The following is a 46,437-nucleotide window of genomic DNA, read 5'->3' as shown; positions in this document are numbered from 1 at the left end:
TTCCCATAGCGTAAGCTAGTAAGATCCCTGAAAGATGATCAGGTTGATAGGTTCGAGGTGGAAGCATGGTGACATGTGGAGCTGACGAATACTAATAGATCGAGGACTTAACCATATAATATGTAGCGATGTTATCTAGTTTTGAAGGAATATATATTAAAATTTCTTCTTGACATTTCGAAAGAAATGTTTATAATGATAAAAGTCTGGTAATGATGGCAGAGAGGTCACACCCGTTCCCATACCGAACACGGAAGTTAAGCTCTCTAGCGCCGATGGTAGTTGGGACCTTGTCCCTGTGAGAGTAGGACGTTGCCAGGCTAATATTATTCCGCAGTAGCTCAGTGGTAGAGCTATCGGCTGTTAACCGATCGGTCGTAGGTTCGAGTCCTACCTGCGGAGCCATTATGCTTCCATAGCTCAGCTGGTAGAGCACTTCCATGGTAAGGAAGAGGTCACCGGTTCAAGCCCGGTTGGAAGCTTGGGAATAGGTTTAAAACTTTTTTGGCCCGTTGGTCAAGTGGTTAAGACACCGCCCTTTCACGGCGGTAACACGGGTTCGAATCCCGTACGGGTCACCACTTTTGGAGGATTAGCTCAGCTGGGAGAGCACCTGCCTTACAAGCAGGGGGTCGGCGGTTCGATCCCGTCATCCTCCACCATATATATTTAAAATGTCGGAGGGGTAGCGAAGTGGCTAAACGCGGCGGACTGTAAATCCGCTCCTTCGGGTTCGGCAGTTCGAATCTGCCCCCCTCCACCATTTTCTTTAAAATAACCTGAGAGGGTTTATTTTTTTGAAAAGATAACCATACTAGTAAATATTAATGGGCTATAGCCAAGCGGTAAGGCAACGGACTTTGACTCCGTCATGCGCTGGTTCGAATCCAGCTAGCCCAGCCATTTACGAGCCATTAGCTCAGTTGGTAGAGCATCTGACTTTTAATCAGAGGGTCGAAGGTTCGAGTCCTTCATGGCTCATCATTTTTGCGGAAGTAGTTCAGTGGTAGAATACAACCTTGCCAAGGTTGGGGTCGCGGGTTCGAATCCCGTCTTCCGCTTAATTAATAAGGGGCCTTAGCTCAGCTGGGAGAGCGCCTGCCTTGCACGCAGGAGGTCAGCGGTTCGATCCCGCTAGGCTCCATCTAAATAAAAAAGCTTACATCATACGATGTAAGCTTTTTTTGTGTTTAAAAAGACAACTTTTATACTTGTCGTTTAAAATGAAGAAAACGTAAAAATAAGGGATGGGGAGATAATTGTGAAAGTTGTTATTGCATCTGATTCATATAAAGAAAGCCTAAAAGCTATAGAAGTATGTGGAGCTATTGAAAGAGGTTTTAGAGCAATTTTTCCTAATGCAGAGTATGTGAAAATACCAATTGGAGATGGAGGAGAAGGGACGGTTGAATCACTTGTTGATGCTACAGGGGGGAGAATTATATCAATTAGTGTGACAGGACCGCTTAGAGAAGGTATACAAGCTTTTTATGGCATTTCTAAAGATAAAAAGACAGCGTTTATTGAAATGGCAGCAGCATCAGGATTACAGCACGTTCCAGTTGAAAAGCGCAACCCACTTATTACAACGACAAAAGGAACAGGAGAACTTATATTACATGCGCTAAATCAAGGAGTGGAGTACATAATTTTAGGACTTGGAGGAAGTGCTACAAATGATGGCGGGGCAGGTATGTTAGCGGCTTTAGGAGTAAGGTTTATAAATGGCAAGGGTGAAGTAATAGATCCATCTGGAGGCACATTACACTCGATTGTTACTATTGATTTTTCACGAATGGACCCACGCTTAAAGGGGGTAAAGATAGAAGCGGCATGTGATGTGGATAATCCATTAGTCGGAATGCAGGGAGCATCTTTCGTATTTGGGAGACAAAAGGGTGCAAATATAGAGATGATGAAAGAGCTAGATGAAAATTTACAACATTATGCGAATATGCTTAAACGATATGTATCTTTTGATGTATCTGAAATACCTGGTGCAGGGGCAGCGGGAGGAATGGGAGCGGCTGTTATTTCAGTGTTAAAGGGAGACTTGCGTAGGGGCATTGAAATTGTATTAGATTATACAAATTTCGATAAACATATAGAAGATGCAAATCTTATTATAACTGGTGAAGGTAGAATAGATAAACAAACTGCATATGGAAAGGCTCCTGTGGGTGTTGCGGGGCGTGCAAAACGTTTTTCTGTGCCTGTAATTGCTATTGGAGGGTCTGTATCATCTGATTATTCAGCTGTGTACGAGAAAGGAATAGATGCGGTATTTAGTATTACAACGAGACCGATGACACTAGAAGAAGCATATAAAGTAGCAGAAGAAAATATTGAAATGACAACGAAGAATATTGCAACAGTATGGAAAATAGCATCAGAAAAACACTTCTAAATATAGGAGTGTTTTATTATTATTATTTAATAATAGTGATTGCGATTGTTTCATTAAGTTAACTTTATACATAGAATAGTCTTAAAATTTGGTTTTCAACGTGAATATAAGTGAATAAATTGTATATCCATACAGAAAAATGTCGAGTTGAGTCAGACTATATAAAAGATTTAAAATATTTAGTGAAGGCATAAAAGGGGGATACTATCTATGAAAAAAGAAATCTCAGTTATTGGAGTTCCAATGGATTTAGGACAGATGCGTCGTGGAGTTGATATGGGACCGAGCGCGATCCGTTATGCAGGGGTAATTGAAAGAATTGAAGAAATTGGATATGACGTTAAAGATATGGGAGATATATGTATAGAGAGAGAAAAAGAGATAGATGAAAATACAAAATTAAGAAACCTTACACAAGTTGCAACTGTATGTAATGAATTAGCAAGTAAGGTGGATCATATTATAGAAGAAGGTCGTTTTCCACTTGTATTAGGTGGTGACCATAGTATTGCTATCGGTACATTAGCTGGTGTAGCAAAACATTATAAAAACTTAGGCGTTATTTGGTATGATGCACACGGTGATTTAAATACAGAGGAAACTTCACCATCTGGAAATATTCATGGTATGTCACTTGCAGCAAGTTTAGGTTATGGACATTCTTCACTTGTAGATTTATACGGAGCATATCCAAAGGTGAAAAAAGAGAATGTCGTAATTATCGGTGCGCGTGCATTGGATGAAGGAGAAAAAGATTTCATTCGCAATGAAGGTATTAAAGTGTTCTCAATGCATGAAATTGATCGTATGGGGATGACGGCTGTGATGGAAGAAACAATCGCATATTTATCTCATACCGATGGTGTACACTTATCATTAGATTTAGATGGTCTTGATCCTCATGATGCACCAGGTGTTGGAACGCCTGTAATTGGCGGTCTATCTTATCGTGAAAGTCATTTGGCGATGGAAATGTTAGCAGAAGCTGATATTATCACATCTGCTGAATTTGTTGAGGTAAATACGATTTTAGATGAGAGAAATAGAACGGCAACAACAGCAGTTGCTTTAATGGGTTCTTTATTCGGTGAAAAACTAAAATAAATGTAAGAAAAGCAACTGAGAAGTTGCTTTTTTTATTTGAAAATAAGCGTATAATAATGATTTATATTATACTGTACAATAAAAATGTTTGACATCTTACCAATTTGAGCTAAAGGGGGTTGTTTGTAATTGTCGTTTGTTTCATGTATGGTATAATTAACTAGTTGTTGGAAATACATACAGATAGAGCATAAAACAATATTTCAATATATGGATAGAATTGCTCGTAAGTAGGAGGAAGGGATAGCATGCCTTTTGAAGATACGACCATTTTGAAATATCTTAGTACGGCATTAGATATTGCCATTGTATGGTTTATTATATATAAGCTAATTCTTATAATCCGAGGGACGAAAGCTGTTCAACTTTTAAAAGGGATTACAGTTATTATCGTCGTTAAGATGATCAGTATTTTCCTTGAATTGCGTACGCTATCTTGGCTAACTGAACAAGTATTAACGTGGGGATTTTTAGCCGTTATTATTATCTTTCAGCCAGAATTGCGAAGAGCACTTGAGCAGCTAGGGCGCGGGAGTTTATTTTCGCGTGTTGGAACGCATGAGGATGATGAACCTGAAATGGTTGCAACAGCGATAGCAAAAGCAACCGAATATATGGGGAAACGTAGAATTGGTGCATTAATTACTTTGTCAAAAGAGACCGGTATGGGTGATTATGTGGAAACGGGTATTCCGCTTAATGCAAACGTATCATCGGAATTACTTATTAATATTTTTATTCCAAATACACCTCTTCATGACGGAGCGGTAATTATGCAAGGAAGTACAATTAAAGCAGCAGCATGCTATCTTCCATTATCAGAAAGTCCGTTTATTTCTAAAGAATTAGGAACTAGACATCGTGCTGCAATGGGAGTTAGTGAAGTTACTGATAGTATTACAGTAGTTGTGTCTGAAGAAACTGGTCAAATTTCTTTAACGAAAAATGGTAAGTTGCATCGTGATTTGAAGACAGAACAGCTGAAAGATATGTTATTAGCTGAATTTAGTGGAAACGAAAAAACGACTTCTTCGTCTTTATGGAATTGGAGGAGAAAGCGTCATGGATAAGTTAATGGAGAATCATTGGTTTTTAAAAGGGATCTCATTACTATTGGCGTGTATGCTTTTTATGTCAGCGACGTTAACTGAAAAAAATACGACATCAGGTATATTACCTTTTGCAAATGATACGAAAGAAACATTAACTAATTATGCTATTAATCTTAAGTATGATGAGGAAAAATATATTGTAAGTGGTATTCCGGCAGAGGGCGTTAAAGTAAAATTAGAAGGCCCAAAAGCATCAGTTGCTACAGCAAAAGCAAAAAAACAATTTGACATACCGGTTGATTTGCGAGATAGTCCAAAAGGAACTTATGAGATTTCTTTAAAAACGAACGGGCTTCCAGATGATGTGAAAGGAACAGTTCAGCCATCAACAATTAAAGTTACTCTTCATGAAAAGGCGAGAAAATATGTTCATGTAGATCTGAAATTATCAAATGAGGATCAGATGCCAGCGGGGGCTACTCTAGAAAAATCAAGCCTTAAACCGGATACTGTTGAGGTAGTTGGGACGAAAGAAGAAATTGAAAGCATTTCATCTGCCAAAGCGTATGTTGATTTAAAAGGTGTTAATAAAACTGTTACAAAAACTCCCGAAGTTACATTATACAATAAAGAAGGAAAACGTTTAAATGTAAGAACAAGTCCATCTAAGATTAGTGTAACGTTGAATGTGGCAACGCAAACTACAGCCAATAATACTGAAAAAACTGTTCCTGTAATGTATACGAAGAAGGGGAGTTTAGCAGAAGGATTGGCGGTTACAAATATCAGTGTTGAACCGAGAGAAGTAACGATAGCTGGTCCAAAAGATATTTTGGATAATATACAATCTCTAGAGGGGGTCGAAGTAGATCTTAGTCAATTGACAGAGTCTACAACATTCGATGCCTCTGTTTTATTACCCAAGGGTGTAACAAGTGCAAAACCGAATCAAGTGAAGGTTTCGGTGGGAGTGCAAAAAACAAAACAAAAGAAAACAAAAACGATTGATGGTATCCCAATCCAGAAAAATGGACTGTCTAAAGATGTTACTGCTCAGCTACTTTCGCCGCAAGATGGAAAGATAAGTGTTGATATTTCAGGAGAAGCAAGTATAGTAGATAAAATAACAGCTGCTCAAATAACAGCGGTAATTAATCTGCAAAATGTATCCTCAGGGACGAAAGATATTTCAATTCAAGTGAGCGGTCCTGGTAATATTTCAATAGAGCCAAAACAAAAAAGTGCTAAAGTTACTATTGTGAAGAAAGAAAAACCAGATAAAGAAGTACAGGGTAACGGTCAACAACCCGATTCAAATACGGATCAAGAAAATCAAAATGAGAAACCAAAAAATCCTGAACCTGATTCAGAAAAAGAACAGGAAAAGAATCAAAACCAAAACCAAAACCAAAATCAAAATCAAGATAAAGATAAAGAAACGAGTCAAGAACCAACAGTAGATAATCAAAAAGAGCAAGAAAAAGGAGCGAATCATAATGGGTAAATATTTTGGTACAGATGGAGTACGCGGAGTTGCAAATAAGGAGTTAACACCTGAATTAGCTTTCAAAATTGGACGTTTTGGTGGTTATGTATTAACAAAAGATACAGATCGTCCAAAAGTAATTATCGGTCGTGATACACGTGTATCTGGTCATATGTTAGAAGGAGCTTTAGTAGCAGGCCTATTATCAACTGGAGCAGAAGTAATGCGCCTTGGCGTTATTTCTACACCGGGCGTTGCTTATTTAACAAAAGCACTAGATGCACAAGCGGGTGTTATGATTTCTGCATCTCATAATCCGGTACAAGATAACGGTATTAAATTCTTTGGTTCAGACGGCTTTAAATTAACAGATGAGCAAGAAGCTGAGATTGAAGCTTTATTAGACAAAGAAGTTGATGAACTACCACGTCCGACAGGTACTAATCTTGGACAAGTGAGCGATTACTTTGAAGGTGGACAAAAATATTTACAGTACATTAAACAAACTGTTGAAGAAGATTTCTCTGGCCTACATATCGCTTTAGATTGTGCACATGGTGCAACTTCTTCTCTAGCTCCATACTTATTTGCAGACCTAGAAGCTGATATTTCAACAATGGGAACTTCTCCAAACGGTATGAATATTAATGAGGGTGTAGGATCTACACATCCAGAAGGCTTAGCTGAATTGGTAAAAGAAAAAGGTGCGGATATCGGACTTGCTTTTGATGGCGATGGCGACCGTTTAATTGCTGTAGACGAAAAAGGAAACATCGTTGACGGTGATCAAATTATGTTCATTTGTGCGAAATATATGAAAGAAACTGGTCAATTAAAACATAATACAGTTGTTTCAACTGTTATGAGTAACTTAGGTTTCTACAAGGCACTTGAAGCAAATAATATTACAAGTGATAAAACAGCAGTTGGTGACCGCTACGTAATGGAAGAAATGAAGCGTGGAGGTTACAACCTAGGTGGAGAACAATCAGGCCATATTATCTTACTTGATTACATTACAACTGGTGATGGAATGTTAAGTGCACTTCAACTTGTAAACATCATGAAAATGACGAAAAAGCCATTATCTGAGCTTGCAGGAGAAATGACGAAATTCCCACAATTGTTAGTAAACGTTCGTGTAACAGATAAAAAATTAGCATTAGAAAATGAAAAAATTAAAGAAATTATTCGTGTTGTAGAGGAAGAAATGAACGGTGATGGCCGTATTCTTGTTCGTCCATCTGGAACAGAGCCACTTATTCGTGTAATGGCAGAAGCACCAACACAAGAAGTTTGTGATGCATATGTACATCGCATTGTAGAAGTTGTGAAAGCCGAAGTTGGCGCTGAATAATTAGCTGAATTTATATGAAAAAGGAGCACAAAAAGTGCTCCTTTTTCATATGTTTTATAGACGATGAAAAAAATTTCATTGACGGTTTATCCATGTTTGTTATAAGATGGTCTTGTTCTTTTTCTCAAAGGAAATATTGTAAATTATAAAAGCGCCAGAACTACAAATAGTGTAGTTGACGAGGTGGGGTTTATCGAGATTTCGGCGGATGACTCCCGGTTGTTCATCACAACCGCAAGCTTTTACTTAAATCATTAAGGTGACTTAGTGGACAAAGGTGAAAGTGTGATGAGAGAAGAGGAACGGATGAAAACTAGCTGTATAAGTATATACGGACTTAAACCCAATCGAGAGGAAGGTGAAAGCCGTTACAAGCTTACAGGGCTAGCAATATGTAATCCGTTTTTTAGTATAAATAAAAATGGTATCGGACTATGTCGTTACATGTTCGCAGAGCAGTGTAAGCATTTGTAACGGCGACTAAACATGTGTGGAATCGTAGGATTTATTGGAGAGCAAGATGCAAAGGAAATTTTATTAAAAGGTTTAGAAAAGCTAGAATATCGTGGATATGATTCAGCAGGGATTGCAGTACAAGCAGAGAACGGTGTTGTTGTATACAAAGAAAAAGGCCGTATCGCAAAACTTCGTGAAATCGTAGATGAGAACGTAGCAGCAAGCGTGGGTATCGGACACACACGCTGGGCTACACACGGTGTTCCAAGTAAAGTAAACGCGCATCCGCATCAAAGTACATCAAAACGCTTTACATTAGTTCATAACGGTGTAATTGAAAACTATGAATTAGTGAAAAAGGAATATTTACAAGATGTAACGTTCGTAAGTGAAACAGATACAGAGGTTATCGTACAGCTTATGGAACAACAAGTGAGCACAGGATTAAGTGTAGAAGAAGCGTTCCGTAATACGCTATCTCTTTTACATGGCTCTTATGCAATCGGATTACTTGATGCTGAAAATCCAAACATGATTTATGTTGCTAAAAACAAAAGCCCGCTATTAGTAGGTGTTGGTGACAACTTTAATGTTGTGGCAAGCGACGCTATGGCGATGTTACAAGTTACAGATCAATTTATTGAGCTAATGGATAAAGAAATCGTAATCGTAACGAAAGAAAGTATTACAATTAAAAACTTACAAGGTGAAACGATTGAACGTGCACCGTTTACAGCGGAATTAGACGCAAGTGATATTGAAAAGGGAACATATCCTCATTTCATGCTTAAAGAAATCGATGAGCAACCACTTGTAATCCGTAATATAATTCAAAAGTATCAAGATGAAAATGGCGAAATTGAATTAAATCAAGACATCCGCAATGCGATTTTAGATAGCGATCGTATTTACATCATTGCATGTGGAACGAGTTATCATGCAGGTCTTGTTGGAAAACAATTTATCGAGAAGTTTGCAAAAATGCCAGTTGAAGTACACGTTGCAAGTGAATTCTCTTACAACATGCCATTATTAACAGAAAGACCATTCTTCATTTACATTTCACAAAGTGGTGAAACAGCTGATAGCCGTGCAGTACTTGTGCAAACAAATGAAATGGGCCATAAAGCATTAACGATTACAAACGTGCCTGGTTCTACGCTTTCTCGTGAAGCTGATTATACACTTCCGTTATACGCTGGACCAGAAATTGCAGTTGCATCAACGAAAGCTTACACAGCACAGCTTGCAGTACTTTCAATTTTAGCGGCTGATATTGCTAAAGCAAAAGGTGAAGTTCTTGATTTCGATTTAACACACGAACTAGGACTTGTAGCAAATGCAATGATAGAACTTTGTGATCAAAAAGAAGAAATGGACGCATTAGCAAAACAATTTTTAGCAACAACGCGTAACTGTTTCTTCATCGGACGTAGCGTAGACTTCTACGTAGGATTAGAAGGTGCGTTAAAACTAAAAGAAATCTCTTACATCCAAGCAGAAGGATTCGCTGGAGGAGAGTTAAAACACGGTACAATCGCTTTAATTGAAAATGGTACACCAGTTATCGCACTTGCTACACAAGAGCACGTAAACCTTGGAATTCGTGGTAACGTGAAAGAAGTAGTAGCACGCGGGGCTAACCCATGTATCATCTCAATGAAAGGCTTAGAAATGGAAGGTGACAGCTTCGTATTACCAGCTGTACACGAAGCGCTAGCACCGCTAGTAGCAGTTATTCCATTACAACTTATCTCATACTACGCAGCGCTTCACCGCGAGTGTGACGTTGATAAGCCACGTAACTTAGCTAAGTCTGTTACTGTTGAGTAGGAGATTGGTAGGTTAATAAATATAGTGTAAAGTGACAATAAAGTCGTTTAAAAACAAATAAAGTTGTTTAAAGTTTGAACACTAAACATCGGTATGCTTATAATTAAAATAAGCGTACCGATGTTTTTTATTTTGGAGGGATAAAGATGAGTTTAGGTGAAAAACTTAAGATTTTAAAAACCGATACATCATTAAAAGATAAAATCAATACCGTATGAAGCAGAGTATTTGTCTGCTGATGAATTTGATGAAAATAAGAAAGAATTGAAAATCATTGATTTAGATGAATTAGTTGGTATGTGCCGAACAGATGCAGATAGAGTGAGTAATTGGCTAGAGGCGTTGGAGATATTAGTTAATAAAGGAATAAATTTTTCTAAATACAAAAGTAAAGAGCAGTTTGAAAAATTTATTTTAAGTGACCCGTATATTGGATATCCTTTGGTAACGGTTTTAAACAATCAATACTATATCCAAGGAGAAGGCAAACATCGATTAACGATTGCTAAATGTTTAGGTTTAAAGAAAGCGAAAGTTATTGTTATATATCCTAAATAAAAGGATGTGATATTGTGCCAAAACGCCAAATAGGTTGGACAGAAGCAAAGATAGCTCGTTATGTAAAAGAGGGGCGCGGGCAGGGCGAATTATCAACGTATAAGCCATGGTTAACCATTCAAGATGTTCCATCCAGTGGTCGTGTTCATCGTGTAATGGGATGGAAAACGGAGCGAGAGCATCATTTTTTATCTGATATGGAATTTAATTATTTTTGTTTATGTGATTGGGCGGAAAATGTAGTCGATATTCGAGAACAGTTTCCATTGGATAGAGAAATTACATTAAAAATTGCTGATACATTAAATATTAAGCATCCTGTAGATAAGCAAATACCTATTGTTATGACGACTGATTTCTTTTTAACTGTTCGAGATGACAAAGGTATTGCCTATAAAGCACGGACAATAAAATGTAGTAACGACCTAAATAACGTTATAATTATTGAAAAATTCGAAATAGAAAGAGTGTATTGGGAAGAGCAAGGCATTGAATGGGGAATTGTAACTGAGCTAGAATACCCTAATGTTCTTCTCAGTAATTTAAAGTTTTTGCATCAAAGATATGAAGTTGATAATGATGAACTAGTTTTGTTTTTGTCTGAGTGGGAGAACTTTGAGGGCAATTTATTGTCTAATTTAAAATTATTCGATGTTAAATATAATTTTGAAGGTGGAACTGGAATTTCATTATTTAAGCATGCGCTAGCAAAGCGATTACTTAAAATTGATATGACTAAACCAATTGTTGGATTCCAAGAAGATGTGAAAAATATAGTGATTTTAAAACAAAATGCTACTGCGAGGTGGGGATAATGCATTTTTATGTAAATGAAATTCTCCAAGAGCAAAGTACAGAGAGTAAATATCGAATTTTGTGGATTGATCCTGATAGTGTGATTTTATATGTAATAGAGTTAGAGAACTCAAAGGCATTTCCAGAGAAAAAGCTCATTTCAGAATTAAAGGAAGCTATTATTATTGGTGATTGGATAAAAGTAAAAGGTGATATATTTATAGAGCATGTTTCAAAGGACTATGAAATGAAACACTATGAAGCAAGAGATATGGCTTGGGAAAAAATAAAAACTGTTGTTGAAAATGAGCCAAATATTTATGGAAAATCATTTCGTACAAAGTTAATACGTGAAGCGTGTGTGAAGCATAATATCTCGTACCCGGCTATTCGTAAATATTTATATAAATATTGGTCTAGAGGTAAAACAATAGATGCTCTTTTACCGGATTATAAAAATTCTGGTGCCAGAGGGAAAGAGCGTTCATCTAATGAAAAAAAGCGAGGTCGCCCTTCTAAATATGGAGTTGAAGGCATTAATGTAGATGAAGAAACAAAGAAGATATTTAGGGTAGCATTAGAAAAGTATTATTTGGCATCTAAACAAAACAAAATGACTGATGCGTATAAATATATGATTAAGGGGTTTTATGCTAAAGATATTTACTATGAAAATGGTGTGGAGAGAATTATTTTAGAAGATGAAAATATGATTCCTTCAATACGTCAATTTCGTTATTGGTATCAAAAAGAATATAACGCTCCTGAAGTATTGAAAGCTAGAAAAGGTGAAAAGCGATTTAACAAGGATCATAGAGCGGTGTTAAGTACATCACTGTCAGAAGTATTTGGCCCAGGTTCACGCTACCAGATTGATGCAACAATTGCAGATGTTTATTTAGTTTCGGGAGTAAATCGTAATTGGATTATAGGGCGTCCTGTAGTGTATTTAGTAATGGATGTTTTTAGTAGAATGGCCGTAGGCGTGTATGTTGGTTTAGAAGGTCCTTCGTGGGTAGGAGCAATGATGGCTTTAACAAATGTAGTAGCTGATAAAAAAGCTTATTGTGCAGAGTATGATATTGAAATAAATGAAGGTGATTGGCCTTGTCGTTATTTACCAGAAATTTTGTTAGCGGATAAAGGTGAGTTTGAAGGGTACAATGTTGAACGGCTGGTAAAAGCATTTAATTTACATGTTGAAAATGCAGCGTCCTACCGAGCGGATTGGAAGGGGATTGTTGAAAAGCAATTTGATTTAATTCAGAAAAAGGTTAAGCCAATGTTGCCGGGCTACATTGATGTAGATTTTCAAGAACGAGGCGCAAAAGATTATCGTCTGGATGCTAAATTGACATTGAAAGAGTTTACACAAATTTTGATTAAACAAATTCTACAGTACAATACAAAGCATTATTTAAAGTCTTATGTGAGAGATAAAGATTTAGTTGCAGATGATGTCCAGTCGATTCCTCTGGAATTATGGAATTGGGGTATTCAAAATCGCACGGGGAAACTAAGGGTATTTCCAGAAGAACTTGTGAAAATGCAACTGCTACCTAGAGGGATTGCTATAGTAAATCATAAAGGTATTCAGTTTAAAGGTATTTCATATAGCTGTGATAAAGCTTTAAAAGAGGCTTGGTTTGAGAATGCTCGTATGGAAGGTTCGTGGAAAATTGAGTTAGCATATGATCCACGCAATATGAGTCATGTTTATGTTGTTGATGATTCTTTAGGATATTTTGAAGAATGTTATATGTTAGATGTGTCAAAACGTTATGAAAGATTAAGTCTCGATGAAATCATATATTGGCGAAAACAGGAAAAACGTTTAGAGAAAGAGCAAAATCATAAGCAACTACAAAAAGATATTGATTATATAGCTGATGTGGAAGCCATTGTAAAGAAGGCAGAAAAAGCAAAACAATCTCAACAAGATACCTCATTGAGCAAAGCTGAACAAGTTGGAGCAATACGTATTAATCGTAAGGAAGAAAAAGAACGTCAAAGAAAGGATGAATCGAAACGATTGTTCGAAAAGGAAATCAAACAAACAGAAGTAATTCAATTTCCGCAAACTTTTGTTGAAACGGAATTTAAACGACCAAATGTACGAGAATTCTTAAAGTGTAGGAAGGAAGATAAAGATGAATGACCAAGTAAACTTCCGTAATATTGCGCAAGCAGTCTATATCGAACAAGATGTAATTGATTTTCGGGGCAATCCGTTAATTGAAGCTTTACCACTAATACTTTCACCAGAAGAAGCGTATGAAAAATTAAGCTACTATCCGTCTTTTGATGAAAGTGAAGCGCATCTACCTACACATGTACGATACCATGCTATTCCCAGAATAAACAGATTTTTTCAACCGGTGATGCAACATCTAGACTTAGAGCAACGTTTTTCAAGGCTAATTCGCCACGTTTATGTAAGTAGAAATCCTAAACTCCCTGAATATACTCGTGCTTTAAATGGTAATCAAGATATTCGTTCTACAGCTTCTAGTATGACGTTGATGGGGTTTTCCGGTATTGGTAAAACAACAGCTATTGAAAGGATTTTATCTCTTTATCCTCAAGTTATATTGCATCAACATCCATTAAATCTTATGCAAGTTGTCTGGTTAAAGTTGAATTGTCCGCACGACGGTTCTTTGAAGTCCTTATGCTTGGATTTCTTTTTAAAAATGGATCAGTTACTTGGTACAAACTATCATGAGAAATTCGGAAGTAGGCGTAATTCTATAAGCTCAATGGTAACTCGAATGGGGCAGATTGCAAGGTTACATTGTATAGGGGTTATTGTAATTGATGAAATTCAACATCTATTAGCAACTAGAGATAATAACTCTGAAAAGATGATGAATTTCTTTGTTACACTCGTTAATGAAATAGGAGTGCCCGTTATGATGATTGGTACAATGCGAGCTAAAGCAGTATTGCAACAAGATTTTCGACAAGCCCGTCGAGGGAGTGGCCAAGGGGATATGGTTTGGCAACAGATGAAAAAAGATGATGATTGGGAGCTATTAATTGAAAGCTTATGGGGATATCAATGGCTACAACATAAAACAGAATTGACACCTGAATTAAATGAAACACTTTATAACGAAAGCCAAGGGATTATTGATATTGCAGTTAAGTTATTCGCACTAGCTCAAGGACGTGCAATTGAAACAGGTATTGAAAAAATTACTCCAGCAGCGATTAAGCAAGTAGCTAAAGATGACCCGAAACTTGTTCAACCAATGTTAAAGGCACTTAGGGATGGGCGTACTTCTGAACTTGAAAAGTATGCAGACATCATGCCGATGGATATTGAAGAATATCTCGTAATGCGTGAGTCGAAAATCGATTTACGTGCAACAATTCAGAAGAAAAAAGAGATTCAAGCAAAAAAACGAGAATCTAAAAATATTACTACAACAGAAATCATTATGAGTTCATTAATTGCGTTAGGGATTGATGTTGAGGTCGCTCAAAAAGTAGCAGTTAAAGCTATCAAAGATAAACAGGGCAGTTCTTTGTCGCAATTAATGACTTATGCAATTCAGCTTACGGAAGAAAACAAAAAGCTCAAGAAAGCATCAAAGCCTAAAGTGAAAACTGAACTTCTTACTATTTTTGAAAGCGCGAAAAAGAATAAATAATCTAATTATGAAGCATTAAAGGGAGCTGGTTATATTAAATCACCGTTGGATGAGTTTATAATCTAGGAGGGGTTAGCGTGATTGCTTATTTCCCAAAGCTTTATCCTAATGAACTTTTATATAGCTGGTTTGCTCGTTATCATGACCATTCTGGAAACCAAAGTCCTAAACATACAATGAAAGATTTATTTGGGACTACAAATATGGTAGCTGTATTAGATTTACCCTCAAATTTAGTGAAAGTGCACAAAGAAATAGAGCACTTTAATCCACCTAGTTTCAATACGTTGATTGAAAATCATACGTTTTATAAATACTATACTTTTTTTCAACCTGATAATATCCAAAATAAAGCTTTAGAATATATACAAAATGGCGGTAAACCAGGAGCTGTTCATATGTTTCTTGGACTCGTTGCTTCCACAATTAAAGGTTGGCAGTATATTAGATTTTGTCCGAAATGTTTTGAGGAAGATCAAATAAAGTATGGGGAGACTTATTGGCATACACTTCATCAATTACCAAAGGTATACTATTGTTATAGACATCATGATCCACTTCTAGATTCAAATATCAAGTCACGTAATCCACAAAAACACCAGTTTATTTCAGCGGAAAAGTTAGATTCAGATAAACCACAGGTAAGAGCGGTTTATTCTGATAAAACGGCAGAACACTTAATTAATCTTTCAAAAGAGAGTATAAAGCTTATGACGCTGGATTTTGTTATGGATACTAATGATCTTCAGCAAGTTTATCAGTATCTTTTACAGATTAATGGTTATGCAAATCACATTGGAAGAATAAATCAGCAGTATTTATGTAAGCAATTTAAATTGTATTATGGAGAACAATTTTTATCATTAGTAGATTGTAACTTTGATATTGATGCAGATACATCATGGATTCGAAGTATAGCCAGAAAACATCGTAAAACTTTTCATCCGGTACAGCATTTAGTAATGCTTAATTTTTTAGGCGTATCTATTGAACAATTACCAAAGTTAGTAGGAAAGCAATATCATCCGTTTGGGGAATCTCCATATTACTGTTTAAATCCAGCAGCTAAGCATTTTAAAGAACGAGTTGTAACTGATTTGAAAATAACAAATTGTACGGATACAAGAAAACCTATAGGAACATTTAGTTGTGAATGTGGCTTTATTTATTCGAGGAAGGGACCAGATGAAAATGAAGTGGATCAATTTAAAATTGGACGAATTAAACAATTTGGTCATGTATGGGAGAGACGGTTAAAAGAGTTATATACAGAAGTGAAGAGTCTGTATAGAATTGCAAAAGAATTACAATGTGATATTTCTACTGTCAAAAAATATGTGCAAGTAGAACTACTAGAGATAATAAAACCAGCTAGTTCTTTAAAGAACCTAGTTGAGTTAAAAGAGATTGAATGGTTAACTTTGTTAAAAAATAATCCTAATCTTACTGTTACGGAATTGAGAAAATTAACGCCAGCCTTATATGCATGGCATTACCGTAATAATAAGGAATGGCTCAAAGAGCATTCTCCCAAAGGTATAAAAAAAGAATTACTAAATCAACGAGTTGATTGGGTAAAGAGGGATTCAGAGATATTAGTAATGGTAAAAAAAGCAGTTCAAAAATTATATGCAATAGAAAAGCCTGTATTTGTCAATAAAAGTCGAGTAGGCAAAGAAATAGGACACCTTTCACTACTAGAGAAATTATTAGATAAAATGCCGGAAACAAAGAGATTTTTAGAGATACATTTAGAAACGCGAGAAGAATATCAAATAAGGCGTATTAAATGGGCCTGTAAGGTTATTTACAAAAGTAATAATGAACAGGTAATGGAATGGAAAGTACGGCGATTAGCAGGTTTAAGAAGTAATACAGTTAACAAAGTTGAAGTTGCACTTAAATATGAGCTAACGTACTATCAACAAAGGAGAGATTTCTTTGAAGCTAAGACCATGGACATTCGGAAATAACCTAGTTACTTTAAAGTGGCTAGGCGATGTTAATTTGAAAAATAACCAATGGTTTATTCGAGTAGCTTTTGAGTATAACAGTCAAATTGAGATATTAGAGTTTCCTATTGCAACAATGCCATTACTAAAAGTTGGAGCTAAATATCGAGATGGAATTTATTTAGATACTCAACGAAAAGGAATTATTTATGATGTGATGATTCCAAAGTTAAATCAATGTAAAGTGGTTTCTGCTTTAGATGCTTGTAAGAAGTTTAGTTATTATCTACATGCAAATAAGGAATTGATGCATCAGTTAGCTTTTGAGTTTTCAGTGGAAGATAAAACATATTATCTTCCGCAAACTGAATTTATTTGTGCTGTATTTGCAATTAATAAAATTATGGCAAATGCTATGATGAGACCAAATGGGTTAGAACTACTTGTAAATAGAGCAGAATTAAATAACAATACTGCCTCTATAGATTTAGTTAATGAAATTCCTAACGGTATAGCAAGAGATAAGGATTTTATTAGGTATTTTGCATGGCTTTATTTTAACATGGGTTTAAAAACATCTTTTGAGTCAATATATACGAATGTTTATGGGAAATTAAGTAAACAGCAAGAATTAAAGTTAGAAGTGAATTTACCAGTAAACCCTGATGTCTTTATACGTTTCAGAGGCATTGAAAAAGATAATAACTATTTAATTTTAGAATGGTTAGGATCAGACATGGCTGAAACACCTTTTACAGATATAGAAGTAAAGCATAAAGCATTTAAAAAGCAAGTAACAGCTCCAGAGAAGAGAAAGTACCGTAAATCTATTCAAGATACCGGGGAAAAAGTATTAAATGAAAATGTTAATAATAGATCTAAACAAGATATTAATCAACCCATAACTGATGTATCTGGCACACAATTACAATTTAAGAATGCTCCTAAAGTGCATAAAATTTATGGTTCTGAACAGCAAGTGAATCAAGGGGATATGTATATTTCTAATGATGGAAAAGGTGGAGGTATTAAGACAGAACAAGTAGTAGGATTAGACGAATCAATTTATGGGGGACATATCAAACCTATTGAGTTTAAGGTGTTAGAAGTTACGAGTGATATTAGAGGGCAAGGGTTGGAGCTGTTTATAAAGATGATTCAACTGTTAGCTAAGCATACCCATAAGTATGAGGTTGCAATGAATTTCATTTATTTACCATTAGGTAGGAAATTTTCTTTTTTACCAAATTGCGAAAGAAGGGTATGCGGACTAGTTAATATAAAAAATAGAAATAAGAATAAATCATACTATGTGTTGGAAGTAGCAACTCCTGATGATAAAAATTTATCTACTTTAATTATAGATATTACAAATGAAAGAAATAGAGAGCAAATTATTTCTAAGCTTTTAAAAGGGCTCGTATTTAATAGTGGGAGTTGGGATAAGAGATTGTTAACGATGCTTAATTTTAAAAGATTAAAACATGTAAATCAAGATCTTAATGAATGGAAGCGTCGATTAGAATTAAATATTTAGTAGTATGTAATAAGCAATGTAGAAGAAATATTTAGTGGAATTTGATATTGAAAATTCATCAGATTTATATTTAAAGATGCATCAATATCACTTTAACGAAAGAGGAAAAAAAGAATATGTATCAACGAATCGAAAAAAACAAAACATATGGATATCATTAAAGCTGATTTATTAAATAGCATTTATAGTATAATTATAAATTAGACTAATAAAAATCATATATTAAGTAAAAAATTAACTAAAGTATTTGAAAGAATGACGAGGAAGAATATGCCTAGTATTAAATACAAATTTTATATTAGAGAATATTGAACCGAGAGAGGTTTTGTATATAATTGAAATGTCTGTAGTTATTAATTGTTTTTTATTATTTCAGTTCCTAGAAGGGATAAATAATAAAAATAATGAAACTTATGTTTGAAATAAAATCAGTTATCCTCAAAAAATTACTAATAATACAGTGCAGTGCTTAAGACAGAGAGCTCAAGATATGATAAAAACTTAAATAAACGTCTGTAGTTTAATTAGTTTAAAGGAGGTTTGATTTTTAACTTTTATGGTAAAATAGAAAGTGTGTTCGGTTTTCAGAAACTTGATTATATATAATCTTAGCCTATTTCCAAATCGTATGAATTAGTGAAAGATTGTAATCGATTGTCCTATAAAATGAGAGGGTTTTATGCATGTTACAAAATAATTTAGTATTAAAGCAAAAAGTGGATAAGCTCTGGAAGAAATTCTGGAGTAATGGTATATCCAATCCTTTAACAGCCATTGAACAAATTACTTATCTTCTTTTTATTAAAAGAATTGATGATCTCGATTTAGAAAATAAGAATAAAGCTCAATCCAGTGGTGAATATTATAAATCGAAGTTTGAAGGCAAATTTATGGTTCCTGGTACAAAAGAGGAAATTGATAAAGAAACATTAAGGTGGAGCTATTTTAAAGGAATGAATTCTGAGGATCTAATTCCTCATATAAATACTAAAGTTTTTCCTTTTCTAAAATCATTAAGTGTGGAGACGGCTCCTTTTGCTAAGCATATGAAGAACGCTGTGTTTGCAATTTCAAAACCCAAATTGTTAGAAGAAACGATTCAAATAATAGAAGAAATTTTTGAGGAAATTAAAAAAGATTCGATTGAAAGAAATCAAAGTTTTCAAGATATCCAAGGTGATGTATACGAACTCCTTATTAATGAAATTTCTAGCTCGGGTAAAAACGGTCAATTTCGTACACCCAGACATATCATTAAACTTATAAATGAACTTTTGGAACCGGAAATTGGTAATAAAATTGCGGATCCTGCATGTGGATCGGGAGGTTTTTTACTGGGAGCTTACCAATATATTGCAACTAAACTTGATAAGAATAAAGATACCGTTATTCAAGATGAGGATGGATTTTATCGTAGTTCTGTAAGTGGTCTATTGTCAGAGGATATTAAAAATATTCTTGGAAAGAGTTTGTATGGCTATGATATTGATATAACTATGGTTCGTTTGGGTTTAATGAATTTAATGATGCATGGTATTGATAATCCCAATATAGATTATAAGGATACATTAAGTGAAGCATATAATGAAGAAAATAAATATGATATCATCATGGCCAATCCTCCTTTTACAGGTAGTGTAGATCAAAGTGATATAAACTCAAAATTAAAAGTAAAAACTACAAAAACAGAACTTTTATTTATAGAGCGTATTTATAATATGCTTCGGGTTGGGGGCAGTGCAGGAGTCATAGTGCCTCAAGGAGTTCTCTTTTCGACAGGTAAAGCATTTGTAGCTATAAGAAAAATGTTATTAGAAAAAACGGAACTTAAAGCAATTATTAATATGCCAAGTGGTGTTTTTAAGCCTTATGCTGGAGTAAGTACAGCAATCCTTATTTTTACTAAAGGTGGTCAAACAGAGCATGTATGGTTTTATGACATGCAAAGTGATGGTTATACACTCGATGACAAACGTATGAAGGAATCGGGTTATGGAGATTTGCAGGATATCGTTAGTAAATATCATCAAAAAAGCGAGAAGAAAAAAAATAGTCGTACAGATAAAAGCTTTTTAGTAGCAAAGAATGAAATTAAAGATTTAGGTTATGATTTCAGTATTTCTAGGTATAAAGAAGAAGAAATTGTAGACGATACTTATGAGGAGCCTAAGGATATAATTTTTGATATCGAAAAGTTAGAGAAAGAAATAGAAGAAAAGCTCATTGAATTAAGGAGTATATTCGATGAAATGGATTAAACTAGGAGATATTATTGATATTACTAAAGGAAAAAAACATAATTTGATTGAAAACCCTTCTAGAGATTCAAAGCGGGTAATTTTTACAGAGGATTTAAGAAGTGATGAAAATATAAAATATACAAATGATGAAGCAGGAATTTTTGTAGAGAAGAGTGATATTTTAATAGCTTGGGACGGTGCTAATGCAGGGATAGTTGAGTATGGGAAATCAGGTTTTATAGGAAGCACGATTGGGCGGTTAAGAATTAAGGAGCAAGATAAATATTATCCACCATATATTGGTGTTTTTCTTAAAAAGCAATTTAATTATTTTCAAAGAACCTCAAATGGTGCTGTTATGCCTCATATTAATAGAAATGCATTAACCAATTTAAAAATTCCAGTTGTTAAATATGTCGATCAATATCGAATAGCTCAGGTTCTTTCGCAGAGCGATTCCTTAATAAAAAAAAGAAAAGAAAGTATAAGGCTGTTGGACGATTTATTACTAAGTACTTTTTTGAAAATGTTTGGTTCTAAATCAAAAAAGTATCAAGAATGGCCTTTATTAGATATAAAGCAAATTGCAAAAAAAGAAAAAAATAGTATTCGTACAGGTCCTTTTGGTAGTAATTTAAAACATAGTGAATTTACATCAACTGGTGCTGTTGCTGTTTTAGGTATTGATAATGCAGTAAAGAATAAGTTCGAATGGAAAGAAGCTAGATTTATAAGCCATGAAAAGTATGAAGAACTGAAAAAATACAAAATTCATCCAAGAGATATTATAATCACTATTATGGGTACAGTTGGGAAATCGGCAGTTATTCCAGAGGATATTCCTTTGGCTATTAATACCAAGCATCTTGCAGCTATTACTCTTGATGAATCCTTAGTAAACCCATACTTTATTTCATTTGCAATCCATTCAAGCCCTCTGGTAAAAATGCAACTATTTAAAAGAAATAGAGGAGCTGTTATGAGTGGGTTGAATTTAGGAATAATAAAGGAATTGAAGATTAAGGTACCACCTTTATCATATCAAAATAAATTTGAAGCTATATTAAAAAAAATAGAAGATATTAAGAAAAAATATGAAGATAGTCTTCAATTATTAGAAATATTATATAAAAAATTAGAGAATAAAGTATTTCTAGGTAAAATAAATTTAAACAAAATTTCTATTGAAGGATTAGAAAGTATAAAGTTTATTCAAAAGGAAGTAAAAGAAAAAAATAAAAATAAAAATCAGCAAATAGATATTATATCCATTATTAAATCTAAACAAGGCGAAGAGCTAAGTATGGTTCAATTGATAAAGAGTTTAGAAAAAAGTGGATTACAAGAGTTACCTGATCATGATGAGATAAAAAATATTGTTTTTTCCTTGCTAAAAGGTCCTTCTCCTATTTTATCTCAATACTTTGATGAGATAAAAAATGAAGTTGTATTGAAGGTGAATCGATGAAGTTACTACGACTAAAAATAGATGATAAATTTAGAAGTCTTCAAAAAGGATTTGAAGTACATTTTTTTAATCCACAAATGGATGAGGAAATTCATGAATTTAATCCGTATATTTTAGTTGGACCAAATGGTAGTGGGAAATCTAATGTTTTAGAAGCACTAGCCTCTATTTTTTATCATATTGAATGTATTTATCTCAAATATCGTCCTGAAAATTTTAGATATGATGAAGAGGAAAACCCAGATGGTTTTAGAGGTGAAAAAGCTACCCCAGACGCTTTTGAATTAGAATATCTAATTGCTGTCCCAAATGAGTTAAATCATAAAAATGAAGTTGGATATGCTCATATAAAAATTGTTAAAAAGGAGAATAAAAAACCTCAGATACATTGGGTTAATCAAAAAAGGTTTAGTAATGAAGAGACTTTAAGAAGTGGTTCCTTAAGTGCAAGTGAAATCAAGGAGTTACTTCCTAAGTATATTATAGGATATTCTTCTGGTGAAAATGAAATTTTGAGTTTACCATTTTATAAAATGCGGTTTATTCATTTTGATGAATATAAAGACTTTCTTATCAAGGATATTTTTTATGGACAAGCACCCGAAGGTAGATTAATTTATTTAGATGATCATTTAAGTCAAGCTATTTTATTGAGTAATCTTTTATTACAGCCTAAGGAAATTTTAGCTCCTTTTGAAAAAGAATTGAATTTAAGAGGTGTAAAAGAGTTCCGCCTTGTTATAGGAAAGCATCGGTATGAGGAAATACATGATGAACTTTTATACACACTTGATGCTAAGGATAAGAGAAATACTAAAATAAGAAAAGAACTTACATCAAATCTTTTAACAACAATTGAAAAGTTGAAAAAATGTTCTACAATTAAGAATACTATATATGATGAAGAGGGTTTGAAGACTTTTTTAATACTTGATTTTTATGTTAACGAGGAGACTAAAAAAGCATTTAAATTTCATTTTAATAATAGTGCTTTAGAACTGTTTCAGGCGTTGCAAATATTATATACATTAAATTATTACATAATTAATCAAGATACTAAAGATAGATTGTACAAATCAAAAAATATTTATTTAAAGCAAGACATGACATCGATATCTTTAGATGAGAAAAGTATTTTTCGAATAAAAGAATTTAGATTAGATAAGGACGGAATCGAAGATATAATCTACACTAAATCATTATCAGATGGCGAACATCAATTTATACATGCTTTAGGTTTATCTTTACTTTTTAAAGATGAGCCTTGTTTATTTCTTTTAGATGAACCTGAGACGCATTTTAATCCAGAATGGAGAGCAAAGTTTATTTCTTGTTTGCGTGAATGTTTTCAGAAAGAGAAGAATAAAAGTACAGTACGTGACATGCTTATAACGACTCATACACCTTTTTTAGTTTCAGATAGTCGTAAAGAATATGTACTACTTTTTAATCGGGATAATATAGATCAAGTAGTTAAAGCTACTCGCCCAAGTTTTAATACTCTAGGTGCATCAACTCATAAAATTACCATGGACTTATTTGGACGACGTGAAACTATAGGGGATCATGCACTAAGTGAGATTAATAAATTAGAAAATCGTTATCTAAATGGTGAAAACGTTGCAGGAATTGTAAGTGATGCACACATACTATTAGGTGATTCTGTTGAAAAAATTCTATTTATAAATAAGATTCTTAATCATGGGGATGGAAAATAATGCTTTTTGGCTATAAATATATTTCTCACAGTTTAGAGAAGGTGCAAGAGTATATTGATTTTTTATTTCTAGAAATCTGGGTTAAAGCAGAAGGTGAATTCGATATAGAAAAATTAAATGATTTGCCAGAGTTTAAGGACTTGCTTTTAGATATACAAAAAGGGCGGGTAACTAATGATTACTTGTTAGGTCCTATCTCTAGGATTTATAATCATTTCAAAAACTTAAGTGAAAAGCAGTTAAATGATTTGAGAATGGGGTATATAAAAAATAATTCAATTGAAGAATTGTGTGCTAATGTCGATGGGTATGAGCCCTTAACTTATAAAGATATTGAAGGATTTAATAAAGACTTAGCCGGTGAGTTAAAAACTTTTTTCATTAATTTATTTGAGCATGTTATACATTTAAGTGATGTTAAAAAGAAAATAGGAACAATAAATGATCATTATAAACAGCTAGTTGGTACTAATAATATAGGAATATGTCCATTTTGTGGTTTAAACGAAATCAAAGGGAGTTTTAGTTCTAAAAGGGAAGCATATGATCACTTCTTACCAAAGAGTACTTATGCCTTCAATTCAATAAATATGAAAAATTTAGCTCCAATTTGTCATGAGTGTAACTCATCGTATAAGTTAGCTAAAAATCCTTTGTATAGCGTAGATAAAGCTAAATCATCTAAAATACGAAGAAAGGCATTTTTTCCTTTTACGGAGGAAGTTATTGATATAAGCGTGAATATGGAACTTAACTCTAGTAATATTGAAAATTTACAAGGTAATGATATTGAATTAAATATTCAATCACAAAACTTTAAAGAAGAGACAGAAACATGGAAAGATATTTTTGGTATCGAAGAGAGATATAAAGATAAGATTATTAAGGGTAATGGAGCTTACTATTGGTATAGTCAAGTAACTCAAGAATTTTCAAGTTATATGTCCCCGAAAGAGGCACTTGAATTGATAAAGACAATGGCAGAGAATAATAAATTTGCAGAGCAAAACTTTTTGAAGATTGCTTTTTTAGAAGCATGTGATAAAAGAAAGCTGATAGGCTAAAAAGGAATAAGTTTTTTTAGCAATTATTCGGAGATTGAGGAAATAAAATTGTTCGTAAAACATATACTAATGAACCTAAAAAATTAAATAACTTTATTATTCCTAAAAAGTCATCAAATGAAAGTAGAAAATAAATTTGAAACAACTTTAATAACCTCCTACCAAATTAATAAATAGAACGTTACTGCATTTCTAGAAACGAAATTAAACAACTTTATTATTATTAAACAATAGTTATGCGTTTGAAATAAATTAAAACTAAGAAAAAACTCTGTAAAAATCATTTTACAGAGTTTTTTTAGTTATTTATTGTTTTACATAACAAATTGTTACTTGTTCGTCTATGTGGAAAATCTGTAACGCTTTACCATCTAAATTTTTAACCTCATATGATGAATAAATAGGTCTTTCCAATTTCACTTCTTGACCATTTTGAGTTCCTTTTTCCACCATTAGCGTTAACTGATGGGAAGAAACGTCTGCTTGGTATGTTCCTGTTAAGTAATTATCTTTATTGGGATAAGAACCATTTGCATATGTTTCAAATGTCTTATCTGCTTTTAGGACTAACGTAGTTTTGACTCCGTCTCCGTAATCAATACCCCAATTACCTACAAGCTCTGTACCGTCTTTATAGTTGTTCTGTACATTCTTAAACTTAGCGGAATCCTCGTCTGGTGTATCAATTTTCCCTTTGAATATACCAGTTTTATCTTGGGTACTGTATGTTTTAACTGTATTACCACTAGATAAACTCGGTGAGTTAGAAGAACTAGTACCACTTGTTGTAGAAGTAGTTGTTGAACCACCCTTAGCTTCCGCTTTTAACTTATTAAATACAGGTTTCCAAATGCGTTTTGCTTCATCTAATTTATTGTTTGCTTTATCTATGATTGCATCATCCGTATCTTTAAGTGTTTTAGAGTAATCAAATAACTTCGATACTTCTTTAAAAGATTCTTTTAACTTTTGAACAGCTTTTACAATTTCCTTATGATCTTCCTTGTATTTTCCTGGTGCATCTATACGCTCTATTTTATTAAATACTTTATCTAAGTCTTTAATACTATCTCGTACCTCTTCATTTGACTTACTTCCCTTTTTATTATCCCTCACAGAGGCATCATAGTAATCTAGACGTCTTAATAAGTCTTCTTCAATGTCTACCATAAGTTGTGGGTAATCCTCAGGTAAAACCATAATCATCTTAACATCTTTACTTTCTTCTTTTGAGTTAGTTGATTTTTCCTTTGTTTCAGATGATTTACCTTCTGACTTAGTTGAATTTGTTCCTTCTGTCTTAGTTTCTTTACTTTCTTGTTTACCAGATTCAGCATTTGTTTTTTCTTTTTCTCCAAATAAATTTGTTACACTACAAGCTGACATAGAAACTACTAATCCGGATGCTAGTAAAATTTTACCTGTACTCTTTTTGAAATTCTTCATATGATTTTTCAATTCTCCCTTTGAAAACATAAAATAGATGTGCTTTAGCCCCTTTAAAACTAAAAAACATACCCCTTCTATATTTATTTTATAATACCTTTCTACGTATAATATTTTACAATTAATTACAGATACGGTCAAAATTTATCTTAGTTTAACGATGTTCACAAAAAAGATGCGAAGCTTTATTCCTTCAAGTAAAGATTCTAAGTGAGTTTTGATTAAAATTTTTTTATAAAAATCTCATACTTAGTTAAAAAGAGTAATTCTATTTTGATCAATCGTTTTTTCAAAATGAATTTTTTTGTTGTTAAATAAAGATTTGTGACTTCATTTCTATCAAATTTTATTCCAAACCAACATATAGTTATAGCTTTAAAATAAATTTACAAATTTGTATCTAAAAGGGGTGTTTTTGTGTCGAAAAAGAACATCTAGAATTGGTAAGTGGATAGAACTCCATAAATTAAAGTTTTACTTTATCGACTTCACTTTTATTTATCTGAATTTTCCGTTACCATTTTAAGTATTCGTGAACAATTTCCTTTATTACGACAAAAAGAGACGAGAGATTTATGGACATTTCGAGGGGGTATATTGATGAAAGTGAATGAAAAAACATATTTAAGTATAGAAGAGGTTATTTCATTACCAACCGTATCAAGTACAAACATAAGTGATGATGGTAAAAACGTAGCATTTGTTCAGAAGACGGCTGATTGGAAAGACAATATATATAGGAATCATGTATGGATATATGAAAAAGATAAGAAGCAGAGTTACCCATTATCAAATAGTGATATAGATAGTACACACCCATTATGGTCTCCAGATGCTAGGTGCATCGCATATCTTAGTCCAGTTGGTGATGGGGAAAATCAGATATTTGTTAAGTCACTAGATGGTTATAGAGATGTTCAAATTACTGATGAGAAAGAAGGAGTCAGTACATTCAAATGGGGTCCTACTGGAAAGGGTCTTTATTATGTTACGCAGTCAAAAGAATGTGAGGAGATAAAGAAACGTAAGGACCTATATGGAGATTTTCAACATATAGGTAAGGAACACCAGAATAATGGTTTATATTACATTGAAATAGAAAAGGTGATACAAAGTGATACAGATGAACACGAGAACAGAGTTGTTTATCAATTAACGGATGGTAAGGATTTTCATATCCATGAATTTGATATTTCAAAGGATGGTAAAAAGGTTGTATTTATGGCGACACCAAGCTCAAATATGGCAGATTATATAAATGGAGATCTATACATACTCCATATTAAAGCTGGAGAGCTACAAAAGCTGAATGTGGATAAGTTGTTGGGAGGGAGTGTTTGCTTTTCTCCTGACGGCAGTAAAATATGTTACACAGCAAGCATAAGAGAGAAGGATTACTATAGAAACCATATACAAGATAGTACGTTAGAGATATATGATATAAATACCGGAAAGGTAATTCAACCTGTAATAAATTTTGATAGTACGGTTATGCCATTACAGTGGACAGCTAAAGGGGTTTTAATTAGGTGGCAGAATAAAACGAATTATCTTATTGGTTTGCTAGCCGAAGATGGCACTGTGGAAATATTAAGCGAAAAAGTAGATGGCTTTATAATGGATGCTTCTATAACAAAGGATGGCAAACATATATCCTACAATAAGGCAATAACAAATGAAACCTTTGAAATCTATTTAGACGATAAAAAAATAACGGATGAAAATAGCTTTTTCAAAGGGAAACTTAGAAGTAACAGGGAAATCATCTCATGGCAAAGTAGTGATGGTCTTGAAATAGAAGGTGTTTTATCAACGCCAGTAGAGTTTGACACTAATAAAAAATATCCTTTATTAGTAGTAATTCACGGCGGTCCGGCTTGGGCATCTTTTCCGATATTTTCAGACTGCTTCAATGAGAAATATCCGATTGAACAGTTTGTTGAAAAAGGCTTTATCGTTTTAGAACCAAATTACAGAGGAAGTTCAGGTTATGGTAATGAATTTTTAAAAGCTAACTATAGAAAACAGGGGATTGCTGACTACGATGATGTTATATCTGGAGTGGATGAACTAGTAGAAAAAGGGATGGTAGACAAGGATAGAGTAGGAGTTATGGGATGGAGCAACGGTGGATATGTATCAGCTTTCTGTTCTACGTTTAGTAGTCGGTTTAAAGCTATTTCAGTTGGCGGTGGAATCACTAACTGGAGTACCCATTATGTAAATACAGATATACCTTACTTTATTAGAATGTATTTAGGAAATACTCCATGGAATGATCCAGAGATATATACGAAGACATCACCTATGACGTATATTAAATCAGCTTGTACGCCTACCTTAATTCAACATGGGGAAAAGGATGCAAGAATTCCAATTACAAATGCATATGATCTATATCAAGGATTAATGGATATGGAAGTTGATACAGAATTAATTATATTTAAAGGAATGGCATATAGTTCTGACCAACCAGGAGTTCATGTGGCTATTATGAAGCAGAACTTGATGTGGTTTTCACACTATATTCTTGAGGAGAGTATGGAGGGCTTTAGGACTTTGTAATGGATGTTTGTACAAGACATAAGGTTGAAACGGTCTTCATATTGAGATGATTTATTATAAAATATATACTTAAACTACTATCAGTACATACATCAGGGAGGACTAATATGACAGGAAATAAAAATGACTTACTAGTAGAAAAACGTGAAGAGTTATTGAAAGTATTGCAAGCTCGTTTTGAGAAAAACATGAACCGCCATGAAAGTCTTGAATGGGCTAAAGTTGAAGCGAAGCTGACTACTAATAATGAAAAAATGTGGTCACTTAACGAAATGGAAGTAACTGGTGGTGAGCCGGATGTTGTTGGTTATGATGAAGAAAAGGACGAATATACTTTCTATGATTGTTCAAAGGAGAGTCCTAAAGGCCGCAGAAGTCTTTGTTATGATCTTGAAGCGTTAGAATCAAGAAAAAAACATAAACCAGAAAATAACGTTATTGATGTTGCCAATGCTATGGGCATTGAGTTATTAACGGAAGAACAATATCGAGAGTTACAACAACTTGGAGATTTTGATATGAAATCATCGAGTTGGGTACAAACACCTTCAGATATTAGAGAGCTTGGTGGTGCTCTATTTTGCGATTATCGCTTTGGACATGTTTTCGTGTACCACAATGGAGCAGACTCTTACTATGCTGCCAGAGGTTTTCGTGGTTCGTTAAAAGTTTAAATTAGGATAAATAAGAAAAAGAGCCTATATTCAGGCTCTTTTTCTTATTTATATTTTAAAAGTAAACTGTTACTACGCAGTTTTACTTAATTTATATGTTCTGTGGTTGTTTTTACGGAAAAGTTTAGGGAAAACATAGCCATCTAATCCAATACGTCCAGCGTTCTGCCCTGCAACTAAAATGAACATAGTCAAAATAAGCAGGTTTGGGTTTACACTAACGGTTCCACTTAATAAAAATGAAAGATTCATTATGATTCCGAAAAATGCAGCTGTTTTTGTTAATCCGCCTAAAATCAAACCTAGACCTACTAAAATTTCTCCCCATTGAACTAAAAAGCTAAATAGGTCTGCGTTTGGAAGGACAAAATGTTGAAGGAAATCTGCCCACCAACTTTGTACTGCAGGATGGTCACCTGATGCTTGAGCAATAGCACCCTTTAGAAAACCGCTTGCGTCAAAAGATTGTCCGAAGACTTTGCCTATCCCAGCAGCGAGCCATGTATATCCTATGTAAAGCCGTAAAAGTAATAATATGAAAGTAGCACGTTTATCAGTTCTTAAAAAATTGATAACCATTGAAATCCCTCCAATATTGTATTTACATGTTTATTATATATCCATTGTGAATAAATTCACAATGGAGGAAGTGTGAACGAATATATGTTTTGAGTAATTGTTTTATTTTTTGTAACATTTCATCTTTTTTGATAGACTAATAATAGAGATATATCAAAAGGAGGCAAAGACTAGATATGTGGATGAACTTGTAATGATTAGAAACTAGATAGATGAATTTTGCTCTCATAAGCGAGGGTTTATTTAGTTATCTGTAAATCATTCAAGGAATGCATATTTGGATTGTACATCCCTTTTATAAGGATAGGTGCCTATTTTATGTATCTGTCTTTTTTGTGGGAAAGTTTATATCTCTTATATAAAATATGCGTCCTTTAAACTTGGAGGAGTATATGATGAACCAATTGAAAAATAAAGTAGCAGTTATTACAGGGGTAAGTCGTCTAGATGGTATAGGCGCAGCGGTTTGTAAAGAATTAGCTGAATCAGGATACGATATATTTTTTACGTATTGGACAGCTTACGATAAAGAGATGCCTTGGGGCGTTGATAAAAATGAACAAATACAATTAAAAGAAGAGTTACTAAAAAACGGTGTTAAAGTCTCAAGTATGGAGTTAGATTTAACTCAGAATGATGCACCGAAAGATCTTATAAATAAAGTTACTGAACAATTAGGGTACCCTCATATATTAATTAATAATGCAGCATATTCTACGAATAATGATTTCTCTACGTTGACTGCTGAAGAATTAGATAAGCATTATATGGTAAATGTTCGTGCGACTACATTGCTCAGTAGTCAATTTTCCCGGGGATTTGATAAGAAATATGGTGGTAGAATTGTTAATATTACTTCGGGGCAATTTCAAGGTCCTATGGCAGGAGAACTAGCTTATGCGACAACGAAGGGAGCTATTGATGCTCTTACTAGTACGTTGTCAGCAGAGGTAGCTCATTTAGGAATAACAGTGAATGCAATTAATCCAGGACCAACCGATACAGGATGGATGACTGAAGAGATAAAACAAGGGTTAAAGCCGCTGTTTCCTTTTGGCAGAATTGGTGAGCCAAGGGATGCAGCTAGACTCATTAAATTTTTAGTAAGTGAAGAGGCCGAGTGGATTACTGGGCAAGTTATTCATTCAGAAGGTGGATTTAAAAGATAAAAAAGAAGGCATCTCACCTTGGTGAGATGCCTTCTTTTTTTAATCTTTCTTCAATCTTCGTGCAACACCATTCCCTAAAGACTGTAATCCTTGAACGAGGATAATTAAAATAAAGACGGTTGCATACATTACTTCAGGCTCGTAGCGTAAATGTCCGAAGCGGTATGCTAAATCCCCTAGCCCGCCAGCACCTACAAGGCCAGCCATTGCTGTTGCGCCGATTAAGCCGATCGTTGCGATTGTTAATCCGAGTACAAGGGAGGGACGTGCTTCTTTCACCATAACGTGCCAAATAATTTTTATAGTAGAAACGCCCATCGCTTGGTAGGCTTCAATGACACCGCGATCGACTTCTAGTAAAGCTGTCTCCATTAAACGTGCGATATAAGGGGCTGTGAAGACGACAAGCGGTACGATAACACCTTGCACGCCAATGGACGTTCCCATTAGAAACTTTGTAAAAGGCAAAATAAAGAATAATAGAATGATAAATGGAAGAGAGCGAATAACATTAATAACCGTATTAAGAATAGGATAGATGATTTTATTTTCATGCTGTCCACCAGGTCTCGTTAAAACAAGTGTAACACCAAGTGGCAGTGCAATAAGGATCGAGATGAGTAATGAAATAGATGTCATTTGAAAGGTTTGGATCGTAGCTTCCCATATGACTTTACCCCACTCATCCAAAAAGGACTTGTTTCCCATAGTCTGTTCTACCTCCTTCTACGATGATTCCTTGCTCTTGTAAAAATGATAAAGCACGGTGGATTTCATTTTGTTCCCCTTGCATATGAACGACTAGTTTCCCATATGCTTCATGTTTTAACTGCGTAATATTACCGGATAAAATATTCGGATACACTTGGAAACGTTTTGTGGCAACGGCTAAGGCAGGTTCCCCTGAAGTAGTGCCAATAAATGAAAGTGTTACAATTTCTCCAGTACTTTGTAGTTCTTTCTGTACCTCTTCTGGAATTTTCGCTGCAAATGCGCTATTTACAAATTTCTTCGTTGTTACATGTTGTGGGTTTGTGAAAATATCTTTTACAGTCCCACTTTCGACTACAGATCCATGTTCCATAACAGCAACGCGGTCACATATACGCTGGATGACATTCATTTCATGTGTAATGAGTAAAATCGTAATTCCGATTTCTTCGTTAATCTTTAATAGCAAATCAAGGATAGAATCGGTTGTTTCGGGATCTAATGCGCTCGTTGCTTCATCACTTAATAACACTTCAGGTTCATGTGATAGCGCACGAGCAATTGCAACACGCTGTTTTTGACCACCAGAAAGTTCGCTTGGATACGCATCTTTTCGATTAAAAAGATCGACAATGCGTAAATACTTTTCTACTCTTTTTTCAATTTCTGCTTTTGGAATGCCAGCAAGCCGTAACGGTAATGCGATATTTTCATAAACGGTAACAGTTTTAAGTAAATTGAATCCTTGAAAGATCATTCCGATTCTTTGTCTCGCTTTTGCTAGTTCTTTTGTCGATAACGTTGTTAAGTCTTGTTCGTTTACAATGATATTTCCTGTCGTTGGTTTTTCTAATAAATTTACACATCGAATCAATGTACTTTTACCAGCGCCACTATACCCAATGATTCCAAATACCTCGCCTTTTTCTACTTTAAGGGAAGTAGACTTAAGAGCCTCAACATTCCCTTTTTTTGTTGTAAATACTTTGGATATGTTTTTTAATTCAATCATTATCGTCAGCTCCTACCAAGATGGTAAAACTGAACCATCAAATTTTTTCTCGATAAACTCTTTTACTTCTTTAGATTGATAAGCTTTCTTTAATTTATTTACAACGGCATCATCTTTATTTTCAGTACGAACAACAACCCAGTTCACATAGGGTGAATCTTTTCCTTCGCGGAAAATAGAATCTTTCGCTGGACTTAATTTTGCACCTAATGCAAAGTTTGTGTTAATTGCAGCTGCTTTCACTTCACTTAGTTGCGTTGGTAATTGAGATGCCTCTAATTCGACAATCTTTAATTTTTTTGGATTTTCAATTACATCTTTTGCAGTCGCTTTTTCTGTAGCCTTTGGATCAACTTTTAAAACCCCTGCTTTTTCAAATAATTTTAAAGCTCGAAGTTCATTCGTTGGATCATTTGGTACAGCAATTGCATCGCCCTCTTTCAAGTCTTTTACATCTTTTATATCTTTAGAATATACGCCCATAGGGAATGTTACTGTTGAAAATACTTCAGCTAATTTCATATTGCGTTCAGCTTTAAATACATCTAAATACGATTTCGTTTGGTAACTATTTACATCAAGGCTTTTTTCATCTAATGATACGTTTGGCGCTACATAATCATTAAATACTTTTATATCAATTTCGAGACCATCTTTTGCTGCAACTTCTTTTACCTTTTCAAAAATTTGTTCATGTGGTCCACCTGTTACACCGACAGTAATCTTTTTCTCGTCTAATGCTTTTACCTCTTTATTTGAACTCACGCTACATGCGCCTAATAATAATACTGCTCCGCTTACAATGCTTAATAATACCTTTTTCATCTATAAATCCCCCTTCATATACGTTCCAAAATAAAAAGCACCTCCCAAAATAAGAGAGGTGCCGAATAGACGAAATAGATTCCTCTCTTATCTTTCAAAACGAAAACTCGTTTTGCAGGAATTAGCACCTTAGCTTATACGTCATAAGCTCGGTTGCCGGGCATCATCGGGCCAGTCCCTCCGCCACTCTTGATAAGAGTATGTGTATGTAGTTTTGAATATGGTACTAATAGTAAATCGTACAAAAAGAATTGTCAATGATATTTTCAGAATATATTTTATTTTAAGGTAATCGAAACGTTCCCCTTTTTATGTCCTTTTTCTACATATATATGAGCTTCAGCAATTTCTTCTAATCGGTAAGTTCTATCAATAACAGGCTTTAGCTTTTCTGTTTCAGCTAGTTGTTTTAGTAGGTTCATATCTTCTTTACTGACCTTTGCCATCATTCCGTTCACAGATACATATTTTCCATTAGGCATTAATGCATCTGTACAAAGAGACTTTTTATATTTTCCAACTGCATCAAATATAATATCATAGTGCTCGCCCCGCTTAGTAAAATCTTCTTTCATATAATCAATTACGTTGTCTGCCCCTAAAGCTGTTACTAAATCGAAATTCGAACTACTACAAATGGCTGTGACAGTCGCCCCGAAGTATTTCGCAAGTTGTACGGCAGCTGTCCCTACTGACCCAGAGGCGCCGTATATAAGTACTCGTTGCCCTTTTTTTATCTGTCCTTTTCTAAGGAAGTGCAATGCTGAAGTTCCGCCAAAAGGAATAACGGCAGCTTCTTCATATGTCACATTGGTAGGTTTTAATGCTATTAATCCACTTTCATGCACGCATGTGTATTCCGCATAGCCACCAAGGTTTAGTTCTGTTAATGCAAAAACTGGATCTCCTTTTTTAAATTGTGTTACATCTGTTCCAATGTCTTCGATTTCACCGGATAATTCTACGCCAAGTATAGGTTTTCTCGGTTTTCTGAAACCTAATATGATCCGCATAGGAATCCAAAATAAGAGGGGGCTATTAAAGCCACGTATTCTACAATCTCCAGTTGATACACTTGTTGCGTGAATTTTAACTAATACTTCATTTTTTTTAGGTTTAGGCTTTTCTACATTTTGAAGCTGGAGAACATTAGGTGGTCCATACTTTGTGCAAATAATCGCTTTCATCCTGACCTCCTGAAATGAGTTGTTATTATTTACATCATATTTAAACTTTTTCTCAAACATGTTGTTATATAGGAAATAAATTTAAAGATAAATATTACGAATTATATAGATTTCATAGGAAAAGAGATGATATTATTTTTGGGAAGGAGGGGACGTTATGAAAAAATTTATTTTAATTTCAAGTTTAGTACTTGCAGTCGGTCTAGGAGTAGGGTGTAGTAATGAGAAAACAAAAAAGACTGATGAACCGAAAAAAGAAGCTGTGCAGAAAGAAAAGGAATTAACAGCGAAGGATGTTTTTAATAAAGCGAATGAAGCTTTTAAAAACGAAGAAAATGTAACGATGACATATGATGTGGGAATAAAGGCTGAAGGAACAGAGATGAATGTAATAAAGGCCAAAATGCAACTAGAGCCGAAGAAAAAAAATTCTCGTTCTGAAATGAATGTTTCTGGTACAGAGGTTGTTGTTTATGATGTGGGTGGCAAAATTGCTGGTCAGTTGAAAAATCCTAATACGGGTGAAGTTATGTCTGTACCAGAGGAACAATTAAATGCTAACGGAATGAACGCGACTCAAGGAATGGTAGATAATTTAGAGATTCCATCGGAAATTTTAAATAAAGTGAAGATGGAGAAAAGTGGAGATAATTATAAGCTGAAGTTTGCATTAAAAGGGCAAGAGACAGAGAGTATGTTAGCTAGTATGGATGAAAAGCAGAAACAAATGCTACAAGGCCAAAATGCAAAGATAGAAGAAATAGATGGGGAATATATTATTACAAAAGATTTTAAATATGAATCAGCAAAGATAGATATGGTTATGAGTAGCAATGGTGAGGATAAAGCGCATATTATTACGGATGCAAAGTTTACATCGTATGATAAATTTGATCCAATACAATTGCCAGCAGCAAAGTAATCACTGTCAAGAGAGGTACCTGAAAGAACGGGTATCTCTTTTTGTTGCTAATAAGGAGAGTGTCCTTTGAAAAAAAGAAAGATAGCAGTGGTCATTGTCGCATATACGGTTTTGCTTGCAACGTCTGTACATACGTATAAAAAACAAATTGATCATCCTATTATGAGTGATGTAGGTAAATTGCTTCCGACGAAAATAAAACGTGTTGAAAGTGCTACGGAAGAGCACTCGTTAATAAAATTAGTGCGAGATGCAAAAGTTTCAGGAGAGAAAATTTCCATTGCAGGCATGCAACATAGCCAAGGAGGACAGACATATTATCCGAATGGCACGATGCTCGATATGAAAGGATATAATAAAATATTAGAATTTGATCCAGAGAAGAAGCGGATTACAGTTCAAAGTGGTGTCACCTGGAATGATATTCAGAAGAAAATAAATCCTTATGGCCTTGCGGTACAGGTCATGCAGTCTCAAAATATTTTTACTGTTGGCGGTTCATTAAGTGTAAATGTACACGGGCGTGATATTCGTCATGAGGCACTGATTGATACAGTAGATTCATTTAGATTGTTAATGGCAGATGGCACGGTACGTAATGTAAGTAGAGAAGAAAATGCAGAGTTATTTCCATATGTCATTGGGGGTTACGGTTTATTTGGAGTTATTTTAGATATGACGCTGAAGTTAACAGAAGATGAATTATATGAAATGCACACGAGAATGATAGATTATAAAGAATACGCATCTTATTTCAAAGAGAAAGTGAAAAGAGATGAGAATGTTCGTATGCACTTAGCACGTATTTCTGTTGCTCCAAATTCATTTTTAAAAGAGATGTATGTGACGGATTATACTTTGGCACAAAATCAAAATATGAGAGAAGAGTACAGTGAATTAAAGGAAGAAAATATTATAGCTGCACCGAAATTTTTACTTGGGTTATCACGTTATAGTGATTGGGGAAAGAATACATTTTGGGATATACAAAGAGGTTATTTTGAACGTACAGATGGAAAGTATGAGACGCGTAATAATGTTATGAGATCAGATAGTGCTTTTATGGAATATGAAAATCCAAATAGGACCGAAGTGTTACAAGAATACTTTGTGCCTATAGATGCTTTCACAGAGTATATAGATGATTTACGTAACGTATTAAATGAAGAAGAGTTTAATTTACTCAACATTACGATTCGTTACGTGGAAAAGAATGAAAATGCAGTTTTGTCCTATGCGAAAGATGATATGTTTGCGCTGGTTCTTTTGATTAACCAGGGACGCTCAGAGAGTGAGATAAAGAGAACAGAGGATGTCATTCGGAAGATGATTGATGTTACTTTAAAGCATAACGGTAGTTACTATTTGCCGTACTATTCTTATCCAACGAAAGAGCAGTTAAAGAGGGCATATCCTCGTATTGAAGAATTTCTCAAGAAAAAGAAGGAAGTAGATTCAGAAGAGCGATTTGTTAATTTATTTTATAGGGAGTATACGAAATGACATATAGAAGATTTGTGGCTTCGCAAAGTATTATCATGATGGCAGGAAGTATGGTATTTCCTTTTTATATATTATTACTTCGAAACGTTGGAAATAGCTTCTCGCAATTTGGCTGGGCGTATGGCTTATTTGCTTTAACATCAGCGCTTGTATATCCACTAGTGGGAAAGGTATCTGATCAAGTAGGTGATAAAAAATTATTAATCATATACGCTTGGTCCATGGCAATCTTAATGCTTTGCTTTCCGATTGCCACGGAAGTATGGCATGTGTATATTCTTCAAATTGTAATGGGAGTTTTAGGTGCTGTGCAGCGTAATACTGAGAAGACTTCATTAGCACGAAAGGTTGCGCAGGAAAAGGCTGGTTATGAGATTGGAAAATACCATGTGTGGACATCCATTGGCGGAGCAGTAGCGGTTATTGCCACGGGATATTTAGTAGATTTCTTTACGATTGGTACAATTTTTTATATTGCATCTATTCTATATGTAGTGAGCGGGATTGTATTAGGTAGTAAAAAAATATAACTATTCCTATTTTCACCTTAATACCCTTTATTTGTTATACTAAAAGGGAATACAAAAGAAAAGGGGACAGTGCCTTTGATGAAATTTGTAGTTTTAGCTATTCTTACTTTGTTTTTGATTCCATGGACAAGAAGTAGTAGTAAGCTTCGAGCAGTGGATAAGAAGGGAGATAAGAAGGTTGTAAAGGGTAAGAAATCATCTATTTTAGTTATTCCTGTTTTATTTTGGATAGGTATTGCAATCTATGAATACTTTTGGCTAATTGATGATCGAGTAGACTCGATTCTTACTCATTATTCTGTTGCAGTAGCAATTTTAATTGGGCTTGTTTTATTTTCACAAGATCAAATAGGGAAATTAGAAGGTACATTAAAAGGATTTCTAATGTTTATTTTACTCGCAAGTTACGGCTACTTTGGTTATTTGCACGATATAGTAATCTCGCAAAAGAAATATGATTCTGTTGTTAAGATAGAGAAAGATATTTCAGAGCCATTTACTGAAAATGACCAGCCGTTTACAGTGCCGCCAAAGACAGCGGAGAATAAGATGAAAAAAGTATTTGGTGATATTCCAAAAGTAGCTTATTTTGAGCTAGGAGAATTAACGCCACAAATGGTAAACGGCGAGGCTTTATATGTAGCGCCGATTGAAGTTTCAGGATTTTTTAAAGCGCGTAAAGCTGAGACAATTCCAGGGTATGTAACGATGTCAGGTACGAATCCTGATGCGGAAGCGAAACTGCACCTCGGTTATAAAATGAAATATGTGCCAAGCATGTTTTTTGGTAATAATTTAGAGCGTGTGGTAAGGCAAGCAGAACCAAATTTAATCTTTAAAGGAAAACCTAAATTTGAGGTTGATGATAAAGGAAAACCATATTATACAATGACGTATGGTGAATTTATTTCAGGAAGATCTGGATTTGAGGTAGAAGGTGTTGTCGTAGTAGATGCACAAACAGGTGAAGTGAAAAGATATGATAAAGGAAAGGCACCTAAATTTGTTGATGGTGTATTAAATCATGAGACTGCATCTACGTTAAATACGTACTTTGGTAAATATATTCACGGATTTTGGAATACGAAATTCTCGCAAACAGATATGAAAATTCCGACTGAGTGGGGAACGAAAGAAGGGGTGACCCCGATCTTTGGTAAAGATGGAACACTGTATTATTTTACAGACTTTACTTCTCCAAAAGAAGGAGTAGATTCAGCCCTAGGCTATTCATTAGTAGATGCACGTACAGGCAAGCTATATTACTATAATGGAAAAGAAGTAAAGGGGATTATGGATGGTTCAGCAGCTACAGAAGTAGTGGATAATTCCTTTAAGAGAGAGAAATGGCATGGGACAATGCCTGTCATTTATAACGTATACGGTAAACCAGCTTGGATTATTCCGGTTGTTGATGATGGAGGCCTAGTACGTGCACATACAGTTGTATATGCTGCTAATGCAAAAATATTTGCGACAGGTTCTTCGCAGAAAGAAGCGCTTGAGAATTATAAAAACGTAATGAGCGGTAATGGTGATACATTTAGACCAACCTCAACAGGAAAAGAAGCGCAAAAAGAAGGTATTGTACAACGTGTATATAAAGAAAAATCAGGTGAAAATACAATCGTGTACGTACTTTTAGAGAATGAACAAAAGGTATTTATGATACCGGTGAAGAAATTCCCATATGCTATGTTTACAGAAGTAGGAGACCCAATTCAAATTACATATTTAGATACGGGAGAGATGATGTCCTCAGTATCTAAATTTACGAATAGCAATGTGAAAAAGTAAAGCGATAGAATTTCTATCGCTTTTTTTACATTATGAAAGAGGAAAATGCGCTGTACTTGACGTATGTTTATGATGTAACTATAATTGTTACGATTCAGTTTGTATAGGAAAGGGTGAATTGAAAAAGTGAATGAAGTTAATCACGAAATATATAAACCTGTAAAGGCAAACAGGTTATGGATGATTCTTGTATTAGGAACACTTACGGCGATTGGGCCATTATCTATTGATATGTATTTGCCTTCATTACCGAAGTTAACGGATGACTTGCAAACAGGTGCATCCCTCGCGCAGCTTACATTAACAGCTTGTTTGCTTGGGCTGTCAGTAGGACAATTATTTGTTGGCTCAATTAGTGATATTTACGGAAGACGCAAACCTCTTATTATTGCTCTTATTATTTATGTTGCTTCTTCTTTACTTTGTGCTGTTGCGCCATCTATTTGGACATTAGTGTTATTGCGCTTCCTACAAGGAGCTTCAGGATCAGCCGGGATTGTTATATCACGTGCGATGGTACGTGATATGTATTCAGGTTCTGAAATGACGAAGTTTTTCTCACTGCTTATGTTAGTAAACGGAGCAGCACCTATTTTGGCACCGATTATTGGGGGGCAATTATTACAGTTTACAACGTGGCGCGGTGTTTTCATCGTTCTTGGAGCAATTAGCGTATTCATGTTAATCTCAGCTATTTTTGTATTACGTGAAACATTACCTCCTGAAGAAAGAGAAACAGGTGGTTTGTCAGGGACTTTGGCGACGTACGGAAAATTGTTAAAGGACCGTCTGTTTATGGGATATGCATTGTCACAAGGATTAGTAACAGCGGCAATGTTTGCATACATTTCGGGCTCACCATTTGTGTTGCAGAACATATACGGAGCATCACCACAGCAGTTTAGTTTATTCTTTGCGATTAACGGCATCGGTATTATTATTGCTAGTCAAGTAACGGGTCGTTTAGCGGGGAAAGTGAATGAGAAGACATTATTTGTCTCTGGTATCATTATTGCAGCTGTTGGTGGTTTATCTTTATTACTGACAATCTTACTAGGGATAGGGTTAATTGGTGTTTTATGCTCGTTATTCCTTGTCGTATCAAGTGTTGGGGTTGTCTCAACAACTGGGTTCTCATTAGCGATGAGAAATCAAAAACAAGCTGCAGGAACAGCATCAGCTTTATTAGGCTTATTACAGTTCATTTCAGGAGCGCTTGTTGCACCGCTAGTAGGTATCGGTGGAAGTAATACAGCATTACCGATGGGTGTTGTTATTGCGCTTTGTGAAGTAGGAGCAGTGTTATGTTATCTATTTATGGCCAGAAGAAGTGAGAAGCAGTTTGAACTGCAGCAAAAACAAAATTTAGAGGCTTAACAAAAAAGAACTGATTCAAAGGGAATGTTTGAATCAGTTCTTTTTTCATTTCTTTGAAATACCTCATACAGTTTTGTAAGGTGATGTAGTAAAGCAGTGCAAAAGTTATTTGTATAAAGTGACGATACTGTGACAAACATGTTGGTATATATATTACGATGTCGTCTTAAGTGTAAAAAGTAGGATGTTCTCGGTATAATAACAAGTGGAGATAAAAGAAACTATAATGAGTAGTAGCTGTAGATAAAAGGAGAAGAAGAGATGAAGAAGGTTTTGGGTATTGCTGTAATGGGAAGTATGATCCTTCTAGCAGGATGTAATGGAAATAAAGATACGAAAGAACCGAAAGAAAAGGTAGAGCAATCCACTGAGCAAACAGAAGAGATGAAAGAATACCGTGCAGTACATGAAAAATACGATATGAAAATGAATAAAGAAATTAATAACGCACTGCAGCTATTTGAAGTGGCAAAGGAAAAGGGCGGTAAGGAAATAACGAAGGATACATATAAAGAAAATGTGCAAAAGGTAACGACAAACATGTTAGAAGATATTGATAATATACGTAAAGAAATTCGTGTTCCGAAGTCGAAAGAGCAAGAACATGAGGTATATGTTGGTTTCTTGAATGAATCAGAACAAGCGATGAAAAAATTACAGAAGTTAGCGAAAGAAGAAGATTCATCGTTGATTCGTGATATAGAAATTAACTTTGCAACAGCATCGACATACTATAAACGTTTTCAAGCAGAAACGAAAAAATAACCTTGCCTGTGCAAGGTTATTTTTTCTTCTTACCATCTCCGTCTTCATCCTCGGATACTAATACCTTCTGTTCTTCGTGAAATTCGGAAATAGTTTGCCCGGTAATATTATCGAAAGGAGTATAAAAAGAAGTAATACGTTTCTTTTTAATAAAGAGTTTATAGAAGCCGATGATGGCAAGTATAACGATTGTTAAGGGTAATCCTATAGTAGCAAGAAGTAAGGGGTCCATCTTATAACTCCTTTAATATCATTTCTTTTTATTATAAGCCGAAAACTGTAATTTCGATAAAAGAATTAAAAACTGACTTTTCTAAATTTATCCAATTAGATTGACTTTTCAATTTTTCAGAATTATAATTCGAGATATACAATTTGAACTAAATAATAATATAGCAATTTACTTATCCAGAGAGGTAGAGGGACTGGCCCTATGACACCTCAGCAGCGGGTTCTGTAATAAGAACACCGTGCTAATTCCAGCAAGCAAGTCTTGAAAGATAAGTGATGGGCCTTTGTTTATTAAGCCTTGATCTTATTTTTTAAGATCAAGGCTTTTTGTATTCTAAAAAGAGAAAAGGGAGTAATGGAAAAAGTACGTTTATAAAACTAAGTAAATATATGTGTTTAGGGGGTTATTAGGGTGTATGTAATTAAAAAATTATCAGTTATGGTGTTCACGCTATGGGTTATTACGACGGTGACATTTCTAATTATGCATATTATTCCGGGGGATCCATTTTCATCAGATGCAAAAATCTTTCCTGAAGAAGTGATCCAAAACATGAGAGCGAAGTATCACCTTGATGAACCGTTATGGAATCAATATGTTGCTTATTTAGACGGCGTAGTTCATTTTGATTTTGGTGAATCTGTTCAATCAACCGGGCAAGGTGTATCAGAAATTATAACAACTGGTTTTGGTCCATCAGCAATTATTGGTTTACAAGCACTTATTATTTCATTGCTAGTCGGAATTGCTGCAGGTACATTTGCTGCTCTCTATCATGGGAAGGTAATTGATTACGGTGTAAGTTTACTTGCCATCCTCGGTATTTCTATTCCGAGCTTTATTTTAGCACCACTATTTATACAAGTATTCGCTATCCAATTTGAGCTTTTACCAGTAGCCTCTTGGGGAACATTCGAACATACAGTATTGCCATCCTTTGCATTAGCGTTAGGGCCAATCGCAGTTATTACAAGGTTTGTTCGTTCTAATATGATCGAAGTACTGCAGAGTGATTATATTAAGCTAGCAAGAGCAAAAGGCATACCAATTAAGAAGATTATTATAAGACATGCTCTTCGAAATGCGATTGTTCCAGTACTTACATTTGTGGGACCGTTAATGGCTGGACTTTTAACAGGGACTTTCGTTATTGAAAAAATCTTTTCAATTCCTGGCCTAGGAAAATATTTTGTAGATAGTATTTTTAACCGAGACTATCCGGTGATTATGGGAACAACGATTTTTTATAGTGCATTATTAATTGCTTGTATTTTCATTACAGATATTATTCATCGTATTGTTGATCCGCGTATTCGTTCTATTACATAAGGAGGGGGGATATTAAAATGGGAGCTTATGAAATTAATGAACAGTTATTAACGAAAGAAGAGAAAAAAGAATTAACGATAAATAAAAATCAGCAAACGATTAGCAGAAAGAAAGAAGTGTTTCGTAAGTTTATATCGAATCCAATCGCAGTTTTAGGAACAGTGACGTTATTGCTAATTATTGTTTTCTCGCTTATTGGCGAAAGTTTAACTTCATTTACTGCGAGTGAACAAGTAAAAGAGGCAACAAATTTACCGCCTAGTAGTGAGCATTGGTTCGGAACAGATGATTTGGGAAGAGATATATGGACACGTACTTGGGCTGGCGGGAAAATTTCATTAACAGTTGGATTAGTGGCAGCTGCTCTTGATATAGGACTTGGTGTGCTAATCGGAGGATTTAGTGGATATGTGAGAGGGCGCAATCGCCTTGGGACATTAATTGATGAGTGGATTATACGAGGAATCGAAGTGTTATACGGTATCCCGTATTTATTAATTGTTATTTTACTATTAATTGTTATGAAACCAGGTCTTTTTACCATTATCATCGCCCTTGCATTAACAGGATGGATTGGTATGGCACGTCTCGTTAGGGCGCAAGTCTTATCTTTAAAACAAAGAGAGTTTGTTATTGCAGCGGAGCGATTAGGTACATCCCATATGAAAATTATATACGGGCATTTAATTCCGAACTTAACGGGCATTATTATCGTAAATTTATCATTTACAATTCCTGCAGCTATTTTCTCAGAATCATTTTTAAGCTTTATCGGACTAGGAGTGCAATCACCGGCAGCAAGCTGGGGGACGATGACGAATGATGCACTTGGGACATTATTGAGTGGAGAATGGTGGCAGCTATTCTTCCCAGCAATCATGATTGCGCTCATTATGTTCGCATTTAATGCGATTGGTGATGGTTTACAAGATGCAATTGATCCAAAAATCGTAAAACGGAATCGAAAGGAGAAAAAACATGGGACAGCTCTTATCTTTAGAAAACGTAACGTTAGCCGTTGAAAAAGAGAATAGTAACCAAGCAATTGTGAAGCATGTTTCCTTTTCTATTAGCGAAGGTGAAATAGTTGCACTTGTAGGAGAAAGTGGTTCAGGGAAAAGTGTTACAGCACAATCTATTATCGGCTTAAATCAAGAATCAATTCATATTGATGATGGAAATATATCTTTTGAATCAAAGGAATTAACGAATCTACAAGAATCAGAATGGAATCAAATTCGAGGGAAAGATATTTCGTTTATCTTTCAAGACCCACTTTCATCTTTAAATCCGACGATGAAGGTAGGAAGGCAAATTACAGAGGTGATTTTGCAACACGAAAAGAAATCGAAAAAAGAAGCAAAAGAAATTGCGATTAACTTATTAAATGATTTAGGGATACATGAAGCAGAGAAACGCTTTGAACAGTACCCACATCAATTAAGCGGAGGCATGAGGCAACGTATTTGTTTAGCAATCGCATTTGCCTGCCACCCCAAACTCGTTATTGCGGATGAACCTACGACAGCATTAGATGTAACAATTCAAAAGCAAATTATGGAGTTATTAAAGGAAAGAAAGGAAAAGCAAAATACGAGTATTTTACTAATTACGCACGATTTAGCACTTGTACGTGAAGTAGCGGATCGAGTAGTTGTGATGTATGGAGGACGTGTTGTTGAAAAAGGAACGATAGAGGAAGTGATAGGTTCCCCTAAACATCCATACACAAAAAGCTTATTACAAGCAATTCCGAATATGGATGATTCCGAAAAGGTATTACGTGCAATAGAAGGAACGACACCTTCCATTGAAACATTAAATAGCTTTGGTTGTCCTTTTGTAAATCGTTGTCCAGTAGCGATAAAAGAATGTATTCATCGTTTCCCAGAGAGAACAACGTATTCTAAGGAGCATAGTTCACATTGCTGGCAGCATGTTCTGGAGCATAATAAAGCGAAATCAAAAGAGAAGGTGAATGCCTCATGACGACAGATTTAATTACTGTAAAGCAAGTAACAAAAACATATGGAAGTAGAAGTAAAGAAATCACAGCGTTAAAAGATATATCACTTTCTATCCCGAAAGGAACAACACTTGGCATTATTGGTGAAAGTGGTTCAGGAAAAACAACACTTGGAAAGCTTATAGCTGGGATTGAGAGCCCAACGTCTGGTGAAATTGATTATAACGGTCAAGTCGTTCACAAGCTGAAATCAGCTCATAGGCGAGATTTTTTACAGAAAGTACAGTTCATTTTTCAAGATTCCGCAGCAGCATTAAATCCGCGCTGGAAAGTACGCGATAGCGTAACGGAAGGTTATATTTCATTCGGTTTAGGTGATAAAGGATTAAAGGATAAAGTAGCGGGTGATGCGCTAGAGCGTGTTGGATTAGATAGAAGATATATTGATCGATATCCGCATGAATTTAGCGGAGGACAACGTCAACGTATCGCTATTGCAAGAGCGTTATTGTGTGAGCCGGAAGTATTGATTCTTGATGAACCGATTTCAGCATTAGACGTTTCATTGCAAATTCAAATTGTACATCTGCTGCAAAAAATCCAAAAAGAACAAGGTTATACATATTTATTCATCGCTCACGATTTACCGATGGTTCACTATTTATGTGAAAAAGTAGCTGTCTTATACAAAGGAGAACTTGTTGAATTTGGAAATACGGACGAAGTATTCCGTAATCCACAACATTCTTATACAAAAACATTATTAGCATCAACACCAAAAATTTCAGGTTAAAGGAGAATGTAGGATGAAGAAGTTTTTACTGTTTGTCATTATGACTGTTTTAGCGATTACTTCTGTCGCTTGCGGTAAGAAAGAGACGCAAAAGGCGAGTGCTGGTAAGGGAGAAGGAGATCGATTAGTAACGAATATTAGTAGTGATCCATATACACTTGATTCTGCTATTGCAACAGATAGCACGTCAGGTTATATAATTGGACAGTTGTTTTCAAGTTTATATACGCAAGATAATAATGGGAAATATCAAAATGAATTAGCGGAGAAAGAAGAAGTAAATGCTGATGGAACTGAATATACAATCCATTTGAAGAAAGATATTAAATGGTCAGATGGTTCTCCTATTACAGCAAATGATTTTGAATTTGC

Annotated in this window: 38 protein-coding genes, 9 tRNA genes, 2 rRNA genes and 2 riboswitches (1 of these 51 cut by a window edge); of the genes, 42 read left to right on the top strand and 7 right to left on the bottom strand. The window is 34.7% G+C overall.

Annotated features, from left to right (window positions below; all coding sequences use genetic code 11):
- From GBN91_RS25730 to GBN91_RS25595, 28 genes are all read left to right on the top strand, one after another.
- A 23S ribosomal RNA gene (locus tag GBN91_RS25730) occupies nucleotides 1–115 on the top strand; the annotation flags it as partial.
- A gap of 90 nt (nucleotides 116–205) precedes the next feature.
- Nucleotides 206–321 (top strand): 5S ribosomal RNA (rrf, locus tag GBN91_RS25725).
- Between the two features lie 9 nt (nucleotides 322–330).
- Nucleotides 331–405 (top strand) — tRNA-Asn (locus tag GBN91_RS25720).
- A 4-nt stretch (nucleotides 406–409) separates the two neighbouring features.
- Nucleotides 410–482, top strand: a tRNA-Thr gene (locus GBN91_RS25715).
- Between the two features lie 24 nt (nucleotides 483–506).
- Nucleotides 507–581, top strand: a tRNA-Glu gene (locus tag GBN91_RS25710).
- A 5-nt stretch (nucleotides 582–586) separates the two neighbouring features.
- Nucleotides 587–662 (top strand) — tRNA-Val (locus GBN91_RS25705).
- Between the two features lie 17 nt (nucleotides 663–679).
- Nucleotides 680–763: transfer RNA gene (locus GBN91_RS25700), tRNA-Tyr, on the top strand.
- 65 nt (nucleotides 764–828) lie between these two features.
- A tRNA-Gln gene (locus tag GBN91_RS25695) sits at nucleotides 829–903 on the top strand.
- A 5-nt stretch (nucleotides 904–908) separates the two neighbouring features.
- Nucleotides 909–981: transfer RNA gene (locus GBN91_RS25690), tRNA-Lys, on the top strand.
- Nucleotides 982–989: 8 nt separating this feature from the next.
- Nucleotides 990–1,061: transfer RNA gene (locus tag GBN91_RS25685), tRNA-Gly, on the top strand.
- Nucleotides 1,062–1,071: 10 nt separating this feature from the next.
- A tRNA-Ala gene (locus GBN91_RS25680) sits at nucleotides 1,072–1,144 on the top strand.
- A 117-nt stretch (nucleotides 1,145–1,261) separates the two neighbouring features.
- The gene (locus tag GBN91_RS25675) at nucleotides 1,262–2,407 is read left to right on the top strand and encodes a glycerate kinase (RefSeq protein ID WP_000869592.1); all 1,146 of its coding nucleotides are present in this window, start codon (nucleotides 1,262–1,264) and stop codon (nucleotides 2,405–2,407) included.
- Nucleotides 2,408–2,617: 210 nt separating this feature from the next.
- Nucleotides 2,618–3,511 (top strand): arginase, encoded by an 894-nt coding sequence (rocF, locus tag GBN91_RS25670; RefSeq protein ID WP_000711563.1) that lies wholly within the window; start codon nucleotides 2,618–2,620, stop codon nucleotides 3,509–3,511.
- Nucleotides 3,512–3,759: 248 nt separating this feature from the next.
- A complete protein-coding gene (gene cdaA, locus GBN91_RS25665; RefSeq protein WP_001115697.1) occupies nucleotides 3,760–4,581 on the top strand; it encodes a diadenylate cyclase CdaA in 822 nt (273 codons plus the stop codon).
- Nucleotides 4,574–6,067 carry a CdaR family protein gene (locus tag GBN91_RS25660; RefSeq protein ID WP_152122644.1) on the top strand — a complete coding sequence of 498 codons (1,494 nt, stop codon included), beginning with the start codon at nucleotides 4,574–4,576 and terminating at the stop codon, nucleotides 6,065–6,067. The genes cdaA and GBN91_RS25660 overlap by 8 nt, the downstream gene beginning before the upstream one ends.
- Nucleotides 6,060–7,406 (top strand): phosphoglucosamine mutase, encoded by a 1,347-nt coding sequence (gene glmM, locus GBN91_RS25655; RefSeq protein ID WP_000521476.1) that lies wholly within the window; start codon nucleotides 6,060–6,062, stop codon nucleotides 7,404–7,406. The genes GBN91_RS25660 and glmM overlap by 8 nt, the downstream gene beginning before the upstream one ends.
- A gap of 288 nt (nucleotides 7,407–7,694) precedes the next feature.
- Nucleotides 7,695–7,880, top strand: a complete 186-nt coding sequence (locus GBN91_RS25650; protein ID WP_001206405.1) for a hypothetical protein — start codon at nucleotides 7,695–7,697, stop codon at nucleotides 7,878–7,880.
- A 12-nt stretch (nucleotides 7,881–7,892) separates the two neighbouring features.
- On the top strand, nucleotides 7,893–9,695 hold the full coding sequence (gene glmS / locus GBN91_RS25645; protein WP_000334163.1) for a glutamine--fructose-6-phosphate transaminase (isomerizing): 1,803 nt from the start codon (nucleotides 7,893–7,895) through the stop codon (nucleotides 9,693–9,695).
- Between the two features lie 228 nt (nucleotides 9,696–9,923).
- A complete protein-coding gene (locus tag GBN91_RS25640) occupies nucleotides 9,924–10,253 on the top strand; it encodes a hypothetical protein (protein WP_152122642.1) in 330 nt (109 codons plus the stop codon).
- A gap of 14 nt (nucleotides 10,254–10,267) precedes the next feature.
- Nucleotides 10,268–11,068: a TnsA endonuclease N-terminal domain-containing protein gene (locus GBN91_RS25635; RefSeq protein ID WP_152122641.1), complete on the top strand. Its 801-nt coding sequence runs from the start codon at nucleotides 10,268–10,270 to the stop codon at nucleotides 11,066–11,068.
- Nucleotides 11,068–13,206 carry a Mu transposase C-terminal domain-containing protein gene (locus tag GBN91_RS25630; protein WP_152122639.1) on the top strand — a complete coding sequence of 713 codons (2,139 nt, stop codon included), beginning with the start codon at nucleotides 11,068–11,070 and terminating at the stop codon, nucleotides 13,204–13,206. The genes GBN91_RS25635 and GBN91_RS25630 overlap by 1 nt, the downstream gene beginning before the upstream one ends.
- The gene (locus tag GBN91_RS25625; RefSeq protein ID WP_347400312.1) at nucleotides 13,199–14,704 is read left to right on the top strand and encodes an ATP-binding protein; all 1,506 of its coding nucleotides are present in this window, start codon (nucleotides 13,199–13,201) and stop codon (nucleotides 14,702–14,704) included. The genes GBN91_RS25630 and GBN91_RS25625 overlap by 8 nt, the downstream gene beginning before the upstream one ends.
- 77 nt (nucleotides 14,705–14,781) lie before the next feature.
- Nucleotides 14,782–16,677, top strand: a complete 1,896-nt coding sequence (locus GBN91_RS25620) for a TnsD family Tn7-like transposition protein (protein WP_152122636.1) — start codon at nucleotides 14,782–14,784, stop codon at nucleotides 16,675–16,677.
- Entirely contained in the window at nucleotides 16,646–18,193 is a 1,548-nt protein-coding gene (locus GBN91_RS25615) for a Tn7-like element transposition protein TnsE (protein WP_152122635.1), read from the top strand. Before GBN91_RS25620 ends, GBN91_RS25615 begins: the two co-directional genes overlap by 32 nt.
- Nucleotides 18,194–18,876: 683 nt before the next feature.
- A complete protein-coding gene (locus tag GBN91_RS25610) occupies nucleotides 18,877–20,451 on the top strand; it encodes a type I restriction-modification system subunit M (RefSeq protein WP_152122633.1) in 1,575 nt (524 codons plus the stop codon).
- Entirely contained in the window at nucleotides 20,438–21,901 is a 1,464-nt protein-coding gene (locus tag GBN91_RS25605) for a restriction endonuclease subunit S (protein WP_152122631.1), read from the top strand. The genes GBN91_RS25610 and GBN91_RS25605 overlap by 14 nt, the downstream gene beginning before the upstream one ends.
- Nucleotides 21,898–23,619 (top strand): restriction system-associated AAA family ATPase, encoded by a 1,722-nt coding sequence (locus GBN91_RS25600; protein ID WP_152122629.1) that lies wholly within the window; start codon nucleotides 21,898–21,900, stop codon nucleotides 23,617–23,619. The genes GBN91_RS25605 and GBN91_RS25600 overlap by 4 nt, the downstream gene beginning before the upstream one ends.
- On the top strand, nucleotides 23,619–24,683 hold the full coding sequence (locus GBN91_RS25595; RefSeq protein ID WP_152122627.1) for an HNH endonuclease: 1,065 nt from the start codon (nucleotides 23,619–23,621) through the stop codon (nucleotides 24,681–24,683). Before GBN91_RS25600 ends, GBN91_RS25595 begins: the two co-directional genes overlap by 1 nt.
- Nucleotides 24,684–24,989: 306 nt before the next feature.
- Here GBN91_RS25595 and GBN91_RS25590 read toward each other — a convergent pair whose 3' ends face one another.
- Nucleotides 24,990–26,141 (bottom strand): DUF3994 domain-containing protein, encoded by a 1,152-nt coding sequence (locus GBN91_RS25590; protein WP_414635045.1) that lies wholly within the window; start codon nucleotides 26,139–26,141, stop codon nucleotides 24,990–24,992.
- 588 nt (nucleotides 26,142–26,729) lie between these two features.
- Here GBN91_RS25590 and GBN91_RS25585 point away from each other — a divergent pair.
- Both GBN91_RS25585 and GBN91_RS25580 read left to right on the top strand, forming a co-directional pair.
- Complete coding sequence (locus GBN91_RS25585; RefSeq protein ID WP_152122625.1) at nucleotides 26,730–28,694, top strand: S9 family peptidase; 1,965 nt, start codon at nucleotides 26,730–26,732, stop codon at nucleotides 28,692–28,694.
- A 107-nt stretch (nucleotides 28,695–28,801) separates the two neighbouring features.
- A complete protein-coding gene (locus tag GBN91_RS25580) occupies nucleotides 28,802–29,368 on the top strand; it encodes a DUF4256 domain-containing protein (RefSeq protein ID WP_000147397.1) in 567 nt (188 codons plus the stop codon).
- Nucleotides 29,369–29,440: 72 nt separating this feature from the next.
- On the opposite strand, the gene GBN91_RS25575 is transcribed toward GBN91_RS25580, so the two are convergent.
- Nucleotides 29,441–29,947, bottom strand: coding sequence for a DoxX family membrane protein (locus tag GBN91_RS25575; RefSeq protein ID WP_000236368.1), 507 nt, complete (start codon nucleotides 29,945–29,947; stop codon nucleotides 29,441–29,443).
- Nucleotides 29,948–30,339: 392 nt separating this feature from the next.
- On the opposite strand from GBN91_RS25575, the gene GBN91_RS25570 reads away from it, so the two are divergent.
- Nucleotides 30,340–31,116: an SDR family oxidoreductase gene (locus GBN91_RS25570; RefSeq protein WP_033686082.1), complete on the top strand. Its 777-nt coding sequence runs from the start codon at nucleotides 30,340–30,342 to the stop codon at nucleotides 31,114–31,116.
- A 39-nt stretch (nucleotides 31,117–31,155) separates the two neighbouring features.
- Here GBN91_RS25570 and GBN91_RS25565 read toward each other — a convergent pair whose 3' ends face one another.
- From GBN91_RS25565 to GBN91_RS25550, 4 genes are all read right to left on the bottom strand, one after another.
- Nucleotides 31,156–31,824, bottom strand: coding sequence for a methionine ABC transporter permease (locus GBN91_RS25565; RefSeq protein ID WP_048534860.1), 669 nt, complete (start codon nucleotides 31,822–31,824; stop codon nucleotides 31,156–31,158).
- Nucleotides 31,799–32,839: a methionine ABC transporter ATP-binding protein gene (locus tag GBN91_RS25560; RefSeq protein WP_000571317.1), complete on the bottom strand. Its 1,041-nt coding sequence runs from the start codon at nucleotides 32,837–32,839 to the stop codon at nucleotides 31,799–31,801. The genes GBN91_RS25565 and GBN91_RS25560 overlap by 26 nt, the downstream gene beginning before the upstream one ends.
- A 12-nt stretch (nucleotides 32,840–32,851) precedes the next feature.
- A complete protein-coding gene (locus tag GBN91_RS25555) occupies nucleotides 32,852–33,664 on the bottom strand; it encodes a MetQ/NlpA family ABC transporter substrate-binding protein (protein WP_000756997.1) in 813 nt (270 codons plus the stop codon).
- Between the two features lie 84 nt (nucleotides 33,665–33,748).
- A riboswitch (SAM riboswitch) is annotated at nucleotides 33,749–33,863 on the bottom strand.
- 79 nt (nucleotides 33,864–33,942) lie between these two features.
- Entirely contained in the window at nucleotides 33,943–34,851 is a 909-nt protein-coding gene (locus GBN91_RS25550) for an NAD(P)-dependent alcohol dehydrogenase (protein ID WP_000643859.1), read from the bottom strand.
- Nucleotides 34,852–35,008: 157 nt separating this feature from the next.
- Here GBN91_RS25550 and GBN91_RS25545 point away from each other — a divergent pair, with 157 nt between their 5' ends.
- The 6 genes from GBN91_RS25545 to GBN91_RS25520 all read left to right on the top strand — a co-directional run bounded on the left by GBN91_RS25545 (nucleotide 35,009) and on the right by GBN91_RS25520 (nucleotide 41,745).
- Nucleotides 35,009–35,773 carry a DUF6612 family protein gene (locus GBN91_RS25545; protein WP_000713522.1) on the top strand — a complete coding sequence of 255 codons (765 nt, stop codon included), beginning with the start codon at nucleotides 35,009–35,011 and terminating at the stop codon, nucleotides 35,771–35,773.
- A 66-nt stretch (nucleotides 35,774–35,839) separates the two neighbouring features.
- The gene (locus tag GBN91_RS25540; RefSeq protein ID WP_046392313.1) at nucleotides 35,840–37,276 is read left to right on the top strand and encodes an FAD-binding oxidoreductase; all 1,437 of its coding nucleotides are present in this window, start codon (nucleotides 35,840–35,842) and stop codon (nucleotides 37,274–37,276) included.
- A complete protein-coding gene (locus GBN91_RS25535) occupies nucleotides 37,273–37,806 on the top strand; it encodes an MFS transporter (protein WP_065223227.1) in 534 nt (177 codons plus the stop codon). Before GBN91_RS25540 ends, GBN91_RS25535 begins: the two co-directional genes overlap by 4 nt.
- Before the next feature lie 78 nt (nucleotides 37,807–37,884).
- Nucleotides 37,885–39,603, top strand: coding sequence for a DUF3981 domain-containing protein (locus GBN91_RS25530; protein ID WP_152122646.1), 1,719 nt, complete (start codon nucleotides 37,885–37,887; stop codon nucleotides 39,601–39,603).
- Between the two features lie 117 nt (nucleotides 39,604–39,720).
- The gene (locus GBN91_RS25525) at nucleotides 39,721–40,980 is read left to right on the top strand and encodes a multidrug effflux MFS transporter (RefSeq protein ID WP_226800197.1); all 1,260 of its coding nucleotides are present in this window, start codon (nucleotides 39,721–39,723) and stop codon (nucleotides 40,978–40,980) included.
- 261 nt (nucleotides 40,981–41,241) lie between these two features.
- Entirely contained in the window at nucleotides 41,242–41,745 is a 504-nt protein-coding gene (locus GBN91_RS25520) for a hypothetical protein (RefSeq protein WP_086412285.1), read from the top strand.
- A 16-nt stretch (nucleotides 41,746–41,761) separates the two neighbouring features.
- On the opposite strand, the gene GBN91_RS25515 is transcribed toward GBN91_RS25520, so the two are convergent.
- Nucleotides 41,762–41,977 (bottom strand): DUF3951 domain-containing protein, encoded by a 216-nt coding sequence (locus GBN91_RS25515; protein ID WP_152122623.1) that lies wholly within the window; start codon nucleotides 41,975–41,977, stop codon nucleotides 41,762–41,764.
- Nucleotides 41,978–42,146: 169 nt separating this feature from the next.
- A riboswitch (SAM riboswitch) is annotated at nucleotides 42,147–42,252 on the top strand.
- A gap of 136 nt (nucleotides 42,253–42,388) precedes the next feature.
- Between GBN91_RS25515 and GBN91_RS25510 the strand changes: the two genes are divergently transcribed.
- The 5 genes in view from GBN91_RS25510 to GBN91_RS25490 are tightly spaced (at most 17 nt apart) and all read left to right on the top strand, a layout consistent with a single transcriptional unit that may run on beyond the window.
- The gene (locus tag GBN91_RS25510; protein ID WP_006920097.1) at nucleotides 42,389–43,306 is read left to right on the top strand and encodes an ABC transporter permease; all 918 of its coding nucleotides are present in this window, start codon (nucleotides 42,389–42,391) and stop codon (nucleotides 43,304–43,306) included.
- A 17-nt stretch (nucleotides 43,307–43,323) separates the two neighbouring features.
- Nucleotides 43,324–44,328, top strand: coding sequence for an ABC transporter permease (locus GBN91_RS25505; protein ID WP_152122621.1), 1,005 nt, complete (start codon nucleotides 43,324–43,326; stop codon nucleotides 44,326–44,328).
- The gene (locus GBN91_RS25500) at nucleotides 44,285–45,295 is read left to right on the top strand and encodes an ABC transporter ATP-binding protein (protein WP_000531264.1); all 1,011 of its coding nucleotides are present in this window, start codon (nucleotides 44,285–44,287) and stop codon (nucleotides 45,293–45,295) included. The genes GBN91_RS25505 and GBN91_RS25500 overlap by 44 nt, the downstream gene beginning before the upstream one ends.
- A complete protein-coding gene (locus GBN91_RS25495) occupies nucleotides 45,292–46,065 on the top strand; it encodes an ABC transporter ATP-binding protein (protein ID WP_152122619.1) in 774 nt (257 codons plus the stop codon). The genes GBN91_RS25500 and GBN91_RS25495 overlap by 4 nt, the downstream gene beginning before the upstream one ends.
- Nucleotides 46,066–46,078: 13 nt before the next feature.
- Nucleotides 46,079–46,437: the 5' portion of a peptide ABC transporter substrate-binding protein gene (locus tag GBN91_RS25490; protein ID WP_016124191.1), read on the top strand. 1,252 nt of this gene lie beyond the right edge of the window; only the first 359 of its 1,611 coding nucleotides appear in the window; the start codon lies at nucleotides 46,079–46,081; its stop codon lies beyond the right edge, outside the window.

The sequence above is a fragment of the Bacillus sp. B1-WWTP-T-0.5-Post-4 genome (assembly GCF_009183795.1).
Taxonomy (GTDB): Bacteria; Bacillota; Bacilli; order Bacillales; family Bacillaceae_G; genus Bacillus_A; species Bacillus_A cereus.
This window is presented reverse-complemented; position numbering and strand designations above follow the sequence as displayed.

Bases quoted from the DNA above. Each gene is read 5' to 3' on its own strand.
- GBN91_RS25535 (WP_065223227.1), top strand. From the start codon at position 37,273: ATGACATATAGAAGATTTGTGGCTTCGCAAAGTATTATCATGATGGCA.
- GBN91_RS25500 (WP_000531264.1), top strand. From the start codon at position 44,285: ATGGGACAGCTCTTATCTTTAGAAAACGTAACGTTAGCCGTTGAAAAA.
- GBN91_RS25650 (WP_001206405.1), top strand. From the start codon at position 7,695: ATGAGAGAAGAGGAACGGATGAAAACTAGCTGTATAAGTATATACGGA.
- GBN91_RS25595 (WP_152122627.1), top strand. From the start codon at position 23,619: ATGCTTTTTGGCTATAAATATATTTCTCACAGTTTAGAGAAGGTGCAA.
- GBN91_RS25555 (WP_000756997.1), bottom strand. From the start codon at position 33,664: ATGAAAAAGGTATTATTAAGCATTGTAAGCGGAGCAGTATTATTATTA.
- GBN91_RS25520 (WP_086412285.1), top strand. From the start codon at position 41,242: ATGAAGAAGGTTTTGGGTATTGCTGTAATGGGAAGTATGATCCTTCTA.
- cdaA (WP_001115697.1), top strand. From the start codon at position 3,760: ATGCCTTTTGAAGATACGACCATTTTGAAATATCTTAGTACGGCATTA.
- GBN91_RS25630 (WP_152122639.1), top strand. From the start codon at position 11,068: ATGCATTTTTATGTAAATGAAATTCTCCAAGAGCAAAGTACAGAGAGT.
- GBN91_RS25550 (WP_000643859.1), bottom strand. From the start codon at position 34,851: ATGAAAGCGATTATTTGCACAAAGTATGGACCACCTAATGTTCTCCAG.
- GBN91_RS25570 (WP_033686082.1), top strand. From the start codon at position 30,340: ATGATGAACCAATTGAAAAATAAAGTAGCAGTTATTACAGGGGTAAGT.
- GBN91_RS25610 (WP_152122633.1), top strand. From the start codon at position 18,877: ATGTTACAAAATAATTTAGTATTAAAGCAAAAAGTGGATAAGCTCTGG.
- glmM (WP_000521476.1), top strand. From the start codon at position 6,060: ATGGGTAAATATTTTGGTACAGATGGAGTACGCGGAGTTGCAAATAAG.
- GBN91_RS25585 (WP_152122625.1), top strand. From the start codon at position 26,730: ATGAAAGTGAATGAAAAAACATATTTAAGTATAGAAGAGGTTATTTCA.
- rocF (WP_000711563.1), top strand. From the start codon at position 2,618: ATGAAAAAAGAAATCTCAGTTATTGGAGTTCCAATGGATTTAGGACAG.
- GBN91_RS25545 (WP_000713522.1), top strand. From the start codon at position 35,009: ATGAAAAAATTTATTTTAATTTCAAGTTTAGTACTTGCAGTCGGTCTA.
- GBN91_RS25495 (WP_152122619.1), top strand. From the start codon at position 45,292: ATGACGACAGATTTAATTACTGTAAAGCAAGTAACAAAAACATATGGA.
- GBN91_RS25515 (WP_152122623.1), bottom strand. From the start codon at position 41,977: ATGGACCCCTTACTTCTTGCTACTATAGGATTACCCTTAACAATCGTT.
- GBN91_RS25530 (WP_152122646.1), top strand. From the start codon at position 37,885: ATGAAATTTGTAGTTTTAGCTATTCTTACTTTGTTTTTGATTCCATGG.
- GBN91_RS25505 (WP_152122621.1), top strand. From the start codon at position 43,324: ATGGGAGCTTATGAAATTAATGAACAGTTATTAACGAAAGAAGAGAAA.
- GBN91_RS25600 (WP_152122629.1), top strand. From the start codon at position 21,898: ATGAAGTTACTACGACTAAAAATAGATGATAAATTTAGAAGTCTTCAA.
- glmS (WP_000334163.1), top strand. From the start codon at position 7,893: ATGTGTGGAATCGTAGGATTTATTGGAGAGCAAGATGCAAAGGAAATT.
- GBN91_RS25580 (WP_000147397.1), top strand. From the start codon at position 28,802: ATGACAGGAAATAAAAATGACTTACTAGTAGAAAAACGTGAAGAGTTA.
- GBN91_RS25625 (WP_347400312.1), top strand. From the start codon at position 13,199: ATGAATGACCAAGTAAACTTCCGTAATATTGCGCAAGCAGTCTATATC.
- GBN91_RS25565 (WP_048534860.1), bottom strand. From the start codon at position 31,824: ATGGGAAACAAGTCCTTTTTGGATGAGTGGGGTAAAGTCATATGGGAA.
- GBN91_RS25560 (WP_000571317.1), bottom strand. From the start codon at position 32,839: ATGATTGAATTAAAAAACATATCCAAAGTATTTACAACAAAAAAAGGG.
- GBN91_RS25575 (WP_000236368.1), bottom strand. From the start codon at position 29,947: ATGGTTATCAATTTTTTAAGAACTGATAAACGTGCTACTTTCATATTA.
- GBN91_RS25605 (WP_152122631.1), top strand. From the start codon at position 20,438: ATGAAATGGATTAAACTAGGAGATATTATTGATATTACTAAAGGAAAA.
- GBN91_RS25660 (WP_152122644.1), top strand. From the start codon at position 4,574: ATGGATAAGTTAATGGAGAATCATTGGTTTTTAAAAGGGATCTCATTA.